This window comes from Vibrio sp. E14, assembly GCF_020515785.1.
In the GTDB taxonomy this organism is placed as follows: domain Bacteria; phylum Pseudomonadota; class Gammaproteobacteria; order Enterobacterales; family Vibrionaceae; genus Vibrio; species Vibrio diabolicus.
Genome location: NZ_JAHPJI010000004.1, coordinates 173,015 through 230,685, shown reverse-complemented (window position 1 = coordinate 230,685; position 57,671 = coordinate 173,015). Strand labels below are relative to the sequence as shown.

Genomic DNA, 57,671 nt, shown 5'->3' with positions numbered 1-57,671 from the left:
TTTGAGGCAGCTGACTGGTAACACCAATGTAAAGAACGGCGTTGTTGTTTGACGTTAGGATATAAACGCAAGGTGTCCTATCGATGATTCATTCTCCTTCATGATTCGCTGTTACTTTGCCATTGTAATTCACTCGCTCAGTTCAAACTCGGAGCGCTCTGTGCGTAGATTCTGAATCACGCTCGTCCCTCATTGTTCAGAATGACAGTGGCTTTAACAGTCTCTAAATCAAAAGAGTTCGCCATTCTAGCGAGCCTTAGCGAGACTAAGAATCTGGTAACAGCAAGCTCCTATTCTCTCCCGCTCACCTTAGCCACAGCTCAAGCGGACGATAGATTCTGAATCATGCTCGTCCCTCACTGTTCTGAATGACGGTTAAAATAGCAAGCTCTAGATCAAAAAAGCTCGTCATTCTAGCGAGCTCCAGCGAGACTAAGAGTCAAGTAACAGCAAACTCCTATTCTTTCCCACTCACCTTAGCTACTGCTCAAGCGGACGATAGATTCTGAATCATGCTCGTCCCCCCACTGTTCAGAATGACGGGTACAATAGCAAGCTCTAGATCAAAAGAGTTCGTCATTCTTGCGAGCCTCGGCGAGACTAAGAATCTACTTTCAGCGAGCACGTTACTTAAAGCGATTACTCCGGCTCAGGGCCATATTGGTTTGGTCCTGATGTTCCTTTTAATAAGCCACATTCAATTAGAATCCATAAACCACAAATCAGAGAAATGGAAGCGACGAACATCTGTGGGGTCGACGGCTCTTGCGCGGCAGGGCTGGTCATTGGCGTGGCAATTCGTCCTATAATCAACGGAATATTCAGTGCTAGCCAATATATCGATTTGTTGCGGTCGTGCCAACGCTTGGTGGTGATCGCCAAATCAGGGATCAACAGAACCACCAAGAAAATAGGAAGAAGCACATAAGAGAGAGTAGGAAGCAGCTGGCTGATACCGGCACCAAAGCCTAGAATGGACACATAGTAAATAACGTTCCAAATCCAGTAGGTTTTACGGTTTATACGTCCTTGAAAAGAAAACAGTAACTCTTTAGTCGACATCAAATTTTACCCCAAAGTAGAAAGGTTATAGATTAGCCGAGTCGATATAGTTTGGAAAGGACACCGATAGCTTGGGTGCCCACAACGCCCATATAACAAGCAGAGCCAGGCTGAGAATTCGTAACAATAACCCCTCGCTACTCTCGGGCAATCCAGCACCACCTAGTTCACTACCTTTTGGAAGCTATCTATATCCATGTCTCGGATATTGACCGTTAAACTGTGCACGTGACTGACTTGCTCTTGAAGAATCGCCATCAAGGCTCGTGACAGTTCTCGCTTTTGTTCTTGGGAGCGACCAGATAACAAATCAAAGTTGATATGGATAAAATCGAGGCTATCGCCCTCTTCTCCAATTAACCAATTGTGGCACCGGAGCGTTCTAGATTTCACCGACGCGAGTTCAAAAAGGCCACTTTCTAACGCCGTTTTATGTAAATCCTCCAGCAACCCCTGAACATTGACGCGTTCTTCCACCGAGTTTGAATACTCTAAAACGAGATTTGGCATTTTGATTCCTTTCTACAACAATTAATTCCAGCGCGTAGTAATACCAATCTCAGCAGCAATTTCCGAGGAATGAACTATCATTCTGTCTACGCGATCACCAATCGGTTGCTTTTGACAAAAATAACAGGATCGATGCTTGGTCGAATCAACAAAGAAAGCCGGACAAGACATGACGCCAATCATGATCTGTTCACATTATTCTGTTATATTCCTACGTAGATTTTTTACATTAATTGACTATTTACATTAAAGATAAGGGAGATATTCCTATGCGTCGTCCTGTAGTGATGGGTAACTGGAAACTAAACGGCAGCAAAGCAATGGTAACTGAGCTGCTAACTGGTCTTAACGCTGAGCTTGAAGGCGTTGAAGGTGTTGACGTAGCAGTCGCTCCACCAGCACTTTACATCGACCTAGCAGAGCGAGTAATCGCTGAAGGCGGTAACAAGATCATCCTAGGTGCTCAAAACACTGACCTAAACAACAGCGGTGCGTTCACTGGCGATATGTCTCCAGAAATGCTGAAAGATTTCGGTGCTACTCACATCATCATCGGTCACTCAGAGCGTCGTGAATACCACAACGAATCTGACGAGTTTATCGCTAAGAAATTCAACTTCCTAAAAGAAAACGGCCTAACACCTGTTTTCTGTATCGGTGAATCTGAAGCGCAAAACGAAGCTGGCGAAACTGAAGCTGTATGTGCACGTCAAATCAACGCAGTTATCGACACTTACGGTGTTGAAGCTCTAAACGGCGCAATCATCGCTTACGAACCAATCTGGGCTATCGGTACTGGTAAAGCAGCAACAGCTGAAGATGCACAGCGCATCCACGCTTCTATCCGCGCACTTATCGCTGCGAAAGACGAAGCAGTTGCAGCACAAGTAATCATCCAATACGGCGGCTCTGTTAAGCCAGAAAACGCTGAAGCTTACTTCTCACAACCAGATATCGACGGTGCTCTAGTTGGCGGCGCTTCTCTAGACGCTAAGAGCTTCGCAGCAATCGCTAAAGCAGCGGCAAAAGCAAAAGCTTAATCTCGTTTTTACTGAGAGTAGAAATAACAAAGGGATGCATCATGCATCCCTTTTTGTTTGCGTATTATATTACACACGATCATCGTAACTAAAGTCTAATCACTACCAAATAGGTCTCGCGTATAAACTTTATCAGCAACATCAGCAAGTTCTTCAACCATACGGTTAGAAACAATCACATCTGCACTTTGTTTAAACTCATTCAGATCGTTGATTACACGTGAGTTAAAGAATTCATCCTCCTGAAGTACTGGCTCATACACCACCACTTCAATACCCTTTGCCTTGATACGCTTCATAATACCTTGAATAGACGAAGCTCGGAAATTATCTGAGCCGGCTTTCATTATCAAACGGTAGATCCCAACAACTTTAGGTTCTCGTTTGAGAATAGACTCAGCAATAAAGTCTTTACGAGTTCGATTGGCTTCCACTATGGCCCCAATAATACTGTTTGGGACATCTTGATAGTTTGCACGAAGTTGCTTGGTATCTTTTGGCAGACAATAACCGCCATATCCAAACGAAGGGTTGTTGTAGTGGTTGCCAATACGCGGGTCCAAGCCAACACCTTCTATAATTTGGCGAGAATCAAGATTATGTGCCTCAGCGTAAGAGTCTAGCTCATTGAAATAAGCTACGCGCATCGCAAGGTAAGTATTTGAGAATAACTTAACCGCTTCTGCTTCTGTAGAGTCAGTAAACAGGACTGGGATATCTTCTTTTATCGCTCCTTCAACGAGAAGGTTGGCGAATGTCTCAGCACGCGCACTACGCTCCCCGACAATAATACGAGAAGGATGCAAGTTATCGAAAAGTGCCTTACCTTCACGCAGGAATTCTGGTGAGAAAATAATGTTTTCACAACCTAGCTCTTGCTTAATACGCGCAGTGTAACCCACTGGTACTGTAGATTTAATCACCATTACAGCACTTGGGTTAATCGATATTACATCCTTTATCACCGCTTCGACGGAAGCAGTATTAAAGTAGTTGGTTTGTGGGTCATAATCCGTTGGCGTAGCTATAACAACAAAATCGGCCCCTTTGTAGGCAAACGCTTTATCCGTGGTAGCAGTAAAGTCTAGTTTTCTATTAGAAAGAAAATCTTCAATTTCTTTATCTACAATAGGTGAGCATTTGTTGTTAAGCAGCTCAACTTTTTTTTCTATAATATCAAGTGCAACAACTTGGTGGTTTTGGGCTAACAACATCGCATTAGAGAGCCCGACATACCCCGTACCGGCAACCGCTATTTTCATTCCAATACCCTAATCTTTAGTTCTTATATCAGAATATCAATAGTTTTAATTTTTGGATAGTGAAACAATATTGTGCAACCTAAGCTTCATACATTAGAAAATAAATAAGCGGCTCATTGGCCGCTTTTTGCACATCGTATTACTCTATGGGTTTAGTCTAACTGAGTTGATAGGTAACGCAGGTAGGCATTACGTAAGCGAATCTTATTCTCTTCAAAGTAATCACTACCATAGCGGCCACGGTTGAAGTAACGACGTAGCATGCTGTTGTCCATGATAAACTCATCACCTTGTCCATCACTTAAGTAATTCACATCATTGCCTACTCGTGTCATCACATTAAAGTCATAGGCCTCGTTGCCTCGAACCTGCAACAAACCAGGAAACATATCATGCCAAGGTGTTAGTGGTAGCTTGACTGAAACAGCCACAAACTGCTCTTCATCAGTATCTTTGTACTTAGTAACCTGATAAGTAGCGGAAACCTCAATATCCTCAAACCAATGAGAGGTTGTTAGCTTGGCACCGACATCACCTCGCCAAAACTCACCCGCTGTCGCGTTAAACTGCCAATCCCATTCAGGCATTGAGAAAGTATAGCGAGCTAGCGAAGTTTGACGATCGAGAGTCTCGTAGCCATTTTCATCTTTCTCATCAACGTGCTGGAAATAACTCATTTCTAAGCTAAAGGCATGCGCACCGGACTGAGAAAACCATGTTGATTCACTTCTCGCGCCAATATAATCTGTTTTCGCCAAACCGACGGATACTTGGTTCGCGATATCAACATAAGGCAAACGGAAGAATTGATGCAACATTGCACGCTCGATATCATTCTCGTACGCGCTATCTTCAAAGTATCCCCATTTTTCATAATCGTCACTTTCTGCTAACGGCAGAATATGGCGAACATCGACAGCGGCACCAGACCAAAGATAGGTATATAAGTTGCTCGACATGGCAAAGGAGTAGTCATAGACCCCAAACTCTGTCGCAACGGCATGGCGAACCATAGGTGAAAAAACAAGTTGAGAGTCTAGTACACCGCTATTTACGCGCTCTGTTTTCCAATTAACCAGCTCAAGTTTCTCGGCTAAATCTCGTGTCGTGAACTTAATATCCTCGCACGCAGCAGAACCATTGATAAAACTTTGATAACAAGACGAATTCGCTTGCATACTAACAACAGGCTTTTGGTTTGCGAGCATAATTAGCTCAATGCGATCCGACTCACCGCCCACTTCTGATACGGCATTTTGACCTAGGTGACTAGAAATGATCCCCATAGCAACACCTAAACCGTCGACTTGGTTATGGTTATAACGCCGGTTTTCTAGTGCAACTACCGTCGTTTGGTTCAACAGACCAATTTGAATATTCACGAAGCCTTCATTACGAAGCGTGCTCACCAAAGTAGAGATAGAAACCTCTTTGGCTTTCTTCTGCTCCAAAGACAGCCTTTCCATCAACGTGACATTATTGCGAGAGTAATCGCGAGAACGCGTGTACCCGGTGACTAGAGGTACTGAAAGTGCCGCGTTCCAGATATTTTGCTCATCTGTATTGTGGCCTGAATATAGCTGATAACTGAGTGAAGCTGTCACATCATAAGGCAGTGTACCTTGTGGAGTAAAAAGTTTTACCGATGAGTTGAACTCCACAGCATCGTATTCCCCACTAACCTGTAAAAAGCTCAATGGTTGATACTCAATACCACCGAATGGGCCATCCATCACACCCAATTCGATATCAGAGAACCCGTAACCTGCCGACACTCGAACTGGAGCAAAGTCGAAAGAGTAGTCCGCAACCGCATATTTAGTGCTGAACTGATTGGCAGAACCACCTAGATCTTGAATACCTAAAGCAAAGTCTAGATTCTCAGTTCCCCAAAAGTTAGGAACCTGATATTTGAAAGACATCGATAGATCACGAATGTCTCCACAATCGTAAAAACAGTTAGAGGTATAATCGTCAGTGACAATTCTTCCGTGGGCCTCTAAACCCTCCAGCAAACCAAACGAAAACTTGAGAGAGTCTAAATCCTGAACGGCTTTTCTCCATGGTAAGCCTTGAGCATACGTAAAAGAAAAGTCTCCGTAATTTAACGACTGCGCATTAGGGGTAAAAGTCAAACCCGTAAAGCTTTGGTTGGAAGGTAACGTTTCCAACTCGTGAGCGGTAAGGGAGGTACTTACCAGTAGCGGCAGCGATAAAGCTGCTATCCCTGTTTTAATCGTTTTCTGTGCCATCAGTTTTAGCCACTGTTAATATATTGAATACAGAAAAAGGCACTCAGAAGTGCCTTTTTGATATTGTGATATGCCGATACTGGGCTCGTCATAGGTAAACCACCACAGCGAGCACCACGAAAGCATATCTTATTAATTTTTCTATTATTTACCAATCAAACAAAAGCATCAAGTTTCACTTGCATTACTTTGCTTTAGTTCAAAAGTATATAACTCCGCAGTGCGAGTATTTTGCTTCCATACAAGGTCTTCAATGCCATCTACTGGGTTAAAACCTGTAGGGGCCTCGAGCAGTAAACGACGAATCACTTCGTGTTGGAAGTTGTGGCAAGCAACATCGAGCTTGTCGATCAAGGTCTCATACTCTTTCAATGGCAAATAACTTTCTTGGGCTGTCATAATGCGAGCATGTGCCGTTTCGGAAACATTATCATCCCCAATCAACAGCTCTTCATATAACTTCTCACCAGGCCTCAAACCAGTGAAGAGAATTTCTATATCGCCATGAGGATTGTTTTCATCTTTAACTTCAAGGCCGGATAAATAAACCAAATTCTTCGCTAGATCGACAATCTTAACTGGCTCCCCCATATCGAGAACAAATACATCGCCACCTTTACCCATTGCCCCTGCTTGAATGACCAACTGAGCGGCTTCCGGGATCGTCATAAAGTATCGAGTAATGTCTTTATGAGTGACCGTAATAGGCTCTCGCTTCTCAATCTGTCTTTTGAATACAGGAATTACCGAGCCTGACGAACCCAGTACATTACCAAAGCGCACCATACAAAAGCGCGTGCCAAGGTTTGGTTTGCTCTCACGAATTCGATTTTGTTGCTCCGCCAACGCTTGTAAACCCAACTCAGCCATGCGTTTAGTCGCACCCATCACGTTCGTTGGTCTAACGGCTTTATCAGTAGAAATGAGAACGAAATTCTTCACACCAGCATCAATCGCGGCTTGCGCTGTGTAGTAAGTGCCAAATACATTGTTTCGCACACCTTCAACAACGTTATACTCCACCAGAGGAACATGTTTATACGCTGCAGCATGGTAAACCGTGTCCACTTCAAACGCCTTCATGGTGGTTTCTAAGCGATTTTGTCGCTGTACAGAGCCAACTAGAGGCACAACCACAATGTTTAGCTGCTTAGCCTTGATGATTTGGCTTAGCTCACTGTGAACCTGATACAAGGCAAACTCAGACAGCTCAAATAAGATCAATGACTTTGGTGAGTAGTTCAAAATCTGACGACATAACTCAGAACCAATTGAGCCACCAGCCCCCGTCACCATGACCACTTGGTTCTTGATGTTTGCTTCCATCAAAACTTGTTGCGGCTGAACAGGATCACGACCTAACAAATCACCAATCGGAACCTCTTTCAGTTCATCAATTTTCGCCTTACCCGTAAGGATATCTTTCATATCTGGAACGGTTTGGATTTCAACCGGAAGTTTAGAGATTCGATCCAAAACCTCCTTACGACGTTTATTCGAAGCGCTAGGAATGGCCAGTAAGATTTTTTTCACTTCATGCTTTCTGATCGCCTTTATCGCATTATCTGCGGTATAGACTCGATAACCCATTAACATTGTGTTTTGCAGGGTTTTATCTTCATCCACAAAGCTGATAACTCGGTAGGTTTCTGATTGTCGCAGCGCAAACGCAAGCTCACGACCAGCACTACCTGCACCATAAATGAGGACTGGATCTCCGGCCTTATGTACCGATTGAGCAACCAAACTTCTTACTAACAGACGGCTAGTCCCTACTCCTATTGCTAGAAAAGCGGCATAAATAAAAGGAATCGAGCGTGGTAATTGGGCATCGAATGCGAAAGCAAAACTGGCCACACAAAGCGCAGATAGAATAGTACCCAACCCGACGACTGCCAGCACATGAAAGCCTAAATAGCGTAATACCGCTCGGTAGAGGCCAAACGCGACAAAGACAGCAAGGGTACAAACAACGGTGGCAAGCAATACGTAGTGACTGCTTGTATCTGGAAGTGGACGGAACTCACCGATGCGAGACCAATAAGCAAACATAAAAGCTGCAGAGATAATAAAGAAATCCACTCCGATACTAATAAGGCGCTTTTGATATCTCGGTAAAGACCAAATGACGTTAAGTTTGGAATTATTTTCAATCATGACAGTATGTAAGCCTCATTACCCCAAGTTTATTTTTTAAGAGTTTGGTGGTAATGCTAGTTAATGTTATGAGATAGCCTGAGCAAAGATTATACAACCTGATGATTATGTATAGAACCATTATTTGCATATTATCTCGCTGCATTGCATCTTTTAAGCAATATGCGTAACAGACGTTTTACATTTTTCATCAAGTAGTGGGACGCATTGGTAGGAAAAAATTATAGATAACGATGCGTTAAGGCATTGTTATTTATGCATCCCACTCAGACTGAACAGGTTTACTTCTGCGCCTCTAACAACACTTCACGGATCACGCAGCTGGTTTTAGCAACTTCTTCTGGTGTTAATGTCGGATGGACCAAAAACATCAAACTGGTTTCACCTAACTGCACCGCATTTGGTAGGCGTTTTTCTGGTCGCCATGGCGTATTATCAAATGCTTTTTCTAAATACACCTCAGAACAGCTCCCCTGATAAGCCGGAACGCCACGTTCTACAATGGTTTCCACAATGCGATCTCTCGTCCAGCCCACTGCCAAATGTTTAGGCTCAACAAATAGGTAGTGTTTGTATTCTGCGTGCTGCGAATGCTCAGGCACGTGAACACGGCGAACGATATTGAGATCTGCAACCGCCTCATCGATTTGTGCCGCATTGGCTTGACGTTTTGCCGTCCATTCTGACATGCGAGTCAATTGAATACGACCAACCACGGCTTGTAGCTCAGTCATACGCCAGTTGGTTCCAAAGCTGTCGTGCAACCAGCGAAAGCCCGGTGGATGTTGACGGTTATAAATCGCGTCATAGTTTTTACCATGATCTTTGTAAGACCACATTTTTGACCACAAATCTTTATCATTTGTGGTCACCATGCCACCTTCACCGCCTGTGGTCATGATCTTATCTTGACAGAAAGACCAAGCACCAATGTGACCAATTGTGCCTACACTGCGCCCTTTGTATTTTGCGCCATGTGCTTGGGCACAATCTTCAATAACAGAAAAACCATGTTTTTCTGAAAGTGCCATAATGGCATCCATTTCTGCAGGCATGCCAGCTAAATGAACAACAATGACCGCTTTCGTCTTAGGGGTTAGCACCGCTTCAATCGACTCAGCCGTGATGGCTTGGCTATTGAGATCCACATCCGCGAACACAGGATTGGCGCCAGCCGTAACAATAGAAGAGGCAGAAGCAAGAAACGTTCTAGGCGTCGTAATGACCTCGTCCCCTTCACCAATCGCTAACGCTTTAAGCGCGACATCGAGTGCAAGGGTACCGTTGCTTAGTGCAACAGCATGATCACATCCAACCCAAGCTGCGAATTCTTTTTCGAACTCACGGCACTCACTACCCGTCCAGTAGTTTACTTTGTTTGACAGTAGTACACGACTAACTGCATCAGCTTCTTCTTGAGTAAAAGAAGGCCATGGAGAAAATGGAGTATTAAGCACGATGTCACCTAAATAAAAATTATTCTAAGAATGTTATTTTGACTTGTTTACGAGCTGTGCAGGCGTACCCACAACAGTTTGCAAATCTGGTACATGGTTCACGACAGTCGCACCCGCTCCTACCATAACCCCCGTACCAATGGAAATAAGTTGTTTAACTTGGCTTCCGATACCGAGCCAAGTACCCTCCCCGACAGTTACCCCACCAGCAAGATTACAACCAGGGCTAACATGTACGCCATCCTCTAAACGGCAGTCATGATCTATCGTTGAGGACGTGTTAATAATGCATGCTTTACCAACTTTGACAAAAGGGTTGATGACAGCACCAGCCATGACCACCGTACCTTTATCAAGCTGACTATGCCGACTAATTGTGGCCCTAGGGTGCTCTAGTACAGAGAATTTAGCGCCAGCTATACTCAGTTGCTTCTGCTTTTCTAACCTGACTTTATTATTGCCGACTGCTATGACCGTCAGATCAAACTGCGCCGCTACCTTTAACAAGGTTTCGGAATTCCCTTTGACTGGCCAATGCTCAACATTTTGCAACTCTGGCCAGCGGTCATCAAAAAACTCAATGTTTGTATAACCATTTAGCTCCGCAATTTCAGCAACGACTTTACCGTGACCACTAGCGCCTAAAATTGCGCAAGTTCTATTCATTGATTTCGCTCTGCTTTGATTGACCAGTAAAAGGTTCTATCGTGACATGGCCATCCGCCGATATTCCTTCCTTCACAAACACTTTTTTAACGGTTAGGAACAGAATTTTGATATCTAGCCACAGGTTACGATTATCGACATACCAGACATCGAGCTTAAACTTATCTTCCCAGCTGATTGCATTACGCCCATTAATTTGAGCCCAGCCCGTTACGCCTGGCCTTACTTCGTGACGTCTTGCTTGCTCTTGACTATAAAGCGGTAAGTACTGCATTAATAAAGGACGTGGCCCCACTAAACTCATCTCACCTTTCAATACGTTCCACAACTCCGGAAGCTCATCAAGGCTTGAATTTCTCAACTTGTCTCCAAACGGAGTCATTCGCTCGGAATCAGGAAGTGGATTTCCTTGTGCATCGACCGCATCTTTCATGGTACGGAACTTAACCATTTCAAATGGTTTACCATTCAAACCAGGGCGAGTTTGACGAAACAACACTGGCGAGCCTAAGTTTTTACGTATTTTCCAAGCCACGAGCGCGATAATTGGCGAAAGCAAAATAAGCCCAAATAAAGAGGCACAGAAATCAAATAACCTTTTCATTATTTACCTCTGCAGATTTCACATCTGATTGAGCCGTTCCTACTACCCACTGAACCCATTTATCAGCTAACAACTGACGGTCAAATTGACTTTCGGCAAGCTGTCGAGCGGATGCCCCCATGTTAACAAGCGCCTCTCGATTATCTGCCGCCTGCTCTAAGGCATTTGCAAATGCCTGCGGATTTTCCGGAGCCACAGTAAAGCCACACTGAGAATCTTCTATCATCCCTGCTAGCCAACCTGGATAGTTATTAATCACCGGGAGACCCGCAGAAATATAATCGAAAAATTTATTCGGAGATGTTCCGTAATAAAAAGCAGGGATATTTGCCAACACTTGCATTCCAACATCAGCACTTGCCATTAACCCCGCCAACTTCTGCTTATTTACAGGAGGGTGAAATACAACGTTATTCAGCTGCATCTCTTGAGCTTTGGCCTCCAATTGTGGTTTTAGCTTACCTTGCCCCACCAAAACTAACTTAATATCATTTCGGCCACGGCTTTGTAACTCTGTCGCTGCATCTAAGACAGCATCCAAGCCGTTCGCCATACCATGAGTGCCAGTGAAAACCGCCATCAAATCTTCTTGCGTGACACCCTCTGGTCGCCATGGTTCGCTTGGTTGAGTAAAGATGGAGAGATCACAGCCATTGGGTACCATCGCTATTTTGTCTGTAGGCACTCCACGCTTCTTGATTCCCTCGACAATGCCAGGAGAAAGGCCAATACAGCGATTCGCACTTCGATAAGACGCCCATTCTAATAGAGACATCAAACCCAAAATGATAGAGTTTTTGATTACCCCCATTTCTTTTGGTAATTCAGGCCACAAATCCCTTACTTCAAATACAAACGGCTTTCCACGTAACCAACGTGCAAAGATACCTGGAATACCCGCTGTTAATGGGGTTGTTGTTGCAAACAATACATCGTATTTTTCCGTAAAAGCTAAGCCGATACTTTTTAGGGCAAATTTAACAAATGTCATGCTTCTTTTAAGAAAGCCATCTGAGTTGGAATACGCCAAATCAAATTCAATAATGCGGATACCATCGACGACGCCCTCACGTTTGCCACCAATAAACTCTGACTCTAACCCTGTCTCTCCTCCACCATATGTGCCACATACCATAGTGACATTATGCCCATGGTGAATGAGGCGCTTTGACATCCCGTAGGAACGTATTCCTGTGGAACCTTTAGGTGTTGAAAAGTGCTGGTGAAAATAAAGAATATTCATTATCTGTAATTATACTCTGTCGTTATTTTGCCATCTGACGTTACTTCGATTTCCAAAACAGGAGTGGAAGTTTCTTGGTAGTAATAGCGAGACTCTTTTCCTTCGACTAACTCAAGTCGTTTGATGTCGGTATTACTATTTATCGTTATAGAATGAATATGGTTGGTGATGCGATTGCCTTCTATCATCCACTCCCCTGGACTCAGGCGCCAACGTAGTATCGCTTTGTTCTGTACACCTTGAATATCATCTACAACTCGCAGCGCACTGTTCGAAAGAGAAATCTCTCTTTTATGACTGCACCCCAAATAGTCACGGTAACTAGCGCTACAATATTGGCGATCTTCATCCCAATGGACATTTTCAGCCTTAAGCCAAGCACCTAAGAGAAATCTGCTCAAGCGTGGCATTTGTTCATGCTCATCAAACTGAACAGTATTATGACTTTGCGTTCCACCATAGTAATCGATATATGCTTGACCAGCATTGTAACTAAAGGTGCCACCGTCTCTTAACAGGTTTACACCATCAAGCCAAAAGTCCACATGTAGAGCATCGTTTTGAGCAGGTCGAAAACGAAATATAGGGTAATTGAATAGTGCAAACGCTCCAGTTTGGCTTCTTAATCCGGCGTATCCACCTTGCGCAAAATGGAATGAGCTCGGTTGGTTGAGTACTCGCTGAGATTTACTTAATCCCAGAAGTTTAAGTGGCTCATCATAGCTACCTGCTTTTTCCCAAGCAGATGACTGTAAGAACAGGACTGAGGCAAGCTGAACCGTTGGGCGAAAATCTCGATAATCCGAGTCACTTAAAGGTAACAACCTTGCGCCATCATTATGACCTAAATTAGGTGCATCCCCATTTACTTCTTGAATCAACTGATATAACCATTGAGTCGCCAAACCAATTTTTGTATACAACGACGGACTAAACGACTTGAGATTAAGTTCCCGTCTCCATAGCTCTGCCATTGAGTAAGTATCTAACATAACTCGGTGATAGTTGACTGAATACTGACTGAATGTTCCATCACAATCGATTAAATGCTTTGCTCGATTCTCTAACCACTTACGCCCCATTTTTTGCCAGCGCATAGCGCTTTTATCACCACTGGAAACAAGCCAACTTCCACCGATAAATAGGGCGGCAGCTTCCGAAGTGCCATGGTTGTTATCTTGAGCAACGGCATAAGAGATGGTCGGAGCAATGCGTTTTAAGTGGGCTTTAACAAATGCCAACAGTGCAGGTTCAGGACTTTCAACTTGATTCAGTAATTTAGCAGCCATAGCCAAATGCATGACTCTTATTGAGGCTTCTTGACCACACTTCCAGTTCGGCCCCAAATAAGGAGAATTGTGTTTTAGCCAATCTTTCGTAGTTGCATTCAGCTCATCAAACGCTTGCTCTCTTCCAGAAAGATAATCCTTCGCTAAGCCTAGTACCCAGTCGAATCTAGATGCTTCCCAAATCCCTTTAATATCACCAACATTAGAATCAAAGTCAGACAAACAAAACCAAGGTTTATTCATGTTGGAGTAGCATTTTCCAGTTAATGCGCTCTCCGCCCATCGCAATTCACTGACTAATCGCTTCGGCTTCCAACCAAAAGGGGAGAATTGGTATCGCTGACTAGATTTACATTGAACTGAAGCAGATAAAGGACGAAACAAAAGCCCCGATATCGAGGCTTGATTGAGACGCTTAACTGGGTTTAATCCACTTCGGACACCTAGTTGGTAAACTGCCACTCTGGCTAAATTGAGAACACCCAAGTTCTTTGCAGTTTGCGCTTTTAGTTTGAGACTCATTGTTTACGCAATTGCTCTGCTATTTCAATTGTCACTCTTGCTACTTCGAATAGCTCTCGAGGTGGAATCGGCGACTCTTTACCTGATTCAATAGCACTAAGGAAAGCAGCCGCACAACCTGTTTGCCCTTTGTCTTGTTTCCATAAATTCATTTTACTAAAGCCAGGCCAACCAAAACCTTTTAACTTACGGAAGTTGTCTAGTTGAAGCACTCTACCTGCTGCGAAAACTTCTACGCGCTCTTTCGGGAAGTTAGCAGCACCATTAGCTAAGTAGTGGATAGTGCCGAAAGAACCATCAGCAAAACCAAGAATAATCGCAGCTTTATCTTCCGTGATATCAACACTATCAACATCACCCATACGACGACACTGCACAGAAACAATCTCTGAATCAGCTAGGTATCTCATTAGATCAATGAAATGGCACGCCTCGCCAATAATACGACCGCCGCCAATTTCATTATCTTGCGTCCAGTGATCCGCAGGGATAGATCCAGCATTCATGGTCATCATAAAGCTCTTAGGTTCTTTCACTGACGAAAGTAGCTCTTTCATTTTTTGCACTTGAGGCGAAAAACGGCGGTTAAAGCCAACCATTAACTTTGGCGCTGAAGCAGTAGATGCTTTCGAATAATAGGTAGCTTCCACTTCCGCAAGCTCTTCTAGAGTGACGGCTAAAGGCTTTTCTACAAATACGTTTTTACCTGCATTGAGCGCTTCAGAAACAAAATGAGCATGGCTGTTATGGCGCGTAACAATTGCAATTGTGTTAATTTCTGAGTCAGAAATCATGGCGCTTGTATCAGTGGTGGTTTTTGCAAAACCAGCTTTTTCGCCATGAGTTACTCCATTAATACCACCAGAAGTGGCAATAGTATGTAGTTGAGCGCCTCCCGATTTAAACGCAGGGATCAACATGCGAGAAGCGTAGTTCCCTGCCCCAACAAACCCAACAACAGGCTTAGATGCTTCAAAAGTCGCTTCGCTGTTAAGTGTGATAGACTTTTCGTGGCGAACACTGGAATCACTCTGATATTGAAGCAAAATACCTAGCGCTGACTTATCAGAAGTTAGTAATTCATATGCTTGCGCTGCATCTTCAAATTTAAATCGATGAGTAATAAGTGGTTTAACATCAACTTGGCCAGAGGCCATCATGTCCAAGATAGCTTCGAAATTTCGTTGTTCAGTCCAACGTACAAAAGCATATGGGTAATCTTGACCATTATCTTCGTAGTTGGCATCGTAGCGACCAGGGCCATAAGAACAAGAGACTTGGAAGGTTAGTTCTTTCTCATAGAAATCCGCACGATTTAGCTCTAAGCCAGTCACACCAACAAGGATAATGCGGCCGCGCTTACGACTCATTCGTGCAGCTTGTGTCACTGGATCATTTGATTTTGTCGAAGCAGTAATAATTACGCCATCGACGCCGTTTCCACGGCTAAATGCCATACCAGCTGCAACAGGATCTTCACCTTTACCAGGGTTACAAACTTCCGCGCCGAATTGCTTCGCCAGCTCCAACTTCGCATCATCGTAATCAATCGCCAGTACCCGACAACCTTGAGCACACAGCAATTGAACGGTTAGTAAACCAATTAAGCCAACACCAGTAACCACAAACGCTTCACCTAATGTTGGTTCAGCTAAACGAATCCCTTGTAGACCAATACTCGCCACAACCGTAAACGATGCTTCCTCATCGGATACGTTGTCTGGAATTAAAGCGCACAAATTTTTAGGCACACGAACGACATCTGCATGAGGGCCGTTCGATACAACGCGATCACCTTCTTTGAAGCCCTGAACACCCTCACCAACGGCGTTAACGACACCAACGTTGCAATAACCCAAAGGTAATGGTTGTGCCAACTTAGACTGCACTGCTTCCAATGTTGTCATCAAGCCATCTGTCTGCACTTTTTCCAACACCATTTTTACTTTGTCTGGCTGCTGGCGGGCTTTATCTAACAAACTCGCTTTACCAAAATCTACGAGCATACGTTCTGTGCCTGCAGAAATTAATGAAATGCTGGAATCAATTAATAAATTACCTGTTGAGGCTTTTGGTGCAGGAGCTTCCACAAGGTTAGAACCGCCTTTAGCCATGTCTTGTAGTATTTGTTTCATTTAATGAACCTCAGAGATTACAAATTTTACTTTTCCAGATTTAGTTCTACAAATATTGGTTTCGTCTTCAATCAGGATGCTCACTCTGCCTGAAAATAGATCATTTAAAGCACGCCGCAGCTCAACTTCATGAACCTCTTTCCATCTTGCGTTTTTTAAGAGTCTAACGATCAGAGTTTCATAGTTTGGTTGATAAATCTGGACTTGATCTATTGAAGAAAAATTTTTAAACACATGCCCGACACGTCCAATTCTTATACCGTTTGCCAAGACAATCACATCATCAGAGCGACCTTCAACACTTCCCAATTTCCTCGGAAAAGTGCTTTCATCAACATTGACAGCTAAATCTCCCGTTTGATATCTAAATAGCGGAAAAACCGGGTTATTAAAATTAGTTCCTACTATTGAATCATTAATAAATTCTACGTAAGAAAAATCCTCATCAACCGTTAAACACTTCTCATCTTTACGTTGAGAAAAATTAGCGACAGACTCTGCAAGGCCATAATGTTGTATTGGCTCTACACGAAAAAATTCATTTATGACTTTTGCTTGCCAAGGTTGCAAACTTTCGGAACCAATAGAAACCACCTTAGGCTTGTATAGCAGCTTTAATTTTTTCTTTAGGGCTAGACTTGATATTTGTGAAAGTAAGGACGGGTATCCATGAATCCATGGGGCTTTTTTAGAGTTCAGAGCTTCGATATAACTATCTATATTATCGAGAGATATATTATACGCACAAAAATAGTATTGCCTTGCACTAAAGTTAATCCTGTAGAACGGAGGTTTTGAATTAAAAACAAAGCTTCTACCTGAAAAAATCGCACACCATGTTCTTTTGTTCACGCCATAATCGAAACGATACCGCCACCACGTTGCCCAACGATACCATTCCGACTCTCTTGACTCATAAAAAGACAGGCCAGCACCCGTAGTTCCACTGGTAGAGATACCAACCACAGAAGTACTATCTTTTATTAGAATATTCTCTACATTGTCCCTGACCTCTTTCTTAGTCAAGATGGGAAGTTTATTTAACTCAAAAAATGGGTCACCATTAATATCAACATTATATTTCTTAAACCTATTAGACCAAAATGTCGATTTTACTGCACTCTTCAGTTGTTCAGATAGTTTTATCTTTTGTAAGGAAATTATTTCTTCTCTATTCTTATTATTACCTCTTAATACTTCGCGCTCAACTTCATAATATTTAGTGGGATAACGTCGAAAGTCATTAATATATCCATAAACAGAAAACACTAAATTCTGAATATAAATTGGCAAAATTGCATATAGTTTCTTATACATTACTTATCCTAATGACAAAGGACCAGACTCAAACTTGGCATGTCTATCAAGTAAAAAATCTTTAAGTCGTTCAGATGAATTTTCTATGCCCCAAACAGATTTTACTACACCAGCACCAACAGATAAATTATTATACTCTTCCTCGATCATTATCCTCTCCAAATATTTGGATAATTGATCAGCTTCTGAATATATAAACCCGTTAAACCCATGTGCCACAAGGTAACCATCTCCGGATCTCACTCCTGATGACAATATCACAGGCAATGCATTTTCGATTGCTTGTGATACCACTACTCCCCAACGGTCGCGTATAGATGGTTGTATGTAAACATCAGTATTTGAATAAAGAACATTTAACTCATCTTCATCACAGTATCCATGATATATGAGCCTGATATTATTAGGTAAGTTCTTTCCATACTCTATTAGTTTTTCTCTTAACTCTCCTTCACCAGCTAAGTGAAAGTCTATTTTTTTGGATGTGTTTATTTTTGATAGCGCCTTCAAGATCGACATATGATTTTTATTATCATTCAAACAGCCCACTGATAATAACCTAAATGATTCTGAAGATTTCCTTTCTATTACAACTCTATTTTCAAAACCACCAAACTTTCTAAAATTCCACTTCGATATGCCCAAATCTTTATAAGATTTTGAGACTCGATTTCCAACAGATAAGCAATCAACTTTACTAGAGTCAAATACGACCCTGAATAAAAACTTTAGTATTTTTGAGTTTATTCTCTTAAAAGATACTTCTTCTGTTGCGACAATAATTCGCTTTGAAAAAAGTCTAGCTATCATAAAAATAAAAGGCATGTAATTAGTTGGATAAACGATTCCAGCACATACGACTATGTCACTAAATCTAACCTTATCAATAACGTCTTTCCAACCATTCCACCCTTTACAGTCCATTCCTTCTACGCTCCAGTTTACACTTCTCCTGTAGTGAGGCTGCTCAGAAAGAAAAACATACTGAAGATCGATCCCATCTATTCTTCGAAAAACATCATAATAATGCCGATTAGGGTGAGGCAAAAAATATACAACCTTCATAATATTCCTTTTACTTTCTCAATAAAATCTTTAACTATGTTATCAATATGATACTTATTGTATTTGGTTTTAATTGAACATTCTAACGACTGATTATTTCTGAAGAAACTTTCAATATCTTCCTTATTATTTCTAACTACTATGAATCTATCAATGCAAGGAATATCATCATTTGTTATTTCGCCATCTAACAACAATATAACTGGTTTCTGTATTGGTATCAGGTCATATATTTTACCTGGAATTTGAGTTCCAGTTTTATTTAGTAGTACAATCAAGCAATCACAACTATCAATATGTAAATTAACTTCACTAGGTAAAATTCTAGGAACCAGGGATACATTTTTAATACAATTAAGTTCTTCCTTTAGAGTCGTAGGAGCACTTCCAATTAAAGTCATCTTGTGTCCCTGCGCTGTAGCACACTTCGTAAAAATAGAAATGTCTCGAATATCTGGAAAGTAGTCACCAGCATGCATAAAGTTGACTGAATTCAAATCTAGTTTCATTGTCATATCTGATTCTATTTCATCACAAAACCCTCGATGCAAGACTAATGATTTATTTTTAATTTTTGGATATAGGTTATCCTGTGCATTTTTTGTAGGAGAAGATCTAAAGTAAATAAAATCTGCACTATATAATACTTTTCTCTCTATGGCTTTATGAATATAATTAGTTTTTTTAGTTATATCTAAGTACCAAGGATCACCCCATACCTGAATTGATTTTTTGCAACCTATAAACTTTGATAGAAAAGAAAACAAATGTGACGTTTTAGGGTCAGAAAAAGATATGATCACATCATATTTATCAGCATTAACTTTTAGCCACTTAAACATTTCATAAAACCCAAAAACAAAATAGTCAGGTATAAATGACTTAAATACTTTTTTTAGTTTCGAAAGAATATTTTTCCTAGCTACATCATTAGTTGAAAAATCATTTTTATCTCTAGGATAACAGCGTTTAACAATATTGGAGTTTAAACAATATTCATTATTAAAGTTTAACTGTTGCTTTTTATCTTTATCTAGAAAAAGATAATCATCTCCTAGATCAAAACTGAGTAGTTCGATTTCAAACTCGCCTTTTGACTCTTTAATTAGAGAACTAATGAAGTTATAGTTAAAAATACCAGCTGAAGTAATACATGCATAACCATCAGGAATAAGAATAAGAATCTTCACAACAACACCTTGTATAAAAAATAAAAAACAACTATTAACATGATAGCTATGAATAATAATCCAGATGCCCTTTTCATTGTATTACGAACCAAATTATCTGTTTGATATATATATACCGTAGAAATGACCCAATATGGATAAAATATAATCATGTGTCTAATTGAAAAACTAGTGGCTGCTAAACCTATTAATAAAATTGAGAAAGTAAATATAATCAACTTTATTCCATAATTTTCTTTTTGAAATAAAACCCTCTTTATCCCAAGAAAAATGATAGGTAAAGATACACATTGTAGAAAGGTACTAAACATTAAAGTTATTTTATCAAACTCTAAGTAAAACACTGGAATAGGCGTGAGAAAATAATATAAAACTCTTAATGGCAAACCGAAATACAAAGGGAGAGAAAATATTTTTGATGATAAACCTTCAGCTAATCCCATCCTATAATTAGTATATATATCAGAGTATGATGTTAACCTATCGAAAACATCGAAATATAATACAAAGAAAAACATAGGCACTATAGAAATAAGAAGAATTAAACTTCTAAGCCAAGATAACTTTATTTTAAAGACCCAAAACATAGGACTTATAAACAACATCATCACAGCTGTCATTTGTCTAAATTCGTAAACTAAGAAAGACAAAAATGGAACAACTAAGATAGAAAAATATAACCTATAAGATAATACAAAATATATACTACAAAAAAATAAAAAACCAATTAATAAGTCTCTATATATATGTGAAGATATATACAAGACAAATGGATTAAAACCAAAGAGAATTATTATATAATATGCGTCGCGCCTATCAATATTTAAGCTGTTATTGCAAAGACGATATAACCCCTGGCAAAATAAAACAAGGATAAATAAGTTAATTAGCCTTGGCATCATAGTATGATACCCTCCAAAAGTTTCGCCAAGCCTAATAATTAAAGAAATGAAATATACATATCCAACCGAATTATGAAATTCACTTGTAACATTGCCTCTAATTAAAGAGTATTCATACCATCGATATCTATTAACAAAATCCAATGCGTATAATTCATATTCAAGATCATCACTACCACCAAGAAAGTAAGGATTGCCATACTTCGACATATATGAATTGAATAAGCAGAAAGCATATACGGATCCAACTGTATATAACGATACGTATAGAGAAACGTTTTTATCATAAGATATTATTGTAATAACAAGAAATATTAAGACAAATAATATAGCCAATGGATGTCCATAAAAGTATGATATGAAAATAGAAAAGAACGCATTGAATATTAATATTAATCCATAAAGATTGAATGACATTACTTTAAGCTTTTCCTAATTTTCGATGTTACAGAGTATATTAATAACAAACAAAATATTGCCATAGCTATGCTATACCAAAAAATAGCATACATTTCATTTTCAATTATCATTAACAGAAAATATAAAATACTGACTCCTAGTAATCCTGTCACGATTTCAAATTTCAGGTGAAACTTTTGCAGTCCATATATTGGAATTGCATCAATTATAGGCTTTGATGTTAAGTAAAAAACAAACCAAATACAAAGATATCTTGTTATTTCCCCAGATTGGGTCCATTCAGGCCCAAATATTAAAGTAAATAACATCTCGCTTAGTATTGAAAGTAAAGTAAATACACAAATTGAAATGAAAAATATTACCTTAGTTACTTTAATTAAGAAATCATAAGGTTTATCATCTTCGTTATATTTCCTCGCAAGCATTGGATAGAAAACACTACTGATAGACTTGCCCATTATAACTAGAGGAAGAATTAAAACGCTATTAGACAAAGAATAGAACCCAACAACTGAACTGCTTGACACCGCACCAAGAATTAATATTGGCGTATTCTTGAATACCGCGTTTAGAAATATCTGAGGTGCACGATATATTGGAAAATTCTTATACTCTCTAGCTATTTTATCAATCTCATTCATGTTAAATTTTCTCGTTTCATTACAAAAGTAATTAGCACAAAAGAAAAATAACAATGCTAGGCTTAAATAACTAATCAAATATGAATATATTAATGCTTCTCCGGTGCCAAAAATATAACCAAATGTAAGTTTAAAAAAAGCGGCAAGTAATGATTGAAATATCGTTAACTTAGTAACAAAGCCAAACATTTCATTTCTATTTAACCATAACACTGAAGAGTTATGAATGCTTACACAAAATACTGCAATAGGGGTGGATAGCGCTATAAAAAAGGGGAGATCTAAAAATGCCCAAGAAGCAAGGTAACCCAAAAATAATATACTACATATTGTTGATGTCATAACGTAGCAAAGAGTTAAAACCGATCTTGCTATTTTTTTTGTTCTAGCTAATGAAATAGCTAAAGGATAAGCTAAAGCAGCAATTGGACCAAGAATATTTACAACCACTAAGAAGCTTGCTAACTCCCCATATTGTTGTGGCGTATATATCCTAGTCAAAAATGGAGTTACCCCTAGCGTTATTAACTGAGCAATAACACTACCAGATAAAACTGTTAATATTTTTCTTATCATGATGAATAAATATCGAGCATTACGGAGAAACGTATTTACCAAATACCTTTAGTATCTATTACTAAACCCGACACAATGGAGCACTCTTTAAACTCTTTATGGTCAACTAATAAGACTTTTACATCAGCTTCTTTTGCTGCGATATCAAACTCTACAAGTTCAACATGTTTAAGTTTTGCAGGGATAGATTCGATATTTGGCTCCACTGCAATCACACGACCAGCATGCATTTCTGCGATCTTTTGTGTAATGGCCATTGCAGGGCTCTCACGTAAGTCATCAATATCAGGTTTAAAGGCCAAACCGTAACAAGCAACCGTCACCTCGCGGGCTGTTTTATCTGGGTTTGCTTGTAAAAACTCGGCAATTGCTAGTTTTACTTTATTAATTACCCAGTCCGGTTTGCCGTCATTCACTTTACGTGCCGTGTGGATAATTTGTGCTTCTTCTGGTGTTTTTGACACAATGAACCAAGGGTCAACCGCAATGCAGTGGCCACCTACACCAGGGCCTGGCTGAAGGATGTTTACGCGAGGGTGGCGGTTCGCCAATGCAATCAGTTCCCAAACGTTGATGTCTAACTTTTCACAAATGATTGAAAGTTCGTTTGCAAATGCGATTTGAACATCACGAGAGCTATTCTCTGTCAGTTTTGCCATTTCTGCTGTGCGCGCATTTGTTACGACACATTCACCTTGTACAAAGATACGGTACAACTCTACTGAGCGCTCAGAGCAGCGAGTAGACATACCGCCAATAACGCGATCATTTTCTACCAATTCACGAACAACGTGACCAGGCAATACACGCTCCGGGCAGTGAGCGATATTCACATCTGCTTGTTCGCCATGCGTTTGTGGGAAAATCAGATCATCACGAGCTTCAGCTAGCCAAGCGGCCATTTGCTCTGTGGCACCCACAGGTGACGTGGATTCAAGAATAACGAGGTCACCTTTTTTAAGAACTGGTGCTATGGCTTTACTTGCCGCTTCAATGTAAGACAAATCAGGCGCTGGTACTTCACCTTCTTTACATGGCAAAAATGGCGTTGGAACCGCAATTAGGAATGCATCTGCCGGCTCTGGCGTTGTGGTTGCTTTCAAGTAACCTTCAGACACTGCTGCACTTACGATCATATCGAGATCCGGCTCAACAATATGGATTTTGCCTTGGTTGATGGTATCAACCGCATGCTGGTTTACATCAACACCTATTACCTTTTTCTTACGTGATGCAAACATCGCTGCGGTTGGCAATCCGATGTAACCTAAGCCAATAACTGAAATTGTTTCAAAAGACATAATTTTTTCCTAACTAAATGATTATTTTGCTAATTCTTCTAAAATACGCTGACATGCTAGACCATCACCATAAGGGTTGTGTGCAAAGCTCATCGCTTGGTAAGCATCTTTGTCATTAAGTAGTACATCTAAACCAGTGACTATCTTATCAACGTCGGTTCCAACGAGTTTCACTGTACCCGCGGCAACGGCTTCTGGTCTTTCTGTTGTGTCACGCATAACTAATACAGGTTTGCCTAGCGAAGGGGCTTCTTCTTGAATACCACCGGAGTCGGTTAAAATGATATGCGCGCGGCTCATCAGGTAGATAAATGGTAGATATTGTTGAGGTTCAATGAGGTGCACATTATCGACGTTTGACAGAATGCGATTTACTGGTTCTCTTACATTCGGGTTTAGGTGTACTGGGTATAAGATTTGTGCTTCAGGGTGGTCTTGCGCAGTTTTAGCTAAAGCTTCACAAATGCGTTCAAAACCGCCACCAAAACTCTCGCGACGATGACCAGTGACCAAAATCAGCTTTTTGCTTTCATCAAGCATTGGGAATTGGCTTGCCAACTGTTGGTTAAGCGCACTGTCGCTATCAATTTTGTCTTTAACCATCAATAAAGCATCGATAACGGTATTACCCGTCACACAGATGTGTTCAGAGCTGATATTTTCTTGTAGCAGATTGTTTTGGGAGGTTTCTGTAGGAGCAAAGTGATACTTAGTTAGTGCTCCTGTTAGCTTTCTATTGGCTTCTTCTGGCCATGGGGAGTAAATGTTACCGGTGCGAAGACCGGCTTCTACATGACCAACAGCAATTTGCTCATAATACGCGGCCAAGCTTGCTGCAAAGGTGGTGGCCGTATCACCATGGACTAACACGACATCCGGTTGAAACTCCTGAAGTACTGGTTTTAGTTCAAGTAAGATACGGGCCGTTACATCGTTCAGTGATTGACCAGCCTTCATCAAGTTAAGATCGTAATCTGGCTTTATTTCAAATAACTCTAATACCTGATCCAGCATTTCTCGGTGTTGAGCAGTAACGCAGCACTTCGCGTCAAATCGCTCATCATTTGCAAGCGCATGAACCAAAGGAGCCATTTTTATGGCTTCTGGACGTGTACCGAATACGGTGAGAATTTTCTTTTTAGACATTGTAAATAACCTAGGCCAAAGAATAGGACGTTGATGTGAATAATCGCGAGTGATGGATACAACGCTTCTGCTTACATTAAAAAAGCATTGTTTCGGACAGCACAATAACCCCAGAGGAAAATACACAAACGAATGCGCCACAAGTGCACAAGCGATACCTTTGGGGAACAGAAATCTAGGTAGATAATTTAGGCGGGTCAGTCGTTATCACAAAAAGTAACTTTTATGAAGACTGTCGTTGATAGGTATTAGTTGATAAACCTGATGCCTAGCCATTATCTTTTCAAAACAGTATTCATTACTGTTTTGTCCTCCTCTGACGTAACAGGAGGTGTTTTAAGTGTTTGTTTGAAGTCTCTATTTTAATTATAGAGCCTTGCCAGAAATGCAACTATGTGCTTAATTGTATTTATATTTATCTGGTGACATTTTTATGTCACTTAGAGAGCTTTGTTTTGCTTTTTGGCACGCTACCGCCCTTAGGTCTGGCTCCTAAAGGCAATGCATTTGGTTTTTTATCATTTGTGCTCAAGGCAAAGGATTGTATAGCAAACAGGTTGCAACGAAAAGTACAAGAATGACAAAAAAATGACTTTTTTATGACAACTAACCAAGATATAAGGTGTCATTTTAACCAGAAAATCGTAAATTCTGCCTACCTAAAGCGCGTTTTATAATACGCATTTATTCGTTTATATTTATTACAAAATGCAAAAAGTTGCCTATGTGGAATATGCATCACAATTTAATGCAACTTACAACACCGTTTAACACTCCCCTAGCATTTTGACTCCTACTTTCGTGTTTATCTGGTCGGTTACCCTCCCTCTTCTTTCTTCGATTCATTACATTGATGCCTATGAAAAGGAGATAGCTATGAAAGTACTTCATCATGGTGGGAAGGATACGGTGACAGGCTCTTGTCACGAACTGCGATTGAGCAAGGGAGCATTTTGATCGACTGCGGGTTATTTCAAGGTAAAGATGCATTGGTAGGTCGTCATGATCGTTCGCTGGCAATAGATTTTTCTTTAACCAAGGTAAAAGCGCTGGTACTGACCCATGCTCATATTGACCATATAGGCCGATTACCATGGTTACTCGCAGCTGGTTTTAAAGGCAAAATCTACTGCACACAAGCAACTGCTGAATTGGTCCCTCTTGTGTTAGAGGCCGGATTAAAGCTACAGCTGGGTTTAGGCAAACATCAACGGCAGCATATATTAAATCTAATTAAGCAACGATTGGTGCCATGTCAGTACAATACATGGCTTCCTCTTAAGGGGTTGGCTTATATACGCTTTCAACCTGCGGGCCATATTTTAGGTTCTGCTTATTTGGAATTTAAACTCTCAAATAATGACGTAGTGGTATTTTCTGGTGATCTCGGTCCAAGTGATACGCCTTTACTCCCAGAGCCGAAACCTCCTGAAAAAGCAGACTATTTGTTTATTGAGTCGACCTATGATGATAAGCACCATGAAAGCGTGAAAAGTAGAAGTACTCGATTACTCTCTATTATCGAACATGCGCTGGAAGATGGTGGTGTGATTGTTATTCCTGCTTTTAGTGTCGGTAGGACACAAGAACTGTTATTCGATATCGAACAGCTTCTGCACCAGAAGTCTTTACATGGTACCCTACCAATTATTCTTGATTCGCCTTTAGCACGAAAAGTGACAAAGACTTATCGGCGCTTTAAAAAGCTTTGGGGTAAAGAAGCAAAAAGGCGTTTGGAGCGACATCGTCATCCTCTCGGGTTTGAACAATGTATTACGATTGAGACTCATGCTGAACATATGAGATTGGTGAATCGTCTGGCGAGCACTTCTGAACCTGCTATTGTGGTTGCTGCCTCTGGGATGTGCGAAGGTGGTCGAGTGGTGAATTACCTCAATGCGTTGTTACCAGATAGTCGTAATGATGTGCTGTTTGCTGGCTATCAAGCTGAGGGAACGCTAGGGAGAGAAATTCAAGAGGGTGCGAGTGAGGTTGATATCGAAGGAAAGAGAATTAAAGTTAAAGCTCAAATACATACGATGTCTGGCTATTCAGCTCATGCAGATCAATCCGATCTAATTCGCTTTGTAGAAGGAATTAATCCACCACCAAAAGAAGTGCATTTAATTCATGGTGAAGCGGAACCACAAAATACTCTGTATAAGATATTGCAGAACTATCCAAACAAATAACAAACGACAAATTGACAATAACATCACAATCAAAGTCGAGAATGAGTTGCAGATATAATTATTAAAGCACCCTTTATATGTGATACATGTTTACGTCAAATCGGAAAAAGAGTTTGTCATAATAAATTACATAAAAGCTAAAAAAACACCCTCCTTCAACATCTAGTTCTTAGCGCCAAACTCCAGTCGTTCAGTTATTTATATGTATTCTCTCTCCTGTCTATACTTAATGCATAATAAAACTACTTATGAAACATTCCCCTAGAAAAACCAAAAGAACGCATACCACCCTGATACTTATAAACCTTCACGCTCAACCTCCCCCAATGAGAACTTTTTTCAGTAGTACTAACTCGTTGCCCTCTTGCTGAGACTAGGAGTTTCGTAGTAACCTACTTCGCTATATTAGATAGTTGTCTTCGGCATAGGATAAAACTCCGTATGCTTGGCTACTCAACCTTGACAAGTAGCGACAACTAAACGGCTCATCCACAAAAAGATAAAACATTGGAGGCCCTGCGTGTTATGGATTACGCAAAACCGTAGGGCGGTAGCGTATCAAAATGAGATTAAAAACACCTCTTTACAAATTGATATCGATTGTATCAGTTTCTCTGCTACTCACCGCTTGTAGTAGTAAACCTAGAGAAGTGGTAGCAGGAGTTCCCTTAGTTTCTTCTTCACTTCAGGAGTTCAATGGTCAAATCATTCCAGAAAAATATTGGCCTGTTTTAGCAAATACAGATTCTACTGTCCTTCAACATCCAGAAGCTTCGATTCGTCTAGGCCCCTTCTATACATCGGCATTAGGTAACATGTGTCGAAATTTTGAGGTAGTAAACAACCACGGCAAAACGTCAAGAGTTGCATGCTTATACAAAAACCCTGAAGCCCCTAATGGCAAATGGTACATCATGAAAAACATCGTCGAAGACGCTACGTTTCTGAACCTTTAAAATCAATCAATTATGAGCAAAACAATCAAACAATGCTTAAGCGCGGTAGCTGTTTCCCTAATTTCTCTAACCGTAACATCAAATGAATTGACTAATTCACACTCTCTACAACCTTCTTTATCAGATCTTTCCGGAACCTCTCAGTCAAAGTCAATATCCCACAGTCAACCCACCCCCAATCAAGCTCTGGAAAACGGTACTTACACATCAGAAAATAGGAACAACTTACTTCTCCCCGGCGAGACTGATGTGAGACTACTGCTCCCTTCTTCTGGAGAAAACCTTCCTCCTCCATATGGAGCAAACTTGTTTGCTGGAGGTTACGAGTCAGAACGAAGTGATGGATTAAATGAAAACTACTTGATTGCACCCGGTGACAAAATCAATATTTGGCTCTGGGGAGCGGTAACATATGCAGATGTTGTAACTGTAGATAATCAAGGAAATATTTTCATTCCTGAGATTGGACCAATTAAAGTTCAAAATGTAAAAGCAAGTGAAGTCAATAATTTTGTCACTCAACAAATTAAAAAAGTATACACAAACAACGTAAGCATTTATGTAAATCTATTAACTGCAACGCCTGTAAGTATCTATTTATCCGGTCCCGTCATCAGACCAGGTCAATATGCTGGTATGGCCTCCGATAGCCTCCTTTACTTTTTAAAACGAGCTGGTGGTATCGACTCAGAACGTGGAAGCTACCGAGAAATAGAAATAAAAAGACAAGGGGAAGTTATCGCAACGGTCGACTTATACAATTTCATTAGTACGGGGACACTACCTAAAATCAGTTTCAAAGATGGTGATGTAATCCTTGTAAAACCACAAAAATCAGCAATTACAGTTTCGGGTGGTGTCAGAAACCCTTTCCGTTTTGAGTTAGAAAGTAACAAATCAACTGGTAAAAAGTTGACCGAATATTCAAGGCCTTTAGCAAAAATCAGCCATGTTGGCGTCGTCGGAAATCGGGATAGTGGTCCATTCTCACTTTATATGACATACCAAGACTTTCAGTCATTTGAGCTAAAAGATGGCGATAAAGTCATTTTCAACGATGATCTGCATGCTCAAGTTATTGATGTTCAGGTTTCAGGAAGCTATTTAGGTCCTTCCTACTTCGCAGTTCAAAAACGGACTAGGCTACATGATCTGCTAAACTACATTCCGGTCGACCCTCAATTGGCTGACACTGGTTCAATCTACATTCTACGTAAAAGTGTTGCTGAGCGCCAAAAAGAGATGATTGAAGAATCATTAAATCGACTAGAAAGAAGCGTTTTCACTTCACCTGCATCTTCTGATGGTGAAGCAGCGATCCGAGCAAAAGAGGCAGAAATGGTGCTTCAGTTCACCGAACGAGCAAGACGAGTTAAGCCTCTTGGAAAAGTCGTTATCTCAGACGGTGGTCATATTGCAAACATATTACTAGAGCAAGGCGATATTATAACCATCCCAAATAAAACTGATTTGATCCAAGTTGGTGGTGAAGTCCTTATGCCACAAGCAGTTGTATATAATCCAAAAGCCACAATTGATGATTACATTGCATGGGCAGGTGGGTTTACTGAAAGAGCTGAAGACTCGAGAATCGCGATTGTAAGAGCGAATGGACTGGTCGAGTTTGATAGCCCAAATCAGATAAAAAAAGGGGACCAAATATTAGTATTGCCAAAAGTAGACGAAAAAACTATGCAAGCGGTTAAAGATATCACTCAGATTATTTATCAAATTGCCGTAGCGGCAAACGTGGCAATTAACTAAACCCATAACGTAGGAAACGTGGGAAGCGAGACAGAAACTTCCCTAACATATACATAATTATGGCAGTAGTAAAAAAACGAAGTACTTTGACAATATGGGGAGATGTAATCTTCGCCATATTTCTACGAGAGATAAAAAGTAAATTCAACGATAAACTTGGTGTAAGCTGGTCTGTCATATCACCAGTCGCATTTATCATGATTCTTTCCCTAATGCGTGGAAAAATGGACGGTGGAGAAACACACGGTGTTCCCACTTTCTTTTTTATGGTTTACGGCATGGTACTGGTGCAAATGTTTCTTTCAACGGTTAGCGCAGTTTCTTCTTCAATAACAAGAAACAAAGCCCTATTTGCTTTCCGCCAAGTTCAACCTATCAGTTCGGTTATTGCTATCGCAGGTTTTGAGCTGCTTTCAAAAATCTTTGTCTTACTCATCATATTTATTATTGCGTATTTCCTGCATATGGACGTTCACTTAAGTGATCCCCTTTTAGCATTGAGCAATTTAATCCAAGTATGGTTGATCGCTACGTCACTAGGGTTGATATTTGCTTTAGGTCATTCATTTGTTCCTGAAGTCGAAAAGTTACGGAGCCTGGCTATGCGTCCTATGTTTTTTATTTCCGGGACTTTTTTCAGTTTACAGGACATACCCAAAAGACATTGGCACTGGCTGGACTGGAACCCAGTTCTTCATGCTGTTGAATTAGCACGCTTTTCTGCATACTCATCCTACGGAAGCATAGGCGTAAGTCAGGCTTACCTAGCAGTATGCTGCTTATTGCTCTTACTACTTTCACTTTCTCTCTATCAAATTCTTTGGAAGCAAGCGATCAGTCGCTAAGAAATATCACGATGATTGAACAAAAATTTAGAAAATTCAGAAATTCATTGACAGATGAGCAGTTTGAAGATCCAGTATATTTGGAAGGGCAAGCAAGAATTATTGCCATTAGCGATGCCGCTTTATCCAATCGAATTCTTGAAAAGGCAAAAAGCCTACAACAACAAAAAGTTAATAAAATCAATGCGGTTATTCGTAGAAATAATCGAGTGTTGGAAAATGAATCTCTTGAGAATCCTTCACAGGAAAACGTTGAAGTAGAAGAAAGCTCTTCAGATGAGCAAAAGAAACCACAGAATGAGAGTTCATCACTAACCGAAATTCAAAAAGATGATGTTACGCCAACAGCTGAAAGTGAAGAAAAACCGTCTGCCGAAGAACAGCCTGAACATGTTAAAACAGGCAGCAGAGGACTGTTGGTAAAATATCCCCTTTTAAAAAAGCAGTTGCCTGTTTTGGTTATTATTTCTTTTATATTTCTGTTTGCTTTTTATCAGGTATTTGCCGCTTCTCCTCGGTTTGAAAGTCGAGCCCAATTAATTGTAGAACAACCAGATGCAATGGCCACAATGGATACGTCTATGGCACTGTTAACTGGTTTAGGCGTTCAAACAGCCACCTCGGACAATCAACTACTAAAAGCATACATACTTTCAAATGATATGCTTGCGTACCTAGAAAGTCAGTTGGCCTTAAGAGAGCATTACACCAGTTCAGGCATAGATGTATTCTCCAGACTTCCAGAAAATGCAAGCTTAGAAGAGTTTGCTGACTACTATAAAAAACATATCAAAGTGGATATTGATGAAAAGTCGAGTGTTATTACAATTCTAGCCCAAGGTTTTGATATCAATTTTTCTCAGCAACTCGTCGAAGCTATTGTTGAAAGAGCAGAATGGTACATCAACTCAATTAGCCATCAGCTAGCAGAGTCTCAACTAGAATTCATCCGCAATGAACACCATCTCGTTGAAAAGCGCTTAGAAAAGTCACAGATCAACCTTCTCAATTTCCAACAAAAATATAATTTGCTTGATCCCACTGCCGAAGGTGTTGCTATGCAGCAAATCGCCTACAGTTTGGAAGGAGAAATTTCAAAAAAAGAAGCTGAGTTAAAAACTTTAAGAAAGATCATGAGCGATGAATCTTCACAAGTACAAGGCTTAAAGATACACCTTAAAGCTCTTTACGAACAACTCAATAATGAAAGAAGTAAACTATCAAACGAGAATGGCAATAATATTGCTGTCAGTGAGTTGCTTGCAAAATTCACGGACTATAAAGTTAAAATGGAATTGGCTTTACAAGCTTATACTTCATCGCAAATCTCTCTAGAGAAAGCCAGAATTGAAGCATACAAACAAATTAAATATTTAATTGTAGTAGAAGCCCCAACTAAACCAGAAGAAAGCACCTACCCAAGGGCAGTATATAATATTTTGCTGTTTTCCGTCGTGATAATAGGGCTTTCTTTGATTTTAAAAATAATCGTTAGTGTAATTAGAGAATTACGATGAAGAAAATTTTAACCGTATTCGGAACCCGCCCAGAAGCAATCAAGATGGCACCTCTTGTGAAAGTATTAGAAGCAGATGCTCGTTTTGACGCTAAAGTATGCGTTACTGCGCAGCATAGAGAAATGCTAGATCAGGTATTGGAGCTATTTTCAATTGAGCCAGATTACGACTTAGATCTAATGAAAGCAGGTCAAACCTTAAATGACGTGACTGCCCGTATTTTATTAGAGCTAAAACCCGTTCTGCAAGAGTTTAAACCGGATGTAGTGTTAGTCCATGGTGATACTGCCACCACCTTTGCAGCAAGCCTTGCAGCTTATTATGAACAAATTGCAGTCGGTCACGTTGAAGCCGGATTACGAACCGGAAACATTTACTCTCCGTGGCCAGAAGAGGCTAATCGTAAGCTCACAGGAGCACTAACCAAATATCACTTCGCACCAACCGAAACGTCAAAAGAAAATCTTTTAGCGGAAGGCTACCCTTCAGATGCCATTACAATTACCGGCAATACAGTAATTGATGCTCTTCTGACGATAAAAGACAACATCGAATCGAATACCGAACTGACTTACAGCCTGGCTGAAAACTTCCCATTCCTTAAAAAAGATTCAAAACTAATTCTCGTGACCGGGCATCGAAGAGAGAGTTTTGGGGGAGGGTTTGAACGTATCTGCCAAGCTCTGGCAAATGTCGCAAAAACACATCCAACAGTGCAGATCGTTTACCCTGTTCATCTCAACCCTAATGTTCGTGAACCTGTTAACCGTATTCTTACAGGCATCAATAATATTCACCTTATTGAGCCTCAACAGTACCTGCAATTCGTTTATCTAATGAATCGTTCTGACATCATTTTAACTGACTCGGGTGGTATTCAGGAGGAAGCGCCTTCTCTTGGTAAACCTGTACTTGTCATGCGTGACACAACAGAGCGTCCTGAGGCGGTTGCCGCAGGAACGGTAATACTGGTAGGGACAGATATCGAGAGAATCACCCTCGAATTAAACACGCTACTTTCAGACTCGACAGCCTATGGGGAGATGAGCAAAGCCCACAACCCATATGGTGACGGCAAAGCTTGCGAGCGCATTTTAAACGAACTTGCTAAATAAGCTTAATTTTTATTTTTAATATTAAAGGATACAAAAATGTCATTTGAAACTATTTCTGTAGTTGGCTTAGGCTACATCGGACTTCCGACTGCTGCTATGTTTGCATCTCGCAAAAAAAAGGTTGTTGGTGTTGATGTAAATCAGCATGCTGTCGATACAATTAACAAAGGTCAAATTCATATCGTTGAACCTAAACTAGATATGATTGTACATGCATCCGTAAACGAAGGTTTCCTGAAAGCAGTCACTACTCCAGAGCCTGCTGATGCATTTTTGATCGCTGTACCCACTCCTTTTAAAGGTGAGCACGAGCCGGATCTTTCATACATCGAAGCAGCTTGTAAAGCAATCGCACCTGTTTTGAAAAAAGGCGACTTAGTAATTCTTGAGTCAACTTCACCAGTAGGTGCCACTGAACAAATGGCTGAATGGCTAGCAGAAGCCCGCAACGACTTGACTTTCCCTCAACAAGTAGGTGAAAGTGCTGACGTTAACATCGCACACTGCCCAGAGCGTGTACTTCCTGGTCATGTTGTCCGTGAACTTGTAGAAAACGACCGTGTAATCGGGGGTATGACTAAAAAATGCTCAACTCGCTCTGTAGAACTATACAAGACTTTTGTCGAAGGTGAGTGTGTTGTTACAAACGCCCGTACGGCCGAAATGGCGAAATTAACAGAAAACAGTTTCCGTGATGTTAATATCGCATTCGCAAATGAACTGTCTGTCATCTGTAGTGAGCTAGACATCAACGTTTGGGAACTAATTGCCCTTTCCAATCGCCATCCGCGAGTAAATATTCTTCAACCAGGTCCGGGGGTAGGTGGCCACTGTATCGCAGTTGACCCTTGGTTTATTGTTTCGAAAACACCAGAACTTGCCCGCTTGATTCACACTGCACGTCTTGTGAATGACCAAAAACCTGATTGGGTTATCGATAAAGTTAAAGCGCAGATTGCAGATCGTCTTCTTGCACAACCAAACAAATCAGCAGACCAACTGACGGTCGCTTGCTACGGACTTACGTTTAAGCCTGATATCGATGATCTACGAGAAAGCCCATCGCTGAGCATTGCAAGACGCGTTGCTCAGCTTAACCTTGGCACAGTTCTTCTAGTTGAACCAAACATAGAGACATTGCCATCAGGCTTCACTGCGAACTCTGAGCTGGTTTCAACAGAAATCGCTCTCCAACATGCAGATATCCATGTACTTCTTGTTCCTCATAAAGAATTCGTTGAAGTATCAGTGAAATTCAATGAGCAAGCTAACGTAGTTGATACAGTAGGACTAACTAAGTAACTTATCTGATTAACAAGTGGGGAGCATTTGTTCCCCACAATTCTTTAGAAAGAAAAACACCATGCTATCAAGAACAAATAACTTAGTCGCAAAGATTAAGAGAGCTTTAAAGAGAAGAATTGACGAAAAGAAGAGAGCGTCTGAGTTAGTACTAAATTATAACGAACGTTCACTATCAAATAAGGCACTATCACATCGTTGCTTAATCAATAATAACTGCAATTTCGTTGAACTATATGGCGATATTAAGTCAGCCGATGAGGGAGACTGTGCATTTTTAGCGATCGATTTCTATGATGAACTAGCAAGACCAACATCTTGTAAGCAACCCTTCCATGGTTTAAAAAGCAATGATAGATATGCCTGCTATTCATATTTATCTAAAGATAAGTTTAAGCTTCTAGTAAAAATCCCAGACAATGCTTCTAGTATGTCTTTTAGAATCAGCTCTAGAAAAAACAAAGAAGCGGTGCTACTGCCAGGAACTTCTCTTTTCCAATTTTCTCTTAACTTTGCAGATGACGTATCGAATACGATAGCGACTTTCGATAGCTTAGATTCTAACTCGAATATTAATCAAAAAAGTATTGATAACACCTTATCCCAATACAAGGATAAGCATTTAAGAGTCTTACTATCTTTCCTATATGACCACTACAAAGATCTAAACTATAAAATAGCGTACCACATCGGATTCAATAAGCTGCAGATAACTAAATCGCTAGGATTAGCACAAGAGTTAAAAACCTTGTTAAATTTCAATGGCGAAATGAGAGAGTTAGCTAAGTTTATCGATACGGTAAACACAATGGAAATTCCAGGATGGAAGATGTCATCACGAAGAATCAATGATGATATTGATAAAATGGATAATGGATTCTCCTTTGATGAAACTGGGGAAAGAAAATACCCAAAATCAAATGTCGCATTCTATCTCCTCCATAACTCACTTCCTTACAACTCTGGTGGGTATGCAACACGAACCCATGGACTCTTAAAATGCCTGAACAACTCGGGGTATGATGTTCACGGTGTCAGTCGTCCCGGTTTTCCTAGTGATCACAAAAAATATATCAGCAAAGACTTACCTGATGTGATCCCAGAGAAAGACACGATTGACAATGTTGACTATTTGCGATGTGACCAAAAAACACGGAAAAGCAGCTTGACAATAAGTGAATATGTAGACACTTACAGCGATCAATTAATCAAGCTTTCCGATACATATAAACCATCAATCATTCATGCTGCCTCAAACCACCCTAATGGTCTGGCTGCGGTAAAAGCAGCAAAGAAACTCGGCATCAAGTCAGTCTATGAAGTTCGCGGTCTCTGGGAGATAACTCGTTTATCTCGTCAAGATGGCTGGAACAACACTGAACAATATGAGTTTATGGCGAAGATGGAAGCGGAAGCCTGTATTCACGCGGATAGAGTTCTTACGATTACGCACGCTTTAAAGGATGTCATGATTGAACGTGGTGTTGATAAAGACAAGATTTCCGTCGTACCAAACTGTGTAAATGTAAGTGACTTTACTCCATTTAAGGAAAAAAATGCCACATTAATGAACGAACTTTCAATTAAAGATTCGGACGTAGTCATTGGCTATATTGGTAGTATTGTAAACTATGAAGGACTTGACGACCTAATTAAGGCACTGTATCTACTAAAATCTCAAAACATAAATAACTTCAAGATGCTAATTGTCGGTGACGGTGCTTACCTTAGCAATGTAGTAGATTTAGTTAACACATTCAAGTTACAAGACCGAGTTATATTCACTGGCCGCGTTCCGCATGAGCACGTAGATGACTACTACTCTTTGGTAGATATTACTCCTTTCCCTCGTAAGCCATTCTTGGTATGTGAAGCTGTTTCACCACTAAAACCTTTCGAGGCAATGGCTAGTGGTAAGGCTGTCCTTGTATCTAGTTGTGCAGCTCTGACTGAAATCGTGAGTGACGGTTACAACGGAGTTGTATTCGAGAAAGGTGATGTTGATAGCTTTGCAAATAAGTTACGTGAATTAATTGAAGATCCTGAATTGCGACAGAAATTAAGCCGCAATGGTTATGAATGGGTCGTAAAAAATCGAGATTGGACTTATTCAGCAGGAATTATCGATAACGTATACCAAGAACTATTAGCGGAGCAGTAATTGATGACCCTACCTACTGACGTGTTTAACGAAACATATTACTCCCTCATTCCTATCGAGTGTTTTTTGAATAGAGTTTTCCCGCCTGGTTTCTATGATAATGAAATTGAGGATATTGTTCACAAACGCCTATTTAAACCCAGAAAGGATTGCGAGCCATACCAGTTAGTATCACCTATCGATTGGGAGGGCTCAATCCATAGTTCAGATAGGAACTGGCGCATGCAACTCCAGGGATGGGCAATGTTTCATCCTATAATGAATATTTTCGATACATTTGAAAATAAGGAACTTCTGGTAGATTATTTCTTTGACATCGTCACGGACTGGATGGAAAAACATGGTAGTGATAATGACCATACCACTACCTCAAGAATGCCTTCGAGTTATGCTTGGTATGACATGTCGGTAGGTTTCAGGGCGCTGGTTCTAGCATTTTTTATAAATAGAATCAGCTATCATAAGCTTAATATTGATCAAAGTAGATGTAATTTACTCGCGCGAGCAGCTGAGAAACATTTAAACAATCTGTGTTTCAGCGATGCATTTAGCTTAAACAATCATGGCCTATTCCAAATTCAAGGACTTATGGCCTTAATTAATTTAACTACGTTCAGTGAAAACTCAGAACGGAAGAAATATGCTTTAGAAAAAATGGAAGAGCTTATTTTTTCACAGTTCACTAGAGAGGGCATTCACAAAGAACATTCTCCACACTACCATTTCTACGCCACTGACACGGCCTTGTCTATTATTAAGACTGGTTGGTATAGCAGTTCAAAAACAATAGAAGACATTGTTTTATTGGCTGACAGGAATAAATGCTGGATGGTTGACCCATTAAAACGACCAGTATGCGTTGGAGACTCAATATTAACTGAGCAAAAGAGACTAACACTTCCAGATGGTTCTGGAGAAAAAACAATCGTAGGCGATTTTTCTGAGAGTGGTTATAGCATTGTAAAAAGTGATTGGCAGGGTGATGTTGATACTTCTCATATGCTTTTCCTGACTGGTATGTATCATACTAAATCACATAAACACAGAGACTGCCTGTCATTTGAACTATTTAATAATGGTATTCGCCTACTATGTGACTCAGGTAAATACGGTTACCGAAGTGATAAATACCGTAACTACTTCCTAAGCCACAGAGCTCATAACACTGTCGAGATTGAAGGGTTTGACATTATAAAAATCAAACCATATCAAACTTGCCTAAATGCGGTTGTCAAAGACAAGAACGACAACTACATTCTGGAAGGTAAACTAGACTACCCTGCAATAAAGCATCACCGTAAGCTCATCTACAAGCCAAATAATTGGCTTCTGGTGGAAGACAATTTACAGTTTGCTCGTGGTAGATCGTTTACTCAATGGTTCCACTTAGGGATTGGCTTTGAACTGGTCATCTATAAGAACGGCTACTACAAGTTTATCAATAAAAGCAATCAAGTTATTGAAGTTGAATGCCTGAATAAAGAGTTAGAAACTACGTTTAGCTTTGGCGATGAATCAGCCATGCAGGGATTTATCTCGGAGAAGGACTACATGTACGAAAAGGCGGTTGCTATCGGGTTTTCTGGTAACGCTAAAGCATGTAACGTACAAACTATTATCAGATACAGCAATGACACGAGTTTTAAAGAGTACCTTGCCACAGATAGAGGTGCTGGGCAAATCGTTTCTGATGAGCTGAAATCAAGTCTGAAACAGCCAGTACTGAAAAATATTAAGAATTTTTTTTTTGAAAATGAAAATATTAGTATTCCGCAGGGAAAATCTACAATTTCGTGCCTAGTTGATGACGTTCCTTTACAGTTTTACTCCGAGCGTAAGAAAAAAGCCGATTCTCTTTTAATTATGTTGCCCGGTGCAACCAACAGGGCTAAAGGCTATGTTGATTTTCAACGGCACTCATGGTCGGAAGATATAAATTGTCATGTTGTTAGCTTTTCGGATCCGACCATATCCTCAGAAAATGAGCTATCAATTGGTTGGTTCCAGTACAAAGAGAAAGTAAACTGTATAGCGTCACTTTCAAAAGCAATTACAGCAATTGCCAAAAATTTGAATATTGATCAGAAAAATGTATGTATCTTCGGCTCATCAGCCGGAGGGTTTACTTCACTGAAAGTATCAGAATACCTTCCTGAACCGACAGTGATTGCCATTAACCCTCAGCTTTATCTTAACTTGTATACTCGTAGTCATTTTGAGTCAATGGTAAACTACTCTTACAACGGTAAGGATATAGAGTCTAAGACTCACCCTCTTCACGAAAGAATAAGTATTTCGTCAGAAAAAATAAAACAGAGAAGCAATCATACTTATATTGTGCAAAATAGTGACGATGTTAGACATTATGAAAGACATCTTAAGCGATTTATTAATGAATACTCAGATGAGAACTTAAATCTCAATGAGGTGAATAATTGGCATGAGATAAAATCAACAGATGGGCTTAACATTGTAATTTATAAAGACCCAGAGCTTAGTCACTCACCACCAAACCGAAGTGACACATTAGAATTGATTAAATTTATATTTAAAAACGCATAAAAACAGATAGAGTTCAGTTAAACTGAACTCTATCTAAACTCAACCATAATATAATAAACATCGAAACATTATTGGTATAAATGCTGTATGAGTAAAAGAATATCCATGATTGTATGGAATGAATTCCTTAATGATGCACGAGTATTAAAAGAAGCACAAACACTACAGCAATCTGGCTACCAAGTTAGTATTTATGCTCTCCATACTCCCGGAGTTACGCAGGAACATGAAGTATTACCTGAAGGTATACATGTAATACGGGTAGGAAGGAGTCCTTTATGGAAATTCAGAAAAAATAAAACCTCAGCTTCAAGGAAGAATGTTACTGCAACACCAAACAAACCTAAGTCTATGGCTGCACACAGGCAATTACTGAGACTCGCAGCACGGACGTGGACACATTGCGGTCTTTGGTATGGCCTGATTACGAGTAAGCCAGATGCTATTCATGCTCACGATGTAAACGTCTTACCGACAGCATGGTTAGCATCAAAAATCAGAAGAGTACCTTTGGTGTATGACGCTCACGAGATAAGCACCAGCCGCGAAGGTTATCAATCCTTTAGAAAAATCGTAGGTTGGATCGAAAAAAAGATCATGCCTAAGACTGCTGGGACCATTACAACTACGGACATGCGAGCCAAATATTTTGCGCTAGCATATAAAATAGAGCGCCCTTTAGTACTGCAAAACAGACCTCGCTTTATTGCATCTGAAAAGCAAAGCGATTACTTACATGAGTATTTAAACCTACCTGAAAAAAGCTGGCCTATTGTCTTATATCAGGGAGGGTTACAGCCAGGTAGAGGGTTACGAAAGTTAGTTCAAGCCGCCGCCTTAGTACCTAACTGTTACTTCGCCTTCATTGGCGGAGGGCGACAGGCACTCGAACTTCACAATCTTACAGCATCGCTCAACTTAGAAAACCGCGTTAAATTTATTCCTACGGTCCCATTAGCAAAGTTACCTCTGTTTACGGCTTCCGCTGATGTAGGAGTTCAACCAATAGAGAATACATGCTTAAACCACTACACGACTGACTCTAATAAACTGTTCGAGTATGCATTAGCTGGCATTCCTGTATTAGCAACAGATTTTCCTGAAATTCGTAAAATTGTAACATCTTTTGAAATCGGTCAAGTCGTCAAGGGACAGTCGTACCATGCCTTAGCTGACACATTAAGGCTTATGTTGAATAATCCAGAGCAACTGAATAAATATAGAAACAATGCAATAAAGCACAGAGAAAACTTATGCTGGGAAGAACAAGAGCATAAATTAGTTAATCTATATCGTTCTGTTTTGGGGGAATAGTGGTAGTCAAACGCCTCCTCATTTTGAGTTATTATTATGAGCCAGATCTATCGGCCTGTTCATTTCGAACCACAGCTTTAGTTAGGCATCTGACCGAGAAGTATCCAGAGTTGGAGATTGATATTCTAACGACTTTGCCCTCTCGTTATTCTTCTTACAGACCCACAGATGTGAGTAGCATTGAACAAAGTAATGTTCACGTTCATCGTATTGCAGTACCTGAGTTCAATGTGGGACTTAAAGGCGAACTAATCTCAGGATTATACTATTATCGGCAAGTTATGAAATTTACCAAAGGAAAACATTATGACTTGGTATACGGTACTAGTTCAAAACTTGCAACAGCTACACTGGCAAAAAGAATCGCCTCCCAAACGTCAGCCCGTGTTTTCCTCGATATTCGCGATTTATTTGTTGAAAATATACGTGATATGTTTAACCCAATGCTCAGTCGCATGCTCTTGCCAACGCTCAAACTAGTTGAAAAATATACACTTTCAAACGTTGACAGAGTGAACATCGTATCAGAAGGGTTTAGACAGCATATTGAGCGTTATGTTGACAGCAATAAAATTAGCGTGTTTACCAACGGCATTGATTGTAGCTTTATTCCACTGGATAAACCACAATACCATCAACCTAAAGGAACGACTATCAGACTCGTCTACGCTGGTAATATTGGACGCGCGCAAGCCCTGGAAAAAATAATACCTAAGCTGGCAAAGCGCTTAAAAAACAATATCGAAATAACTATTATCGGAGACGGACGTAAGAATGCGAAACTTATCTCGGTATTGCAAAGTGCAAAGCTAACCAATGTCATTGTTCATCCACCAGTACCTAGAGATGAACTACTTAATTATTATAGTCACGCTGATGTTTTATTTTTGCACCTGGATTCTTGTGCATGCCTAGAGCATGTTATTCCTTCTAAAATTTTTGAGTATGCAGCAACGGGACTTCCACTGCTTTGTGGTGTACAAGGTTATACTAAACAGTTTATCGAACAAAATGTTTCAAACGCCAAAGTTTTCATACCGAATGATGTGGAACACTGTATTACCCAATTAAAAAGCCTTAATCTAAAACAGATAACCAGAACAGATTTTATACAACAGTTCTCTCGAAATAATATTATGAATGGTATGACAAAAGAGATTGGCAGGCTTCTATACGTATCAGAAAAACATGAATAGGTTCCGTATATTAAACTCACTACGCAATTATGATTAAACTAGATAACTTAACTAAATACTACCCTTCCCAGCTAGGCAATCAGTATATCTTCCGAAATGTATCTTTCCGATTTCCAGAAGGTCATAATGTTGCAATTCTTGGCTCAAATGGTGCTGGTAAGTCAACGTTATTCCGTATTATTGCGGGTAGTGAATATCCTAATTCAGGAAAAGTAATCACTGACAAAGCCATTTCTTGGCCGGTTGCTTTGGCAACAGGTATTCATCCTCAAATGACAGGAAGAGAAAACACCCGTTTTATCGGTCGTGTCAATGGAGTAGCAAATCTAGATGAATATGAAGAGAAAGTTAAAGCATTCGCCGAGCTAGGTATAAAGTATGACTTGCCAGTAAAAAGTTATTCCAGTGGTATGCGCTCCCGTCTAGCTTTTGGGTGCTGTATCGCAATTGACTTTGATGTTTACCTCATTGATGAGGCTACATCGGTTGGGGACCAAAAATTTCGTAAAAAGGCAAAGCAAGCGTTACTTAACAAGAGCAAAACCGCTAATGTCATCATGGTTAGTCATGATATAAAGGAAATTCGAGAGTTTTGTGATAGTGCTGTTATTCTACACAAAGGCAATTTAACTTTCTACCACGAGCTAGAACAAGCGCTAAAGATATACAGATCTCTATAATGTCAGAAAATAGTTAATATTTTCAATAAAAACACTGAGAGCCAACCCCGTCACCGACCAATGTGAGGAAAGATGAAAAACCTGCAAGGTTACGTTACAATTGAGCGATTGTCTGTATGTACTACTATATAATAATTTACAAAACGCCGTGCCTAGTTTTAACATGTTACTCTTGATTTTAGTTTCACTCACCATCTCGACTTTTAGCCTCCTTTCCTTGAGAAAAGTGGCTTTAGCTTTTGGATTAGTAGACAAACCAGACGTAAGGAAGCGACATCAAGGTGATGTCCCTTTTATTGGGGGAATTTCTCTTTTTATTACACTTACAGCCGTCTCTTTAATTTCCCCTGAGCTCATTCCTAACAGAGATTATTTTCTTGTGTGTGGTTTGATTTTGACGTGTATTGGAACGCTAGATGATAAGTTAGATATCAATGCAAAAACTAGGTTAATATTGCTTTGTGCCATCTCTGTTTGTTTGGTGCTCACTAAAAACATTTCCCTTACAAATCTAGGTAATCTTTTTGGTGAAGGTGATGTAGTTCTCTCATACGGAGATACTCTGTTAACAACCGCAGCTGTGATCGGTTGTATTTCTGCCTTCAATATGGTCGACGGAATTGATGGATTACTAGGAGCGCTCGCATCCGTCGCTTTTGGGGCTTTAGCGTTTTTATTTTATTCTGCCGGTAACACTCAACTCACTATTTTTTGTATTATTTTCATAACATCGCTATTTCCCTACATTTTATTCAACCTCGATTTGATACCAAAGCGCTCATTTAAGGTCTTTATGGGTGATTCTGGAAGTTTTTTGATCGGTTTCACAATCATTTGGTTGATAATACACAGCTCTCAAAAGGTAGACGGGGGGGCACTTGTACCTATCATGAAACCTGTGACTGCGCTTTGGATTATTGCCCTACCCCTTATGGATATGGTCATTGTCATGATGCGCCGAATAAGAAAAGGAAAGTCTCCTTTAAAACCAGATAGACTGCATCTACATCATATCTGTACACGACTAGGCCTATCTTTTCGTCAAACATTGATGCTGCTTTTTACTATTTCCTCTTGCCTTGCACTCTTTGGAGTATGGGGGCAGATGTCTGACAAGCCCGAAAGCATTATGTTTTTGCTATTTCTATCCGCCTTTCTTATTTATATCCTAATCATGAATAACATATGGCGCTTTACTGTTTTTGCTAGGAAAGCAAAAACTAAAATAAGTACATCGTCTACAATTAGCTAGCACTTATATAATTTTAATGTTTATTACTATCAACATCATAATAAACCACAAACAAGCTTCGATTCTAGCAATCATACTTTGAGGCATCGATAACCGAGTAAGATAGCCAGCTTTCTGAATAGAAAGCTAACTTGTAATCTTTCAGTTATTTACAAATACCAATTACCTAGCCTAAAATACCTATTGAGCTCTATATAAGCTCAAACATCGATGTTTTAAAAACGTATACACAAGGATCAACAATGAAAAATACAGCTCTAGCTATTCTTATGGCTCTAAGCGCATCAACTGCATTTGCAGCAGAAGAAGCAGGTTCAGCAGGCGCAGCTTCTGCATCTGCAACAGGCACAACAGCTGTAGCAGTAGGTGCGGCAGCAGCAGTAACTGTAGTAGCAGTTGCAGCGTCAGATAGCGATTCAACATCTACTTCAACATCTACTTCTACTTCTACTTCTACTAACTAATTTCGTTTTGTAGACAGAAGATAATCGCCCTGAATGATTCAGGGCGATTTTATTTGCAAGAGGGATCAATGAACATCTTCAGAACGTCCAAATGGATACAACCACTCCTCACTCTTCCGCTACTAGGTTTGCTCTTTGGCTGCACACAGAAATTCAATGATGTTTCAGCAACCGTCCAAGAAGCTTACGGTAACTACATCGATGTAGAGATGACCCCAGAAGAAATAAATGCCGTTCCTTATGCCAGTGCCTATTTGAGACTTGGGAATCAAAAACAGGTCTTTGTTGTTTTAGCTTTTGCAGAGCAAAACCCTCTCAATGGAAAAACACAACTAAAATGGGTAAGTGCTGACAAAGCTATGATCGTTACGGAGAATGGGCATATCGTCAAAACGATAGGTCTACAGAATGGGGACTTAGCGGGTGTTTATGGTGATGTGCCAGATTTTTCTTCTGATTCAGCCTCTGTCAACTACGCACTCTCATACGACTGGGCGACACAATATCGTTATGGCTTTCCAGCAAGTGTGACTCGTTCTTACTCTGGTCAAGAAACGTTGACGACACCAATGTCTAGCGCGACGACCAATGTATATAAAGAAACTGTTGAGTTTAGTAGTCTTTCCCACAGTGTCGAGAATATTTATTGGGTTGATGAACTAGGTCAGGTTGTTAAAACCTTACAATATTTAGGTCCTAATATGATTCCGGTTGAGTTGACCATTTTAAAGGGGTATCGTAAATCATGAGCAAGCGACTAATCACATTATTCTGTTTGGTCATGCCACTTTTGAGCTCATATAGTTTAGCTCAAACAGAAACCTCTACAACACAGTCATTAAATGTTGAGTTGCTGGAGGTAGGCAAACAGCTACAATTTCGAGGGCCGGCTCGTTTAGAAAGCGTATTAGCACTTGCTAAGGAGCAAAGCGTCTCACTGCAATACTCTCTTGGTACGACTTTGTTTGATAAATCAGATCATGCCGAGAAAACCTCTACCGCTTTAAAGAACTCGGTACTCAATCAAATGATTCAACACAATTTGGTTGCACATCCATTCTACAAATTTATTCAGAAGCAAAACTTTGCACCACGCTTACTGTCTGCGATCGATGTTGATAAAATTCGACTAGATAAATTCGACAACCCTCTGTTGCACGGCGATTACCTTCTCGCAAGCCCTATACGTGAAGAACAAGTGTATTACTTAGGAAACCTAAATAGCGTGTATTCCATCACGGCTCAAGCAGGCATCCCCTTGCAAAGACAAATAGAGAATTTGAAAGGTAGCATTGGTACGTTGTCAACGCCGCCAGTGTTAATCTATCCAGATGGTCACGTAGTTAAGCCTCATCATGGCGCCTGGTTAACGACACAATATTACTTACCACCTCTGACATTGGTATATATCCCGTTTGGTGATCTTGAACGTTCTGAAATTGACCAAGATATTGTCCGCCTACTCACTCAACTGATACCAAATTCCGCAAAGAGACCACAATGATGCCAATTAGAAAAAGCTTAACTCTTTCTTTAATGGGCCCAGCATTGGTTTGGGCTCAAGAGATGCCGTTTGAGGCTCCTCCTTTACGACCATCCCAAACAGACTTCGGTGGCGTTGGTTTAATGCAAATGCCAACAGGACGTATGGCTCCTGAAGGGGAATTCAACTTTTCTGTTACCGGTAGTGATGAGTACCTTTTTTACAACATCACTCTACAACTCATGCCTTGGCTAGAAACAACCATTCGTTATACTTCTGTTCGAGATTTACTTTATAGTAGTGACCCGAGTTTCTCCGATGATACTAACTATACTGATAAAGGCATTGACTTCAAAATTCGTTTACTGAACGAATCAGAATACCTTCCTGAACTTTCGCTTGGAGTGAGAGATTTTGCGGGCACTGGCTTGTTCGATGGAGAATACATAGCGGCAACCAAGCGATACTCCAATCCAAAGTTAGGTACCTTTGATTTTACCTTAGGTATGGGCTGGGGTTCGCTAGGCACTCGTGACAATATTTCTAATCCGGCTTGTAAGCTATCAGAGCGATTTTGTGAACGTCCTGCCGATTTTTTAGAAACGGGTGGGACAACCAACTTTGACCGTGTGTTCAAGGGAACAGCAGCATTGTTTGGTGGTGTTGAATATCAGACATTACACACCCCTCTTCGCTTCAAGCTTGAGTACGACAGTAACGATTACAGCGAAGAATTCCCTGTGGTGAGCGGTGGCGTAGACATGACTCCACATACACCGTGGAACTTTGGTGTGCTCTACCGTTTAGGAATGGCCGATTTTCGTTTAAGTTATGAACGCGGTGACACGTTGGTCGCGGGCTTAACGCTAAACACTAATTTCAATGACATGCCATCATTCTGGCGAGACACACCAACACCAGAAATCGAAGATAACCAACCTGAAGAATTGTCTGATATTGATTGGAAACGTGTAACAGAAGATTTAGATAAAATTGCTGGTTACCAAAACACGCGTATTTATGTTGATGATAAAACAGTAACTGTCGTTGGTGAGCAAAAGAAATATCGTGATCGTAACGAGGCACACGAAAAAGCGGCGGCTGTACTTCATAATGAAATGCCTGACGATATTGATACCTATGCGGTCAATGAACGCAGCCGAGGCTTGGTCGGCGAACAAACGATTATTTCCAAAGAGAAATATCGCGACTTTGCCCAAGTTAATTACATCAACCCCAAAATAGAAGATGCAACCGCAAAAGCTAGCAATAAGCCAAGTGGAGAATCTGTCTATGATGGTTTTGAGCGTTTTGATTGGGGCTTTGCACCGAAGCTTGTTCAAACTCTCGGTAACGCAGAAGACTTCTACCTCTTTAGTGTAGGACTAAGCGGTAATGCCTCATACTGGCTGACGGATAACCTTGAAATTGGCGGCTCGTTATACTGGGATTGGTATAACAACTACGATAAGTTTAACTATGTAACTCCACCTGATGGTACTACTGTTCCTCGCGTTCGTACCATGTTCCGCGCTTACCAAAATGAACATGCTATAACCATGTCAAACTTACAATTGACTTGGTTCCAAGAGTATTCCGATACCATGGATCAACAATTCTACGCGGGTTATCTGGAGAGCATGTTTGCTGGAGTCGGTACCGAGTTTCTTTACCGACCACAAGGAGCTAGCTGGGCGATTGGCGCTGACGTCAACGTAATTTCTCAACGTGATCCACAAAGTTACTTCGGTGTTTACGATGAGAAATGGCAGAACGTTCCAGAATATGGACGTCCGTTCCAAGTTATTGATAAAGGATTCACTGGTTTTGTATCTGGTTACTACTACCCTCAATGGGAATTCCTGCAAGATTTGATGATCCAAGTCGATGTTGGTCAGTTCCTAGCTGGCGATGTTGGTACACAAATCAATGTTTCTAAGCAGTTCAAGAGTGGCGTAATTGCTGGCGCCTTTGCCTCATTTACAGACTTGTCTGCGGACGATTTTGGTGAAGGTAGCTTTACTAAAGGTTTCTACTTGTCGATTCCGTTTGACATCATGACCGTTAAGCCAAGTAACAATCGTGCGAACTTTAGTTGGCAGCCTCTTACTCGTGACGGAGGGCAGAAGCTCGGCCGCAAATACAGCTTAATTGAGTTAACCGACGAACGAAATAGTTGGTACCAAAGACCTAACCGTTCGGATGTGGAATAATAAAGTAATCAAGGGAGCTGCGGCTCCCTTTCTCTTTCTCGTATCTAGATACCGAGTCATAGAAGACTAAAACCTATCTTCCTGCTTCCAATAGCGCTACTTTTCGTTTCTTGCTAGAATTCCTGAGAAAATTTTAATCTATGGTGGAAGTTCTATGATCATCGTAACTGGTGGCGCTGGCATGATCGGCAGCAACATTGTTAAAGCACTAAACGAAGCTGGTATTAACGATATCCTGGTTGTCGACAACCTAAAAAATGGCAAAAAGTTTAAGAACTTAGTTGATCTGGACATCACAGATTACATGGATCGTGACGACTTTCTGACCCAAATTATGGCGGGCGATGATTTTGGTCCGATTGAGGCAATTTTCCACGAAGGTGCTTGCTCTGCAACGACTGAGTGGGATGGTAAGTACATGATGCTAAACAACTACGAGTACTCTAAAGAGCTGCTTCATTACTGTTTAGATCGCGAGATTCCATTCCTATACGCTTCTTCAGCAGCCACTTACGGCGATACAGATACTTTCGTTGAAGAACGCGAATACGAAGGAGCACTGAATGTATACGGTTACTCGAAACAGCAGTTTGATAACTACGTTCGTCGCCTATGGCAAGACGCTGAAGAACATGGTGAGACTCTTTCTCAAATCACCGGCTTCCGTTACTTCAACGTATATGGCCCACGTGAAGACCATAAAGGTAGCATGGCATCAGTTGCGTTCCACCTAAACAACCAACTTAACGCAGGTGAAAATCCTAAATTGTTCGCGGGCAGCGAATCATTCAAACGCGACTTCGTTTACGTTGGTGATGTCTGTAAAATAAACCTGTGGTTCTTAGAAAACGGCGTATCAGGCATTTTTAACTGTGGTACTGGCCGTGCTGAATCTTTTGAAGAGGTAGCAAAAGCAGTTATCAAACATCATGGCAAAGGCCAAATTGAAACCATCCCATTCCCTGAGCACCTAAAAGGCGCTTACCAAGAATTCACACAAGCGGATCTGACCAAACTGCGCACCGCAGGCTGTGATGTTGAATTCAAGACAGTTGCAGAAGGCGTTGCCGAATACTTGACTATCCAAAACAGTTAAGCACCACAAGGTGGTAGAACCATAACCTGCCACCTTTACTCAAGTGCAATAGCCTGTATCATTCCTAACTATCTTTTTTCTCATTTAAACCACTTCGCCCGTACACGAATAGGTAACTAGACACGCCATGACCATAAAACGTGATGACTTCGACCCTAAAGCATATAACCCTGAGTTTAAGCGCCACTTTCTGTCGCCTAAGTACTGGGGCACGTGGTTAGGTGTTCTCTTATTTTTACCTTTATCATTAATGCCACTGGGTTTACAAAAGTGGTTGGCGAAAACCATAGCCAAAAAACTGTCGAAATCCCATAAAGGGCCAGCTCACCGAGCGAGGGTTAACTTTGAGCTGTGTTTTTCAGAAAAGTCGTTCCAAGAACGTGAAGCTTTGATAGAAAAAACACTCTACACAGCAGCCATGTTCTTTTTTCGTTTCGGGTTACTAAGTTTACGCTCACCAAAGTGGCTTCAGAACCGTTGCCAAATTCGCGGCCTAGACATTTTACGACAGCACATTGATAACAACGAAAATGTGATTTTAATGGTTCCCCACTCTTGGGCAATTGATGTGCCTGCTATCTTGCTCGCTTCAATGGGAATGCCAGTTTCTGCAATGGCGAAGAAACAAAAGAATGATGTTGCTGACTGGCTGATGCACAAGCAAAGAGTCCAATACGGTGGCCGTGTTTATGAACGCTCAGGTGGCATTAAGCCTTTTCTGAAATCCATTCGAGATGGCTATGTGGGGTATTATCTACCCGATCAAGATCACGGCCCAGAGCATAGTGTGTTTGTCGATTTTTTTGCCACACGTAAAGCAACGCTACCTGGTTTAGGCAAAATTGCAAAACTATCACGCTCAAAAGTATTGCCTTTATTTGCGTCGATGAACACAGAAGACGGTACGTTTGATATTGAGATTTTACCGGCGTTTGAGCTGGATAAAGGCGAAGAGCAAGACGCTCGTACCTGTAATGAAGCTATTGAATATTTTGTCGGTGATAAACCCGAACAATATATGTGGGTACTGCAGTTGCTGCACTCTCAAGAAGACGGCAATAACTATTACAATATCTTTAAGCCTAGATATGATACTGATTGGCAAGTAAATAAATGAAAAAGATTTTAATTATTGGCCCTGCGTGGGTCGGCGATATGGTAATGTCGCAATCGTTATATATCGTATTAAAGCAACGTCATCCAGATAGCCAAATTGACGTTATCGCTCCAGGATGGTGTAAACCGATTCTTGAGCGTATGCCAGAAATCCACCAAGCTATTGAAATGCCTATCGGTCATGGTGAATTTAACTTATTAGGCCGCAGGGAAATTGGTAAATCATTACGTGAAAAGCAATATGACCACGCCTATATCTTGCCTAAGTCAGCGAAATCAGCACTGATCCCATGGTTTGCCAACATTCCTCTTCGTACTGGCTGGAAGGGAGAAATGCGCTATGGTTTATTGAATGACTTACGCCCTAACATGAAGTCTTTTCAGTACATGGTAGAGCGCTATGTAGCGTTAGCTTATCCAAAAGCAGAAATGGTGGACTCTAATTCTCTTGGCGGGCTTGAAACCTTACCTCGCCCACGCCTTGCAATCAACGCGGCAGAGCAACAAGCCACGCTCAAAAAGTTCAACTTAACGCAAGACCAACCAACCATTGGACTGTGCCCAGGAGCAGAGTTTGGTCCTGCCAAAAAATGGCCCGAAACACACTACGCTGAAGTTGCGACGCAAATAGCTCGATCTGGGCATCAAATCTGGTTGTTTGGTTCTCAAAAAGACTTAGAGACTTGTAACAATATCCGCGCACTTGTCCCGACGCAATTCCATAAGAACATTGATGTTCTAGCAGGCCAAACTAGCTTAATTGAAGCAGTCGATCTGCTTGCTGCATGTAAGACTGTTGTCGCGAATGACTCAGGCTTAATGCATGTGGCAGCTGCGGTTGGTTGTAATGTTGTTGCCGTGTATGGCTCAACTTCACCGAAGTACACACCCCCACTAGCAGAAAAAGTGGAGATTGTTCATACCGATATTGATTGTCGCCCTTGTTTCCAGCGTGAATGTCAATACAAACACCTTAAGTGCTTGACAGAACTTTCGCCTAAGCAAGTGCTAGATAGCATCCAAAAACTTGACGCTATTACGATAAGCTCATGTTAGTTCGTATTGTTTATACCTTACTACTCGCTCTAGCGTCACCGCTGTTTTTATTTGGTTTGTACAAGAGCAAACCAAATAAGCCTAAGTTCGGCTCTCGCTGGAAAGAGCACTTTGGTATTACTCCCAAGATAAAAAGCAACGACAAACCTATTTGGATACATGCCGTCTCTGTCGGTGAAAGCATCGCGGCAACACCTTTAATCAAAGCCATTAAGGAACAAAACCCCAAACAATCTATTCTAGTTACCACAACAACAAGTACCGGAGCTGAACAGATTGCTAAGTTGGGTGATTTAGTTGAACACCGCTATATGCCAATTGACTTTGGGTTCGCTATAAAAGGTTTTCTTAAAGCAGTGCAACCAAAACAGATGTTGATCATTGAGACTGAGCTGTGGCCAAACACGCTTCACAATGTTCACAAAGCGGGTATCCCTATTACTGTCGTGAATGCGCGCCTATCTGAAAAATCATGCTGTAACTACGCCAAAGTTCAACCTTTGTTTAACGTTATGTTGCCATGCCTAGCTCAAATCCTTTGTCAGACGGAGTCAGACGCAAACCGGTTTGAACGACTGGGTGTTGATAAAGACAAATTAGCCGTAACTGGCTCTATTAAGTTTGATATTCAAATATCAGAGCAAGTGAAACAGCAAGGACAGCAGCTTCGAGCCCAGCTTGGAGACGATCGTCCAATTTGGATTGCCGCTAGCACCCACAAAGGCGAGGACGAACAGGTATTAGATGCACATAGACAAGTTTTAAAATCTCATCCAGATGCTTTACTCGTTTTGGTTCCTCGCCATCCAGAACGATTTGATGATGTATTCACGCTTTGCCAACTGCAAGGCTTTAACACTGTGCGTCGTACTTCAACGCATGCAGTAGAGACGAATACTCAAGTATATCTCGGCGATACAATGGGTGAGATGCTAACGTTGATGGGCGCAGCGGACATCTGCTTTATGGGTGGAAGCCTAATTGGAGATAAGGTTGGTGGGCACAATGTGCTAGAGCCCGCAGCACTGGGAGTCCCTGTAATCACGGGACCAAGCTATTACAACTTCCAAGATCTGGTTGCGAAGATGCTTCATAAGAAAGTTATCAAACTGATTGAGTCACCTAACGAGATTAGTCTAAAGGTTGAAGCTATGTTTCAAGATGCGTTAGCAAAAAGTGTAGTTCAAGAAAACCTCCTTAGCTTTGTCAAAGATAATGTTGGTGCGCTAACTAAGACAATTAGATGTATTGAGAGTATAAAATGAAAGTTTTTGTTATTAACTTGAAACGCTCAGTTGATAGAAGAGTTCGCATGGAAAATGCACTCAACAAAGCCAACATACCATTCGAATTTATAGAAGCGATAGATTCATCTGCGCCAAACTTTCTATACTCTGAACGTAGAAATGATGCCCTTACTCGAAAACGATTTGGCTATAGGCTAGTTGAGAACGAAATTGCTTGCTTCTCTAGTCACCACCTAGCCTGGGAGAAGTGCTTGGAGGTAAACGAACCAATACTGGTTCTAGAAGATAACTGCGACTTATTGCCTGAGTTTTTTGACGTGTTTTCACATTTCGACACATTAGCGGAACAATACGACTTTCTAAAACTTGCGGCAACCAAGCCTAAATCATTTAAAGTTATATCTTCAGTTAATAACAAACTTAATATTGTACGCTTCAACAAACGCACATGCGGTATTATGGGATATATTCTAACTCCACATGCAGCTTCGAAATTCATAAAAAACGCAACTCAGTTTATAGAACCTGTAGATGACTACATGGAAAAACCGTATAAACATGGTGTATCCACGTATGTTTTAAGACCAGATATTGTCAAAAGAGCTGATATTCCATCAACAATTGGCAGTTCTCGAAAAGATAAATCTGATATAAACCTCTGCAATAAGACATACATTGAGCTTTTTAGACTCTATGAACAAATTCAAGACAGGCTTGTTGTTCACCGAGATAAATGACGAAAAATATGCCCCGATATTTTAGTTTCGGGGGCATATCTTATTGTTTAAAAGGACAGCTATCTAAAAGAGGTTGAATATCTATTTTTATGTCATAGTTCTTTGGCAACTCACAGAGCTCTTCGATACTAGTGGAAGACGATACTTTGATAGGTAAATTACACTCTCGCCCCACTGAAAGGTAGTAATCGAAGAATTTAAACTCTCCTCCTTCCACCGTGTCATCAAAAGAAATATGGTGAGCGGGCACGCCATAAGCGTCAGCAATAATAATTCCGTGTAACGAGCTTGAAACGATTAGCTCACAAGATGCAATATCATCAATAAATGCCTGTACATCATCAGTTTCAATATCAATGACCTTTACATCATCAGGAAAATTTTGCTTGAAGAACGCGTCGTTCTTATTGTTGTAATGCGGAATAATACCTAACTTGTATGCTGAGTCTGCTTCGTTGGGCTGTATTAATGTCGGAAGAACTAAAGCAGGATCACCATAAATTTCTGGGCATTCAATTCCTCGAGCGATTAAGATATCTCTGGTTTTAGGTCCACGAACTGCATGCACTTTTTTAGGTTTGAAAAGTGGCGTTCTTCTATCCGAAATAATACCACTTCCCCAAACAATCGCATTATCGTTCGAGGATTGTAAGACAGAACCAATGACTAAATAATGTTCTTTATCCGATTTATCGGATGACCAAATAGCGCTCTTCCCTGACAACTGCTCTACGATAAACTTATTTACGACATCACCAAAATTAACTCGTCCATTCCACCAATGTAGCGCTACTTCTTTTGTTGCATCAACTTCTTGAGATTTATCATACTTATACGATAAACGCTTAACAAAACCGCGAAAACCTTTATAGTTTTTCACCATATCTCCTACTTATAGATAGATTTAAGTTTATCTTTATAAAACTTAACGTTTCTCTTATAGTAAAACTTAAGGAACAATCCCAGGTATTTGTTGTTGAATATCTGATTTAATTCCCATAACCTTTTATTTGATGCCTTAAACTCTCTCTCTCGCTTCTCTTTATCTAAACTTTGTTGTAACGTCCAAGAGCCTTCATGCATACTTCGATATACGGACATTTTGTCCGGAATATATAGTGCTCCTTTGCCTAAAACCATTACAGCCTGTAATATTGAATGGTAAAAATTTCTCTTAAAAAACTCTTCATTTTTCGAAACAATATCAAGTAACGGCTGAGCTCTGAAAAAAATTGACGCCATAGGCATCATGCTGCCACCCTTCATTACAACTTGACTGTAATCTATTTTTTTACCCTCTTCTTCAAGATAGCCATATCCTTTATCTTGAATATTTCCATCCAATAAAGTAAAAGACGGATGGAAACAAATATCCACAGAGTGATCGTGTTTAAGGCTCTCATATTGTTTCTGAAGCTTATTGTTATCAATCCAATAATCATCACCCTCACAAATGGCAATATACTCACCTTCTACGTACGGAAGCATAAAAGGAATTACAGTAAATCCTTTTGAATACTGGTTCTCACTCGGGAACACTAATTTTATTTCACACTTACCTTTATAAGCACTAACAATAGATTGAATAACATCACGACTTTTATCTAACGAGTAATCATCATATATGATCAACTCATAATCGAACTCTGTAACTTGATTAAGTATGCCATCCAATGCATTTTTTAAATATTTCTCGTGATTGTAAGAAACACATAGTACCGAAACTTTTTTTTTCATTGCTATCCTTATCCGATTGAAGCAACCAAGTATATTTATTGATAGACTAAGAAATTTTTTTAGCTGGATTACCAAGCACCGTCGTATTAGAGCGAACTTTGGTAAATACGATAGCCCCCATGCCAACTGTCGCATCATCTGCTACTTTGACTTTAGGGTGGATAGTTGCTCCGGAGCCAATCAATACTCTCTCACCAATTTCTACATAACCATTGATGGTATTGCTTCCTAGTAAAGAGGTATAGCGACCAATTTTGACATCATGTCCAATAGCACAATTACAGTTGATAAGCGAAAAGTCACCAATAACTGCACCAGGAGAGATGCTGCAGTTTGGGTTAATAATTACACCCTCACCTATCAAAGAAAATGGACTCAACACAACACTAGGGTGAATAAACGAGATAGCATTGCCGCCTTTATCTTTTAGCATTTCGGCAATACTAGCGCGAGCATAACCTTCCCCTCCAAATGCCAAAATAAAATCAAACTGTTCAAGATCATCTAGCATGGAGATTGATTTTACTTCGTGACCATAAAATGTTGTTCCTGACACAAAATATTCGTCAGTCACACAAAAGCACAAGAAACGTTCACGAATATCATTTACATCTTGTATCCAGCTGTACACTTCCGCAGCTAGACCACTAGCTCCAAATATAATAATTGGATTAGACATTATTTATCCCTGCTCAATCTCGATTTTTTCAACATGTATTTTTAACAAACCAAACTCATCATTTATCACGATGCTATTTTCACTACTATTTACAGATTTATCGCTTGGTTCATCAATAAACTGATAAGCACGTACAGAGTATCTATCACCATCATTATCAATTAGAGCCTTAGGAAAAACTTTAAATGGTCCATAATCTAATGCTCTCAATATGCGATAGTTCTCAAGCGTTGATTGTTTTATATCTAGCCAGCCATTTCCGGGAATATCTTTGGACAGGTACAGATAGTCATACCTCAATGGCTGTTTAGTCAAGCAAGGAGTACTTCCTGTTTGCAACAATTCATCAATTACGTTTGAAAAGGCTTCTAGTCCGGCATGCATACATTTATGAGCGACCTGATATGCCTTGTCATGCTTATCAACTAACACGTCCAAAAAAGCAATAGCCTCACCAGTGTCTACACCTTCATCAACATAATGCCAAGTAACACCTGTTTTTTCTAATTGATGAAAAATAGCCCAACTAGGTGCGTTTCTTCCTCGTAAATTTGGTAAAAGTGCATTATGAAAATTGATAATAGTTACATTCTTTAAAGTCAGTAACTTCCCTTTAAAAAGGTAGTTATTATTCGCACTGACAATTAACGTATTACCAGACAGCAACCCGAGTAACGAAGACTCAATTTCTTCTTTCGTATGCTTAAATTGATATGCGACATCGTGTTTTTGAGCAAATGACTCAAGAGTTGAAAAAGGTTGCATCTCTGTCTGTAATAATTTCAACGTCACATCATATTGAAGAAGCTTGGAAGCAACGTCTTGAGCTATCTTACCAAAACCGATCACGATTACGGTTTCAAACTTTAATTTAGACACTGCGCCCTCCATCAATCACAAGATCTAAACCAGTCACCCAGCGAGACGCTCTGCTACTCAAAAAATAACAGGCCTCTGCAACATCTTCAGGTTTGCCTAAACCTAAAGGATATAGGTTATGTAACTTTTCAAGCGCTGCTTCGCCCAAATCAACCGCTACATCTTTTGTGTGCTTGGTCTCAACCCACCCAGGCGAAACGGTATTTACTCTGATTTTACGCGGAGCTAATTCTCTAGCCATTGATTTACTTGCAGAAATCAATGCACCTTTTGCTGCAGAATAAGCAACTAATCCTGGCTCACCAACGAAATGGGCAATGCTAGAAATCAGTGTAATACTTCTATCCTGAGACTTATCTGAATACAAAGCATTCGAAAAAAGCTGGCAAAGGAGCAAGTGACTATTCACATTCGTTTGCATAGTCAAAAGAAGCTCTTCATCCGATACTAACTTCAACGGCAAGATTTTATGGTAGCCCGCAGCACAGATAAGATCTGTAACTTTACCTTGCTCAGTAACGATCTTTTTCAGCAGCGGTTTTAATGATGAAGGAGACTTCAAATCCCAAACATAAGCGGCTGAGGAATCTTTTCCTAAAGATTCCTCAGCGATTTTAAGGCTCTCTTCATTACGTCCAAGAAGGATCACAAAGTTTCCCTCTTGAACATGTTTGTGAGCAATACTCAAGCCAATGTCTGAAGTCGCTCCTGTGATAAGAACTTTTCTTTTCATCGAAATTACTGAGGAAGTAGCTCGAGCAATTGACCCACAGTTTTTCGTTCGATTAAATCACCGTGCCCAATTTCTACTTGATATTCATCTGCGAATAAAGTGATAAGAGATAATTGGGCTAAAGAGTCCCACTCTTCCGTTTCTTGATATTCAAAATCAGGAGTTAGCTCTTCTACTTCCAACTCTAGGATCTCAGCTAGTTCTTCCAAAAAAACAGTCATTTATACATCCAACTTAATTAGTTTACATAGTGTAAGTTCATTGACATCAACCAAGGTCGCCCCCCAACTCAGACCTACACCAAAGCCTGATAATAGTGCTTTTTTACCCTCAAAGCCCGAATTCTTCATCCAAGATGATAAAATCGACATTGGAACAGTTGCGGACGAAGAGTTACCATAAATAGTCACTACCTCTGAAGGTAACTGCTCTTCCGTTACCTTCAATGCTGAACGGAAACGATCCAAGATAAACTTATTTGCTTGATGAAAGAAAAAGTAGTCAATCTCTTCTGGTTTTGTGTTCGTTTCAATAAACTCTTTAATAAAATTGATTACCGTTGTTTGAGTAAACGTAAAAACGTCTCTACCTTGCATGACCAAATGCTCAGAACAACGC

At 40.4% G+C, this 57,671-nt stretch carries 48 protein-coding genes and 1 pseudogene (2 of these 49 running past the window's edge); 23 read left to right on the top strand and 26 right to left on the bottom strand.

Going from position 1 to position 57,671, the window contains the following annotated elements; genetic code table 11:
- The 3 genes from LIX84_RS13190 to LIX84_RS13180 all read right to left on the bottom strand — a co-directional run.
- A protein-coding gene (locus LIX84_RS13190; RefSeq protein WP_371131107.1) for a GIY-YIG nuclease family protein crosses the window boundary here: on the bottom strand, positions 1-61 show its 5' portion. 206 nt of this gene lie to the left of the window's left edge; the window shows 61 of its 267 coding nt (coding positions 1-61); the start codon lies at positions 59-61; the stop codon falls past the left edge of the window.
- Between the two features lie 578 nt (positions 62-639).
- Positions 640-1,062, bottom strand: a complete 423-nt coding sequence (locus LIX84_RS13185; RefSeq protein ID WP_005379526.1) for a DUF805 domain-containing protein — start codon at positions 1,060-1,062, stop codon at positions 640-642.
- 162 nt (positions 1,063-1,224) lie between these two features.
- A complete protein-coding gene (locus LIX84_RS13180; RefSeq protein ID WP_226421502.1) occupies positions 1,225-1,572 on the bottom strand; it encodes a 5-carboxymethyl-2-hydroxymuconate Delta-isomerase in 348 nt (115 codons plus the stop codon).
- Positions 1,573-1,841: 269 nt separating this feature from the next.
- On the opposite strand from LIX84_RS13180, the gene tpiA reads away from it, so the two are divergent.
- Positions 1,842-2,612 carry a triose-phosphate isomerase gene (tpiA, locus tag LIX84_RS13175; RefSeq protein ID WP_005384863.1) on the top strand — a complete coding sequence of 257 codons (771 nt, stop codon included), beginning with the start codon at positions 1,842-1,844 and terminating at the stop codon, positions 2,610-2,612.
- Between the two features lie 95 nt (positions 2,613-2,707).
- Here tpiA and LIX84_RS13170 read toward each other — a convergent pair whose 3' ends face one another.
- From LIX84_RS13170 to wecB (LIX84_RS13095), 16 genes are all read right to left on the bottom strand, one after another.
- Positions 2,708-3,874, bottom strand: a complete 1,167-nt coding sequence (locus tag LIX84_RS13170) for a nucleotide sugar dehydrogenase (RefSeq protein WP_226421501.1) — start codon at positions 3,872-3,874, stop codon at positions 2,708-2,710.
- A gap of 152 nt (positions 3,875-4,026) precedes the next feature.
- Entirely contained in the window at positions 4,027-6,126 is a 2,100-nt protein-coding gene (locus LIX84_RS13165) for a YjbH domain-containing protein (RefSeq protein ID WP_226421500.1), read from the bottom strand.
- A 168-nt stretch (positions 6,127-6,294) separates the two neighbouring features.
- A complete protein-coding gene (locus LIX84_RS13160; RefSeq protein ID WP_226421499.1) occupies positions 6,295-8,283 on the bottom strand; it encodes a polysaccharide biosynthesis protein in 1,989 nt (662 codons plus the stop codon).
- Positions 8,284-8,564: 281 nt separating this feature from the next.
- Positions 8,565-9,740, bottom strand: a complete 1,176-nt coding sequence (locus LIX84_RS13155; protein WP_226421498.1) for a DegT/DnrJ/EryC1/StrS family aminotransferase — start codon at positions 9,738-9,740, stop codon at positions 8,565-8,567.
- Between the two features lie 33 nt (positions 9,741-9,773).
- The gene (locus LIX84_RS13150) at positions 9,774-10,406 is read right to left on the bottom strand and encodes an acetyltransferase (RefSeq protein ID WP_226421497.1); all 633 of its coding nucleotides are present in this window, start codon (positions 10,404-10,406) and stop codon (positions 9,774-9,776) included.
- Positions 10,399-11,010: a sugar transferase gene (locus LIX84_RS13145; protein ID WP_226421496.1), complete on the bottom strand. Its 612-nt coding sequence runs from the start codon at positions 11,008-11,010 to the stop codon at positions 10,399-10,401. The genes LIX84_RS13150 and LIX84_RS13145 overlap by 8 nt, the downstream gene beginning before the upstream one ends.
- Positions 10,994-12,184 carry a glycosyltransferase family 4 protein gene (locus LIX84_RS13140; RefSeq protein WP_230417904.1) on the bottom strand — a complete coding sequence of 397 codons (1,191 nt, stop codon included), beginning with the start codon at positions 12,182-12,184 and terminating at the stop codon, positions 10,994-10,996. Before LIX84_RS13140 ends, LIX84_RS13145 begins: the two co-directional genes overlap by 17 nt.
- A gap of 68 nt (positions 12,185-12,252) precedes the next feature.
- Positions 12,253-14,064: a heparinase II/III family protein gene (locus LIX84_RS13135; RefSeq protein ID WP_226421494.1), complete on the bottom strand. Its 1,812-nt coding sequence runs from the start codon at positions 14,062-14,064 to the stop codon at positions 12,253-12,255.
- Entirely contained in the window at positions 14,061-16,199 is a 2,139-nt protein-coding gene (locus LIX84_RS13130; RefSeq protein ID WP_226421493.1) for a bi-domain-containing oxidoreductase, read from the bottom strand. The genes LIX84_RS13135 and LIX84_RS13130 overlap by 4 nt, the downstream gene beginning before the upstream one ends.
- On the bottom strand, positions 16,200-17,516 hold the full coding sequence (locus tag LIX84_RS13125; protein ID WP_226421492.1) for a hypothetical protein: 1,317 nt from the start codon (positions 17,514-17,516) through the stop codon (positions 16,200-16,202).
- A 3-nt stretch (positions 17,517-17,519) separates the two neighbouring features.
- Entirely contained in the window at positions 17,520-18,581 is a 1,062-nt protein-coding gene (locus tag LIX84_RS13120; protein ID WP_226421491.1) for a glycosyltransferase, read from the bottom strand.
- On the bottom strand, positions 18,578-19,771 hold the full coding sequence (locus tag LIX84_RS13115; RefSeq protein WP_226421490.1) for a hypothetical protein: 1,194 nt from the start codon (positions 19,769-19,771) through the stop codon (positions 18,578-18,580). Before LIX84_RS13115 ends, LIX84_RS13120 begins: the two co-directional genes overlap by 4 nt.
- Positions 19,768-20,883 (bottom strand): hypothetical protein, encoded by a 1,116-nt coding sequence (locus tag LIX84_RS13110; protein WP_226421489.1) that lies wholly within the window; start codon positions 20,881-20,883, stop codon positions 19,768-19,770. Before LIX84_RS13110 ends, LIX84_RS13115 begins: the two co-directional genes overlap by 4 nt.
- 206 nt (positions 20,884-21,089) lie before the next feature.
- A complete protein-coding gene (locus tag LIX84_RS13105) occupies positions 21,090-22,310 on the bottom strand; it encodes an oligosaccharide flippase family protein (protein ID WP_226421488.1) in 1,221 nt (406 codons plus the stop codon).
- Between the two features lie 35 nt (positions 22,311-22,345).
- Positions 22,346-23,611: a UDP-N-acetyl-D-mannosamine dehydrogenase gene (gene wecC, locus LIX84_RS13100; RefSeq protein ID WP_226421487.1), complete on the bottom strand. Its 1,266-nt coding sequence runs from the start codon at positions 23,609-23,611 to the stop codon at positions 22,346-22,348.
- 21 nt (positions 23,612-23,632) lie between these two features.
- Positions 23,633-24,757 carry a non-hydrolyzing UDP-N-acetylglucosamine 2-epimerase gene (gene wecB / locus LIX84_RS13095; protein WP_104971192.1) on the bottom strand — a complete coding sequence of 375 codons (1,125 nt, stop codon included), beginning with the start codon at positions 24,755-24,757 and terminating at the stop codon, positions 23,633-23,635.
- An 876-nt stretch (positions 24,758-25,633) separates the two neighbouring features.
- On the opposite strand from wecB (LIX84_RS13095), the pseudogene LIX84_RS13090 reads away from it, so the two are divergent.
- From LIX84_RS13090 to LIX84_RS12985, 22 genes and pseudogenes are all read left to right on the top strand, one after another.
- A pseudogene (locus LIX84_RS13090) lies at positions 25,634-26,949 on the top strand (MBL fold metallo-hydrolase RNA specificity domain-containing protein).
- A gap of 563 nt (positions 26,950-27,512) precedes the next feature.
- Entirely contained in the window at positions 27,513-27,905 is a 393-nt protein-coding gene (locus LIX84_RS13085; protein WP_134647650.1) for a hypothetical protein, read from the top strand.
- 12 nt (positions 27,906-27,917) lie between these two features.
- Entirely contained in the window at positions 27,918-29,669 is a 1,752-nt protein-coding gene (locus LIX84_RS13080) for a polysaccharide biosynthesis/export family protein (protein ID WP_134647648.1), read from the top strand.
- 59 nt (positions 29,670-29,728) lie between these two features.
- Positions 29,729-30,514 carry an ABC transporter permease gene (locus LIX84_RS13075; RefSeq protein WP_226421486.1) on the top strand — a complete coding sequence of 262 codons (786 nt, stop codon included), beginning with the start codon at positions 29,729-29,731 and terminating at the stop codon, positions 30,512-30,514.
- Positions 30,515-30,525: 11 nt separating this feature from the next.
- Positions 30,526-32,031 (top strand): lipopolysaccharide biosynthesis protein, encoded by a 1,506-nt coding sequence (locus tag LIX84_RS13070; protein ID WP_134647644.1) that lies wholly within the window; start codon positions 30,526-30,528, stop codon positions 32,029-32,031.
- Complete coding sequence (gene wecB, locus LIX84_RS13065; protein ID WP_329958994.1) at positions 32,022-33,146, top strand: non-hydrolyzing UDP-N-acetylglucosamine 2-epimerase; 1,125 nt, start codon at positions 32,022-32,024, stop codon at positions 33,144-33,146. Before LIX84_RS13070 ends, wecB (LIX84_RS13065) begins: the two co-directional genes overlap by 10 nt.
- Positions 33,147-33,182: 36 nt before the next feature.
- Positions 33,183-34,448 (top strand): UDP-N-acetyl-D-mannosamine dehydrogenase, encoded by a 1,266-nt coding sequence (wecC, locus tag LIX84_RS13060; protein WP_226421484.1) that lies wholly within the window; start codon positions 33,183-33,185, stop codon positions 34,446-34,448.
- Positions 34,449-34,509: 61 nt separating this feature from the next.
- Positions 34,510-36,609 (top strand): glycosyltransferase family 4 protein, encoded by a 2,100-nt coding sequence (locus LIX84_RS13055; RefSeq protein ID WP_226421483.1) that lies wholly within the window; start codon positions 34,510-34,512, stop codon positions 36,607-36,609.
- A 3-nt stretch (positions 36,610-36,612) separates the two neighbouring features.
- Complete coding sequence (locus tag LIX84_RS13050; RefSeq protein ID WP_226421482.1) at positions 36,613-39,171, top strand: YqiA/YcfP family alpha/beta fold hydrolase; 2,559 nt, start codon at positions 36,613-36,615, stop codon at positions 39,169-39,171.
- Between the two features lie 105 nt (positions 39,172-39,276).
- Positions 39,277-40,485, top strand: coding sequence for a glycosyltransferase (locus LIX84_RS13045; protein ID WP_226421481.1), 1,209 nt, complete (start codon positions 39,277-39,279; stop codon positions 40,483-40,485).
- On the top strand, positions 40,485-41,681 hold the full coding sequence (locus tag LIX84_RS13040; RefSeq protein ID WP_226421480.1) for a glycosyltransferase family 4 protein: 1,197 nt from the start codon (positions 40,485-40,487) through the stop codon (positions 41,679-41,681). The genes LIX84_RS13045 and LIX84_RS13040 overlap by 1 nt, the downstream gene beginning before the upstream one ends.
- Positions 41,682-41,710: 29 nt before the next feature.
- Positions 41,711-42,361: an ABC transporter ATP-binding protein gene (locus LIX84_RS13035; protein ID WP_054867819.1), complete on the top strand. Its 651-nt coding sequence runs from the start codon at positions 41,711-41,713 to the stop codon at positions 42,359-42,361.
- A 163-nt stretch (positions 42,362-42,524) separates the two neighbouring features.
- Positions 42,525-43,613: a UDP-N-acetylglucosamine--undecaprenyl-phosphate N-acetylglucosaminephosphotransferase gene (gene wecA / locus LIX84_RS13030; RefSeq protein WP_134647630.1), complete on the top strand. Its 1,089-nt coding sequence runs from the start codon at positions 42,525-42,527 to the stop codon at positions 43,611-43,613.
- Between the two features lie 242 nt (positions 43,614-43,855).
- Positions 43,856-44,077: a hypothetical protein gene (locus tag LIX84_RS13025; protein WP_005535462.1), complete on the top strand. Its 222-nt coding sequence runs from the start codon at positions 43,856-43,858 to the stop codon at positions 44,075-44,077.
- A gap of 68 nt (positions 44,078-44,145) precedes the next feature.
- Positions 44,146-44,826 carry a YjbF family lipoprotein gene (locus tag LIX84_RS13020; protein WP_134647628.1) on the top strand — a complete coding sequence of 227 codons (681 nt, stop codon included), beginning with the start codon at positions 44,146-44,148 and terminating at the stop codon, positions 44,824-44,826.
- A complete protein-coding gene (locus LIX84_RS13015) occupies positions 44,823-45,581 on the top strand; it encodes a capsule biosynthesis GfcC family protein (RefSeq protein WP_226421479.1) in 759 nt (252 codons plus the stop codon). The genes LIX84_RS13020 and LIX84_RS13015 overlap by 4 nt, the downstream gene beginning before the upstream one ends.
- The gene (locus tag LIX84_RS13010; protein ID WP_226421478.1) at positions 45,578-47,773 is read left to right on the top strand and encodes a YjbH domain-containing protein; all 2,196 of its coding nucleotides are present in this window, start codon (positions 45,578-45,580) and stop codon (positions 47,771-47,773) included. Before LIX84_RS13015 ends, LIX84_RS13010 begins: the two co-directional genes overlap by 4 nt.
- A 154-nt stretch (positions 47,774-47,927) precedes the next feature.
- Complete coding sequence (rfaD, locus tag LIX84_RS13005; RefSeq protein WP_226421477.1) at positions 47,928-48,869, top strand: ADP-glyceromanno-heptose 6-epimerase; 942 nt, start codon at positions 47,928-47,930, stop codon at positions 48,867-48,869.
- 127 nt (positions 48,870-48,996) lie between these two features.
- A complete protein-coding gene (gene lpxM / locus LIX84_RS13000; protein ID WP_226421476.1) occupies positions 48,997-49,986 on the top strand; it encodes a lauroyl-Kdo(2)-lipid IV(A) myristoyltransferase in 990 nt (329 codons plus the stop codon).
- On the top strand, positions 49,983-51,041 hold the full coding sequence (waaF, locus tag LIX84_RS12995; RefSeq protein WP_226421475.1) for a lipopolysaccharide heptosyltransferase II: 1,059 nt from the start codon (positions 49,983-49,985) through the stop codon (positions 51,039-51,041). The genes lpxM and waaF overlap by 4 nt, the downstream gene beginning before the upstream one ends.
- The gene (waaA, locus tag LIX84_RS12990; protein ID WP_226421474.1) at positions 51,035-52,306 is read left to right on the top strand and encodes a lipid IV(A) 3-deoxy-D-manno-octulosonic acid transferase; all 1,272 of its coding nucleotides are present in this window, start codon (positions 51,035-51,037) and stop codon (positions 52,304-52,306) included. The genes waaF and waaA overlap by 7 nt, the downstream gene beginning before the upstream one ends.
- Positions 52,303-53,025, top strand: a complete 723-nt coding sequence (locus tag LIX84_RS12985; RefSeq protein WP_226421473.1) for a glycosyltransferase family 25 protein — start codon at positions 52,303-52,305, stop codon at positions 53,023-53,025. The genes waaA and LIX84_RS12985 overlap by 4 nt, the downstream gene beginning before the upstream one ends.
- Positions 53,026-53,065: 40 nt before the next feature.
- On the opposite strand, the gene LIX84_RS12980 is transcribed toward LIX84_RS12985, so the two are convergent.
- The 7 genes in view from LIX84_RS12980 to LIX84_RS12950 are tightly spaced (at most 46 nt apart) and all read right to left on the bottom strand, a layout consistent with a single transcriptional unit that may run on beyond the window.
- Positions 53,066-53,908, bottom strand: coding sequence for a polysaccharide pyruvyl transferase family protein (locus LIX84_RS12980; RefSeq protein ID WP_226421472.1), 843 nt, complete (start codon positions 53,906-53,908; stop codon positions 53,066-53,068).
- Positions 53,909-53,913: 5 nt separating this feature from the next.
- Positions 53,914-54,762: a glycosyltransferase family 2 protein gene (locus LIX84_RS12975; RefSeq protein ID WP_226421471.1), complete on the bottom strand. Its 849-nt coding sequence runs from the start codon at positions 54,760-54,762 to the stop codon at positions 53,914-53,916.
- 46 nt (positions 54,763-54,808) lie between these two features.
- Positions 54,809-55,441 carry a NeuD/PglB/VioB family sugar acetyltransferase gene (locus LIX84_RS12970; RefSeq protein WP_226421470.1) on the bottom strand — a complete coding sequence of 211 codons (633 nt, stop codon included), beginning with the start codon at positions 55,439-55,441 and terminating at the stop codon, positions 54,809-54,811.
- 3 nt (positions 55,442-55,444) lie between these two features.
- The gene (locus tag LIX84_RS12965) at positions 55,445-56,320 is read right to left on the bottom strand and encodes a formyltransferase family protein (RefSeq protein ID WP_226421469.1); all 876 of its coding nucleotides are present in this window, start codon (positions 56,318-56,320) and stop codon (positions 55,445-55,447) included.
- Positions 56,313-57,053: an SDR family NAD(P)-dependent oxidoreductase gene (locus tag LIX84_RS12960; protein ID WP_226421468.1), complete on the bottom strand. Its 741-nt coding sequence runs from the start codon at positions 57,051-57,053 to the stop codon at positions 56,313-56,315. Before LIX84_RS12960 ends, LIX84_RS12965 begins: the two co-directional genes overlap by 8 nt.
- 5 nt (positions 57,054-57,058) lie before the next feature.
- On the bottom strand, positions 57,059-57,274 hold the full coding sequence (locus LIX84_RS12955; RefSeq protein ID WP_021453150.1) for a phosphopantetheine-binding protein: 216 nt from the start codon (positions 57,272-57,274) through the stop codon (positions 57,059-57,061).
- A protein-coding gene (locus LIX84_RS12950) for a ketoacyl-ACP synthase III (RefSeq protein WP_021452986.1) crosses the window boundary here: on the bottom strand, positions 57,275-57,671 show its final stretch. Its footprint extends 671 nt past the window's final position; 397 of the gene's 1,068 nt are visible here — the last part of the coding sequence; its start codon lies off the right edge, out of view; it ends in the stop codon at positions 57,275-57,277.

Bases quoted from the DNA above. Each gene is read 5' to 3' on its own strand.
- LIX84_RS13020 (WP_134647628.1), top strand. From the start codon at position 44,146: ATGAACATCTTCAGAACGTCCAAATGGATACAACCACTCCTCACTCTT.
- LIX84_RS13145 (WP_226421496.1), bottom strand. From the start codon at position 11,010: ATGAAAAGGTTATTTGATTTCTGTGCCTCTTTATTTGGGCTTATTTTG.
- LIX84_RS13130 (WP_226421493.1), bottom strand. From the start codon at position 16,199: ATGAAACAAATACTACAAGACATGGCTAAAGGCGGTTCTAACCTTGTG.
- LIX84_RS13165 (WP_226421500.1), bottom strand. From the start codon at position 6,126: ATGGCACAGAAAACGATTAAAACAGGGATAGCAGCTTTATCGCTGCCG.
- LIX84_RS13035 (WP_054867819.1), top strand. From the start codon at position 41,711: ATGATTAAACTAGATAACTTAACTAAATACTACCCTTCCCAGCTAGGC.
- lpxM (WP_226421476.1), top strand. From the start codon at position 48,997: ATGACCATAAAACGTGATGACTTCGACCCTAAAGCATATAACCCTGAG.
- wecC (WP_226421484.1), top strand. From the start codon at position 33,183: ATGTCATTTGAAACTATTTCTGTAGTTGGCTTAGGCTACATCGGACTT.
- LIX84_RS12960 (WP_226421468.1), bottom strand. From the start codon at position 57,053: ATGAAAAGAAAAGTTCTTATCACAGGAGCGACTTCAGACATTGGCTTG.
- LIX84_RS13070 (WP_134647644.1), top strand. From the start codon at position 30,526: ATGATTGAACAAAAATTTAGAAAATTCAGAAATTCATTGACAGATGAG.
- LIX84_RS13135 (WP_226421494.1), bottom strand. From the start codon at position 14,064: ATGAGTCTCAAACTAAAAGCGCAAACTGCAAAGAACTTGGGTGTTCTC.
- LIX84_RS13015 (WP_226421479.1), top strand. From the start codon at position 44,823: ATGAGCAAGCGACTAATCACATTATTCTGTTTGGTCATGCCACTTTTG.
- LIX84_RS13110 (WP_226421489.1), bottom strand. From the start codon at position 20,883: ATGTCGAAGTATGGCAATCCTTACTTTCTTGGTGGTAGTGATGATCTT.
- LIX84_RS13150 (WP_226421497.1), bottom strand. From the start codon at position 10,406: ATGAATAGAACTTGCGCAATTTTAGGCGCTAGTGGTCACGGTAAAGTC.
- LIX84_RS13180 (WP_226421502.1), bottom strand. From the start codon at position 1,572: ATGCCAAATCTCGTTTTAGAGTATTCAAACTCGGTGGAAGAACGCGTC.
- LIX84_RS12955 (WP_021453150.1), bottom strand. From the start codon at position 57,274: ATGACTGTTTTTTTGGAAGAACTAGCTGAGATCCTAGAGTTGGAAGTA.
- LIX84_RS13045 (WP_226421481.1), top strand. From the start codon at position 39,277: ATGATTGTATGGAATGAATTCCTTAATGATGCACGAGTATTAAAAGAA.
- waaF (WP_226421475.1), top strand. From the start codon at position 49,983: ATGAAAAAGATTTTAATTATTGGCCCTGCGTGGGTCGGCGATATGGTA.
- LIX84_RS13080 (WP_134647648.1), top strand. From the start codon at position 27,918: ATGAGCAAAACAATCAAACAATGCTTAAGCGCGGTAGCTGTTTCCCTA.
- LIX84_RS13120 (WP_226421491.1), bottom strand. From the start codon at position 18,581: ATGAAGGTTGTATATTTTTTGCCTCACCCTAATCGGCATTATTATGAT.
- LIX84_RS13140 (WP_230417904.1), bottom strand. From the start codon at position 12,184: ATGTCAAAGCGCCTCATTCACCATGGGCATAATGTCACTATGGTATGT.
- LIX84_RS13125 (WP_226421492.1), bottom strand. From the start codon at position 17,516: ATGTATAAGAAACTATATGCAATTTTGCCAATTTATATTCAGAATTTA.
- waaA (WP_226421474.1), top strand. From the start codon at position 51,035: ATGTTAGTTCGTATTGTTTATACCTTACTACTCGCTCTAGCGTCACCG.
- LIX84_RS13170 (WP_226421501.1), bottom strand. From the start codon at position 3,874: ATGAAAATAGCGGTTGCCGGTACGGGGTATGTCGGGCTCTCTAATGCG.
- LIX84_RS13085 (WP_134647650.1), top strand. From the start codon at position 27,513: ATGAGATTAAAAACACCTCTTTACAAATTGATATCGATTGTATCAGTT.
- tpiA (WP_005384863.1), top strand. From the start codon at position 1,842: ATGCGTCGTCCTGTAGTGATGGGTAACTGGAAACTAAACGGCAGCAAA.
- LIX84_RS13075 (WP_226421486.1), top strand. From the start codon at position 29,729: ATGGCAGTAGTAAAAAAACGAAGTACTTTGACAATATGGGGAGATGTA.
- LIX84_RS13160 (WP_226421499.1), bottom strand. From the start codon at position 8,283: ATGATTGAAAATAATTCCAAACTTAACGTCATTTGGTCTTTACCGAGA.
- LIX84_RS12970 (WP_226421470.1), bottom strand. From the start codon at position 55,441: ATGTCTAATCCAATTATTATATTTGGAGCTAGTGGTCTAGCTGCGGAA.
- LIX84_RS13050 (WP_226421482.1), top strand. From the start codon at position 36,613: ATGACCCTACCTACTGACGTGTTTAACGAAACATATTACTCCCTCATT.
- LIX84_RS13025 (WP_005535462.1), top strand. From the start codon at position 43,856: ATGAAAAATACAGCTCTAGCTATTCTTATGGCTCTAAGCGCATCAACT.
- wecB (WP_104971192.1), bottom strand. From the start codon at position 24,757: ATGTCTAAAAAGAAAATTCTCACCGTATTCGGTACACGTCCAGAAGCC.
- wecC (WP_226421487.1), bottom strand. From the start codon at position 23,611: ATGTCTTTTGAAACAATTTCAGTTATTGGCTTAGGTTACATCGGATTG.
- LIX84_RS13055 (WP_226421483.1), top strand. From the start codon at position 34,510: ATGCTATCAAGAACAAATAACTTAGTCGCAAAGATTAAGAGAGCTTTA.
- LIX84_RS13105 (WP_226421488.1), bottom strand. From the start codon at position 22,310: ATGATAAGAAAAATATTAACAGTTTTATCTGGTAGTGTTATTGCTCAG.
- wecA (WP_134647630.1), top strand. From the start codon at position 42,525: ATGTTACTCTTGATTTTAGTTTCACTCACCATCTCGACTTTTAGCCTC.
- LIX84_RS13185 (WP_005379526.1), bottom strand. From the start codon at position 1,062: ATGTCGACTAAAGAGTTACTGTTTTCTTTTCAAGGACGTATAAACCGT.
- LIX84_RS13010 (WP_226421478.1), top strand. From the start codon at position 45,578: ATGATGCCAATTAGAAAAAGCTTAACTCTTTCTTTAATGGGCCCAGCA.
- LIX84_RS12985 (WP_226421473.1), top strand. From the start codon at position 52,303: ATGAAAGTTTTTGTTATTAACTTGAAACGCTCAGTTGATAGAAGAGTT.
- LIX84_RS12975 (WP_226421471.1), bottom strand. From the start codon at position 54,762: ATGAAAAAAAAAGTTTCGGTACTATGTGTTTCTTACAATCACGAGAAA.
- rfaD (WP_226421477.1), top strand. From the start codon at position 47,928: ATGATCATCGTAACTGGTGGCGCTGGCATGATCGGCAGCAACATTGTT.
- LIX84_RS12980 (WP_226421472.1), bottom strand. From the start codon at position 53,908: ATGGTGAAAAACTATAAAGGTTTTCGCGGTTTTGTTAAGCGTTTATCG.